A 56,904-nucleotide genomic window follows, 5' to 3' on the forward strand; every position below is an offset into this window, starting at 1 on the left:
TCAGCGCCAACCTCATCGTCCCCATGACGGAAACGTTCCTCCACACCAACTGGCGCTACCTGAACCAGCACTCCTACCCCCTGATCGGCGCCATTTCCGGGTACATCTTCACCGAGAACCGTGAGCGGTACAGCGAGGCAGTGGAGTGGTACACCGTCAATGCCACCACCTCCCGTCCCGAGCAGAACGGCTCGCTCGCAGCCCTCTTCCCGCTGATCGCCAAGGATGATCCCCGCAATCCCTACGGCTACTCCTTTGTCCAGCACCAGGAAATGGGCCGCGACCAGGCCCACGCCTGGGACGGCATCAACACCAACGGGGCGCTGGCGCGCTTCCTGACCGTCCAGGGCACCAAGGTTGATCCGACAGCAGGCACCGTCTCCACGGCCACCGACGCCGTCTCGCCGTACAAATTCCTGGGGGACCGCCTCCTCAAGGCCGCGAATGCGTTCACGGGTTACATGCTCGGGTACGAAACACCGTGGATTGACACCACCGGCGGGCCTGGGAGCCTCTCTGAGGCCTACCGCGGCCGCATGTTCAACCCGATCGACGAGCTGTACCACGTCTACAAATACGAGCTGGGAGTGGACGTCGAAAAAGAGGCCCCGTACGTGGCTGAACTGCACGCCAAGGCGGACGGACCCAAGTTCTACTGGGGCACAGGACTCCACAACTCCTGGGAAAGCAACCCGGACTACAGCCCGGAATTCTGGCTCTCCCTCCCCTCGGAAATCGCGGGACAGACCCGCCCCGTGGCCACCGATGCCAAGATCCAGTTCGAGACCCGCAGCTCCGCCATGGACGGCGGCTCAAAGACGGTGACCCAGGACGGACGCACGTTTGTCAGGGTCAGCGCGTCGGCGAAGGGCAGCACCGTTGCCGCGCGCACCCTCATGTACGTCAGCCGGACCGGCTACAGCCCCGTGGGTATCCAGTTCCGTACCAACGGTCCTGCAACGCTAGCCATCGGCAAGGATCCAGCCAAGCGGCTAGAGGTGCCGTTGCCCAACACCAGCAACCAGTGGCGGTATATCACCTACGATGTGGACGTCGAGAAGTTGACCGGCGTGAGCCTTGGCGGGGAAAACCTTGCCTACCTGACAGTCATCGGCGCCAACGGCGTCAGCGCGGACTTCGATTACGTCAACCTTGAGGCCAAGACACAGCTGACTATTCCGCAGTTCCCGGCAGATGTGAAAACCCCTGTCATCGCTGTGGCCGGGGGCGAATTGAAGCGCACGTTCGCCGCCACTGATGCTGCAGGCGAGGTGCTGGCGTACAAGGGCACCGGCCTTCCCGTCGGGGCGAGCCTGCACCCGGAGACGGCCCAGCTGAAGTGGAAGCCCTCAGCCAGCAACGTAGGATCCCACAAGTTCCAGGTGGAAGCGGATGACGCCACAACCCTGGCGACACGCCCCGTCACAGTGCTGGTTGCCGCAAACCGGCAGGCCGCGTTTGATGCTGCCCTGACAGGCTTTGACGCGAACGCCGCCTACGAGTCCGCATCGTTCGCACCCTTTGATACGGTCCGTACCGAGGTCCGTGCCGCCATGCAAACGGCCGACGACGCCGGCTACCTCGATCAGCTGGTGCGCCTTCAGAAGGCTGTAACGGAGCTGAAACTCCTGACCCCGCGGCTGGCCGACGACGGTTCGATCGACTACCGCGGACTGGTCACAACAAACCCGACGGGCGTCCAGCCGAGGAACCTCGTGGACGGGAGCTTCCATTCCACCACTGGAGACCTCCGGGCACCGTTCACCGTGGACTTCGGCCAGGGCTTCCAGGTTTCGGCTGAAGCAGTTGGCCTCCAGGCCAGGTACAACTTCGCGAACCGGTCCCAGGGTGCCAACGTTTACGGCTCCCGTGACGGACGGACGTGGACGCTGCTGACTGAGCGGGAGACCACCAACACCACGGCCAGCGGGTTTGCCATGGAGACCATTCCGGTCCGCGCCGACGGGGCGGGCCAGACGTTCCGTTACTTCAAGGTCCAGGTGGACCACCCCGGTGTGCCGACCGACCCCGCCTACCCGGGCATCTCCTCGTTCGGTGAGTTCCGGATCCATGGCGACCGGCACGAGATGGCAACGGCCATTTCCTCGCTGTCCATCGCAACGTCCAACGCGGACAAGGGCCTGGCTACCAACGGTGACACGGTAACGTTCGCCGCCGTCGCCACCGAGCCGCTGTCCGAGCTGAAGATTGTTGTCGAAGGAGCAACCGCAACGGCAACATCCGCTGACGGGCTCAACTGGACGGCCGCCGCCGTCCTGCCTGCCGACGTCGAATACGGCCGGGATGTCCAGTACTCGGTGGATTACCGCACGGTATCGGGCAAGGCCGGGACCACCCTCACCAGCACCACGGACGGCAGCCGGCTGGCCTTGTGGAACACCGCGATCGCACGTGTTCCCGTGGTTCAGGGTTGGGTCGATGCCTCCACCCGGGCATGGCCGGGGACCGGCACCACCCAGGAGAACGCGTGGAAGATGTTCGACAGGAACACGGCTACCTACACGGACACCACGACGGCGAACGGCTGGGTCACGGTGAAGCCCGCCGACGGCACCCGGATCACCACGGACATCGTCCGCGTCTACCCGCGCGCCACCCACATCAGCCGCGGCAACGGCACCGTCCTCCAAGGCTCCAACGACGGCGGGGCAACGTGGACAACGTTCATGACCATCACGGGCATGAGTGCCGCGAACTGGTACACGTTCACCCTTCCGCAACGGGCTGACTACAGCCAGGTCCGGGTGCTCGATGAGCACGGCGGCAACGTCAACCTGGCAGAGGTGGAGTTGCTCTACAGGGTCCCGTAGGTCCCTGCAGGGAACATCAGAAAGACCAGTAGCAAAAGTAAGAGGTCGACGGCGGGACTTCCGCCGTCGACCTCTGACGTTGTGCACCCTTGACGCCTCTCCTGGCCCTGAGGAAGATCGAAAGTGCCGGCGCAGTTGGCGGTCTCTTGGGAGTCCAGGTGCAGGCCGGCCTTGTGGAGGGCCAAGAAATGCAGGGAGCATCCAGCCACGTCCGCCTTTTTGCAGCGCTCGCCGCAGCCCTTTTGGTGCCCTCACTCGGAGGATGCACCGGTTCACCGGATCCTCCCGGCCAGCCCACGCCCGCCGCACCGTCCACGTGGCAGCCTCCTGCCGAGCCGGCTTTTGTCCCAGTGCTGCAGAAATACCGTGACGGCGCGCTTGCTGCCGGAGCTTCGTCGGTCATCATCCAGATCAAGTCCAGGATCGGCGACTGGTCCGATGCCGCCGGCATCCGAAGCCTTGACAACCAGGAGCCGGCACAGCTGACGGACCAGGTCCATGTTGGCGAGATCACCATGGCAATGGTGGCGGTGGCTGTCATGAAGCTGGTGGAGGAGGGGAAGCTGCAACTGGATGACCCCGTCACCCAGCATCTCCCGGAGTTCGGGAACATGGTCAAAACACCCGGGCCTGTCACCGTCCGCAGTCTCCTCAACCACCAGTCAGGCATGCCCGACTATTGGGAGGCCCTGATGCGGTCCGACCCCCTGAACGAGGTACTGGGAAGGCACCTGAGCCACGAGGAGCGCCTGGCTATCGCCGCCGCCAGGCCTTGGGACCGGCAGGGATATTTCCGCTATTCGGGCTCGAATTATGCGGCACTGGCGCTGCTCCTGGAACGCTTGCGGGGACGGGAATTAGGAGAGATCCTGCGCGCCGACATTGTGGAGCCCCTGGGGCTGCAGAATACGGTGATGGCGGGGCCCAAGCCCGGTCCGCAGAACCTGCTGCACGGCTACGTGTTCCTGGACGGCGAACGGGTGGACACAACGCTGCCTGCAGTAGTCCTCGGTTCCGGCGATCAGGGCATGATCTCCACCGTGCCGGACCTGAACACTCTTTTTGGGGCCCTGGCTCAAGGGAAACTGCTGAACTCCAGGACCGTGGTGGAGATGTACACCCTGAACCAGGTCAACAAAGAGGAGCAGTACGGCCTGGGCCTTCAGCAAAGGTACGACGCCTGCTCCAATAACTACTATTTCGGCCATGGTGGAGATGTGCCGGGGTACGCGAGCGTCGCCTTGACCAGCACGGACGGCTCGCGGCAGGTGGCAATAGCGGTGGCGTTCGCCCCGACATCACCGCCGGGGCGGTTCGACGAACCAGTCATCGATCTGATCACCGTGGCCATGGAGTCGCTCGACCTGGCGTGCTGACCCGGGAACTGCAGAGGACGACGGCGGGACTTCCCGCCGTCGTCCTCTGACGTTTGTTGTTGCTTCTCCTTCAGTCTCCGACAGGCGCCGTCAGTCTCCGTCAGGCGCGCGCGTGCTCTGCAAGGATGGCGTCGATCTGGCCCGCCGCCTCCTTCATGCCTTCCTCCATGCCCATCTGGACCATTTGCTCCATCTGCTCTTCGCTTTCAAACGTGGACTGAATGGTCATCCGGGTGCGGCCGCCAATGTCCTCGAGCGAGACGGTGGCGTGGGTGGTGCCCATGGCGTCAACGGGAGCGCCATCGTCGTCCGCGAAACCGTCGTCGAACTCCAGCTTCCTGGGGGCCTCGATGGCGGTGAAACGCCACCAGCCACCGGCTTTTTCGCCCTCCGGACCGGTCATGTAGTAGCCCGCCTTTCCGCCAGGCTGGAAGTCGAAGTCCTTGAATGTGGCAGGCCAGGTGGGCGGGCCCCACCAGCGTTCCAGTTGGCGGGGGTCTTCCCAGATCTGCCACACGCGTTCAACGTCGGCATCGAACTCGGCAACCAGGGTGAAGCTCAGGGCCTCGAGGTTCTTGGTGGAACTGATAACGGTCATGGTGGACAACCCTTTCCTATCCTTCGGCCAGAATCTCGGCGATCCGCCCGGCTCGGAGCCGCCAGATCGCCTCATACTCATCGAGCAGGCGGCGGGCTTTTTCCAGTCCTTCATGATTGCCCCGCACGATCTGCTCCCTTCCGCGCTTCTCCTTGGTGACCAGGGAAGCCCGCTCCAAGATCGCCACATGCTTTTGCACGGCGGCGAAACTCATGGCGTAGAGGGCAGCCAGGCCGGACACCGAGTACTCCCCCACTGTTACCCGCCGGACGATGTCCCGGCGTGTGGAGTCGGAGAACGCCTGGAACAGGCGGTCCACCTCGGAATCACTGAGCTGATCTACAACCATTTGGTTGTAGGATATTCCTGTTCGGGGGCAGTGTCAACGGGTCAATTTATCCGCGGCGCCCGCCATACTGAACACCTGCTGCTGGTCTAGTCGGTCCAGGCGGAGCGCAGTGGTGTCACCTTGACTGACTTGAGGACGGCATCACCATCAGTAGCGAAAGCCGCTAGGCCGGTACTGATGGGGTCGGGGAAGATCTGGTCGGTGATGACGGCCGATCCGTCCTGGGCGAAGACTTCCACCGAGGACCAGTCGACCAGCACTTTAAGGGTTACCTCGCCGTTGGCGCCGATGGATATCGGGGCCCTTTGCATGCCCGGAAAGTCGAGGCTGAAGCCCACGTCACCCGACTTGGCCCGGTCGACGAAGACCTCACCTGCTGAGCGGTCGTAGCCGATCCTGGTCTCCTGGCCATTGCCGATTCGCACCTTTACACCTACGGTGCTGGCAGTTCCGGGGGCAAAAGTGGCCGTTAGCTCGTATGCCGCGCCTGCGGCCCGGAGCGGTGTGGAGCCGTTGGCTACGAGCAGGTTTTTGGTGTTGAGCACTGCATCTTCACGCAGGCCCTGCAGCTCGGAGACCGGCTGCTGTACCAGGCGCACACCCTCGTTGCTGCTGCGCAAGCCCAACTCGCGCGGCACCGTCATCGCGCTACGCCACGGATCGGTCGGGATGGAGCCGGAGTAGTTCCAATTGTTCATCCAGCCGATCATTACCCGACGATCCGCGGGTGCGTCGTCGAACGTCACACCGGCGTAGTTGTCCTTGCCGTAGTCCACCCAATGCGCCCGCTGGACGCTGGAGCGTGCAGGCGTGTCCGACAGGCTGAACTGGTCGGCGAGGATGTGGCCCCAACCCCCGGTGTTGTTGTCTGCCACCACGATTCGGGCTGTCTTGCCCTCAAGGCTGCTAACATCCCAACCGTTCCAGTCAAGCGTCTCGCTGTCCGAGCCCGTGGCGTTCCTGACCACCTGGCCGTCAACGACCAGGCGCACGGAGGTATCGACTGCGCGTGCTGCCGCTGCCTCGTCGGAAAACACGATGTGGTCGACGTTAATGTGTCCCCAGCCTCCGGAGTTCTTGTCGGCGATCTGGATCGTGGCGTTCCTGCCGGCATACTCCGAGACGTCCCAGCTTGTCCAGTTGAGGGCTTCGCTGTTGGCCCCGGTCGCGGACCTAACGATCTGGCCGTCGACGAGCAGGTCTACGGACGTCGGCTCGCTGGTGGTCCAGGGGTGGCTGCCTCCGCCAACGAGCAGGTTGATGTGGCTCTTGGCGATGGCGAATTCCGGGGACGTGATAGTGCCCTGTGACATGTCATGGTCGATGAAGGTGTTGACCAGTTGCTCGCCGACATATCCGGTGACCTGCTGCTGGTCTCCGATGGTGCCCTTCACCGGACCCGTGCCGGCGAAGTCGCCTGTGGCAACCCATCCGGCACCGTACCCGCTGCCCTCGAAGTCGGCGAAGACATCCCCTGCTGGGGGTGAGGGGTTGAGCGTTGACCCAGCGACGTACGGGTGCTTGCCGCCGCCGACTTTGAAGTTGAGGTATGCGGCATCAAGGGTGAACTCGGGAGAGGTTAGCGTCCCGGTGCCAGCGTCAGCGCCATTGAAGCTGTTGGCGAGCCCAGCCCCCACCCAGCCGGAGACACCGCCCTGACCCGGCAGGTTGCCGGCGGCGGGTGCCGTTCCGAAGGCAGCACCTTCGGGTGTCCATCCGCCATACGTGCTGTCGTCGAAGCTGCCGAGGTCACGGCCGGTCGGTGCGACATACGGCTTGTCGTCAGAGACGAAGCTGGTGCCGTCGAAAGTTCCGGTGAAGTACTGGTTTGCCGATCCTCCGGCGATGCCGCCCGAGCCGATGTTAACCAGCAGCACCCACTTGGTGTTCTTCTTGTCGCCATCCACCGGCAGCGGGAACAGGTCCGGGCACTCCCAGACCCCGCCGATGGCGCCGGCCGGACCGAAGTCACTGAGGTGCTCCCACGTCTTCAGGTCGCCCGAGCGGTAGAAGGCCACCTTCCGCTCGGCGCTCAGGGCCACGCTCATGATCCACTCCTGGCCTTCTTCGTACCAGAAGACCTTCGGGTCGCGGAAGTCGCGTGAACCGATGTCGAGGACCGGGTTGTCGGCGTACTTCGTGAAGGTGCGGCCGCGGTCGGTGCTGTAGGCCAGTGCCTGGGACTGGACGCCGGTGGCCTTGTCCAGGCGGGTGTACACCGCAACCATCGCCGGGTTGTCCTTGGTGCCGAACCCGCTGGTGTTGTTGGTGTCGATGATCGCGCTGCCGGAGAAGATCATCTCCTCGTCATCGTGGGCGATCGCGACCGGCAGCTCCGTCCAGTGCACCAGGTCCGTACTCACAGCGTGTCCCCACGATATGTTTCCCCACTGGTTGCCCGACGGGTTGTGCTGGTAGAAGAGGTGGTACTCGCCCTGGTAGAACACCAGCCCGTTCGGGTCGTTCATCCAGTTCTTCTCGGGGGTGTAGTGGAACTGGGGCCGGTACTGCTCCGTGTACGGCGCCTGCTCCGCCGAGGAGGCCGGCGCGCCGCCGGCCAACGTGGCTACAAGCGCCAGAATGACGGCTGCCGCCGCGGTGGTCTTACGCGATCTGTGGAGGCGTCTGCCGAGGCCTCGGATTGGGTGGTTCAATCGATCACTTCCTTGTGCTGGCGGGATAACTCGGGTTGTTGGGTTGGTTATTGCTAGATCGGACTAGTTATACGTATTGATCAACCTGGAGGCTGTTGATAATGGCTGTTCCGCCGATGGCGTAGACAGCCAAGTCGGTGTTGGTGGGCGCGGGGAAGATCAATTCCGTCATGGTGACCTGGCCGTCTTGGGAGAAGATTTCAACGGAGCAACGGTCCACGTAAATGGTCAGCTCGTAGGATCCGCCGATCGGTTGAATGGGGGCAGTATCGATGGAGGGGAAGGATTCGTGGAAGCTGGTGTTTCCGGATGTCCGACGGTCGACATGGAGCGTGCCTTGTGCAGGCCGGATGCCTATGCGGGTTCCGTGGGCGCCGTTGGCACGGACGATCAGCCCGAATTCCTCGGCGCTTCCGGGCGTGAGGGTCAGATCGATTCGCTGGACGGAGCCTTCCGCGCCGTCGAGGACGCGCGTGCAGTCGGATATTTCCGTCCGTTCAAGGGTGAAGGGTTGGCCGATGCTGGAAGGGGCAGACAAATCTCCTGCGGCCTTTTGGATCAGACGGGGCCTTCCGTCGATGGTGCGGAGGGATATTTCGCGGGCCAGGCTCATGGGGCTGCGCCACGGCGAGGTGGGGATCTGGTTGGCGTATTCCCAGTTGTTCATCCAGGCGATCATGAGGCGGCGGTCGTGGGGGGCGTCGCTGAAGGAGACGGCGGCGTAGTAGTCCCGGCCCCAGTCCAGCCACTGGTACTCGCCCAGCCGGGCGGGGTCCTGGAGCCCTTCGGTCACCGTGGTGGCCGAGGTGAAGGTGGTTCCATCGAAGTCCCCGACGAAATACTGCCCGGCAGAGCCAGAATTGGGGCCGCCAGGATTGAGGTTGACGGTGAGGACCCATTTGAGCTGTTCGGAGTCGCCGTCGAGGGGCAGGGGGAAAAGGTCGGGGCATTCCCACACGCCGCCGGTGGCGTTGGCCGGTCCGAAGGTGCTCAGGAATTCCCATCTCTTCAGATCATCGGATTTGTAGAGGACCACCTGAAAGTCTGTGGCTTCTACGGCGACCATGACCCAGTAACTGCCAGCGCCGCCGTCGTACCTGATGACCTTGGGGTCACGGAACTCGGCTGACCCGCGGTTCAGCACCGGGTTGGCGTTGTGTTTGGTCCAGGTGTAGCCGCCGTCGCAGCTGGAGGCGAGCGACTGTGCCTGGAGTCCGGCGTTTGCGGAGCCGGACTTGAAGGCGCTGGTGTAGACGGCCACCAGCGGCGGGGCCGACTCGGTGCCGAAGCCGCTGGTGTTGTCCCGGTCAAAGACGATGCTTCCGGAGAAGATGTCTTCTTGCTCATCGCAGGCGATGGCGACGGGGTGCTCGGTCCACCTGACCAGGTCCGGGGAGGTGGCGTGGCCCCATGACATGTTTCCCCAGACGTTATCCAGCGGGTTGTTCTGGTAGTAGAGGTGGTAGACGCCGTCATGGAAAATCAGGCCGTTGGGGTCGTTCAGCCAGGTGTTCCGGGCGGCGTAGTGCAGGGCCGGCCGGAAGGTATCGGCTGTCGTGGCGGTCGCGGCAGTCATGAAGGTCGTTTCTCATTTCTTTGCAAGTCGGGGAGCCCGTGTTTCGGGGCAGCATGGATAGGGTGGGCCGGTTCGCGCCGGCCCACCCTGATGCGGTACTAGGAGTTGGACTTGTAGCGGTCGTAGCCCTGCTGGTAGACCTCGACCATTTTGTCGACGCCGATGTTCTTGAGCTGGGCGATGTAGCCGTCCCATTCCTGCTCGATGCCGCCGGAGACGATCCACTTGGCCATGTTCTGCTTGACCAGGGACGCGGCGTCCGTTTCGATGGTGCCGATCTGCTGGAGCTCCTCGGTGGACAGCGCCACAGGCGGGTACCCGTCGTTGGCCGCGAAGGGCTTGTAGTGCTCTTCTACGGTTTTCTGGCGCTGGGCTGCCCTCGGCTCAGGAGCCACGACGTTTTTGAAGTTCTCCGCGGTGTTGGCCTTGGGGCCGCCCGGGGCCACCTTTTGGCGCCGTTCGCCCTCGCTGGTCCCTTCCGGGGCGGGGATCTGGGTCAGGATGCCATTGGCATCCTTTTGCAGGGTCTCACCGATAGGTCCCCAGTTGGCCTGGGCTGACTGGATGGGGTCATACAGGTTGTCTGCCCAGCGCATGGTCGCGGCCGGGTACTTGTTGGCGTTGGTGATAGCGAAGGCGCCGCGGGCGATTTCCTGGTTGTTGGACTGGCTGACCAGGCGCTTACCGTTCACGCCTTCCAGGGCGGGGACCAGGGAGTAGTTGTTGGCGCGGTCCGCGCCTACCATTTCGGGGACTTCCCACCAGACGAAGGAGCCAAGGTTTTCCGTGGCTGCCTTGCCCTTGGCCAGGTATGCCTTGTCGTCCTGGGAGAAGGATTCGGGGTCGATCAGGCCTTCCTGGTACCACTCGTGCAGGGTCTGGATGGCTTTCTTGTAGCCGTCCTGTGTGGGAGTGAAGATGACTTTGTCGTCCTGGACGATCCGGTGGTCCATGTTGTCCGGCACTCCGCCGAGGGCGGCGATCAGGTCAACGATGTCCCCGCACCAGGAGCCGGGCATAAAGCTCAACGGTATGGTCTTGCCGGTGCCGGAGGCATCCTGGGTTTTGAATGCGAGCAGTGCGTCGTGAAACTCATCGATGGTTTTTGGCATCGGGATGTTGAGCTTCTTCAGCCACGCCGTGTTGATGGCCAGCTCGTTGGGGAACTGGACCAGCCCGAGTTCCTCGATAGAGGGCAGCGAGTAGATATGCCCGTCAGAGGAGGTGATGGCGGCTTTGATCTCTGGCCGGTCTGAGAGCAGCTTGGAAAGGTTCGGTGCATTTTTCTCGATGAGCCCCTCGAGCGGGATGAGGGTGCCGCTGGCAGAGTAGGTGGCGATCTCGGCGTCGGTCAGGCCCGAATTGAAGAACGCATCGGGCAGGTCACCGCTGGCCAGGATGAGGTTCTTCTTTTCCTTGAAAACCGTTTCGGGCAGGTTCTCCCAGTTGATATGGACGTTGGTGGCCTTTTCCCATTCCTTCACCACGGTCATGGTGTTGTAATCCGGGGCAAGCGCTGACTTCGTGCCGGAGAAGGTCAGCTCCAGTTGCTTAGTTACGATCGGGAAGCCTGTTTCCTGGAAGCCGAAGTCCGCGGAGGCGTCTTTGATCTCGGTGGTTCCTGAGCCACCGCCGGAGCAGGCGGTGAACATCAATGTTCCGGCCAGGACGGCGCCGAGGGCGGCGAATTTGCGGCTGAATGCCATGGTCATTTCCTCTTCTTGGTGGGGATGGTGAGGTGGGTTACTGCATCTGGGGAGTAGTGATGGGCAGTGCGTTATTTGACGGCGCCGATCATGGCGCCCTTGGTGAAGTGCTTCTGCATGAATGGCAGGGCAATCATGAGTGGCAGGCTCGAGACGACGATCATGGCGTACTTGGTGAGCTCTGCGATCCTTTGCGCTGCCGCATAGGATTCGATGTCTCCGCCGGTGGTTCCGGTGGATGAGACATCTGACTGGATGAGGATGTTCCGCAGGACGAGCTGGAGCGGGTACTTCGAGTCGTCGTTGAGGAAGATCAGTGCGTCGAAGAACGAGTTCCACTGGGCTACCACGTGGACCATGATCATGAGCATGATCAGTGGTTTGGACAGGGGAAGCACCATCTGGAAGAAGAACTTGAAGTCGGTGGCCCCGTCCATCTGTGCAGCTTCGCGCAGTTCATTGGGGATGGTGTGTTCGAAGAATGACCTGGCGATGATCAGGTTCCACACCCCCACCGCACCGGGCAGTACCACTGCCCAGACGGTGTCCAGCATGCCCAGGTCCCGGACCACCAGGTACTTGGTGATGAGGCCGCCGTCGAAGAACATGGTGATCACGAACAGGAGCATCAGGATCTTCCGGCCGGGCATGTCCTTGCGGGACAGGGCGTAGGCGCCGCACAGGATGGTGCTGACGCTGACGGCGGTACCGAGCACTGTGTAGATGACGGTGTTGCCCAGGCCATTCCAGATCCGGCTGTCGGCGAAAATCCGCTCATAGCCCTCCGTGGTTACGCCGGAAGGAAACAGCCAGACCTTGCCTTCATAAACGGCGTTCGGGTCGCTGATGGAGGCGATGACGATGAAGTACAGCGGATACACCACGGCGAGGATGGACAGCAGCAGGACGGTTGTGGCGGCGATGTTGAACGCACGGTCGCCATACCTGTCCCTCAGCGACTGCTTGGGACGGACCACGCTGGCGGTCCGTTTCGGGTTCTCGAGAGTCGGGGGGTTGGTTATCAGGGACATGTCGGCCTCACCACAGGGTTGCTTGGTTGGCCCGGCGCGCAATCGTGTTGAACACGAGCAGCAGCGTCAGGTTAAGGAGGGAGTTGAACAGGCCAATGGCGGCCGAGTAGCTGAACTGCGCCTGCTGCAGGCCCGCGTGGTAGACGTAAGTCTGGATGATCTCCGAGGTCGAGAGGTTCAGCGGCGTCTGCATCAGCAGCGCCTTTTCGAAACCGACATTGAGCAGGTTTCCGATCGCCAGGATGAACAGAATCGTCACCACCGGCATGATGCCCGGCAGGTCGATGTGCCGGATGCGCTGCAGCTTCGAGGCGCCGTCGACCTTGGCCGCATCATGCAGTGCCGGGTCGATGGCGGCCAATGCCGCAAGGTAGACGATCATCGAAAAGCCGGCGTTCTGCCAGACATCCGAGATGACATATATGGGGCGGAACCACTCTGCGGAGCCCATGAAGAAGATCGGTTCACCCCCGCCGAGTTGGATCGCATTGTTCACGAGGCCAGACCTCGGCGAGAGAACCACGAACATGATGCCCACCACCACCACGGTGGAGATGAACGCGGGCGAATACAGCACTGTCTGGGTGAACTTCTTGAACCTCTCGCTCTGGAGCTGATTGACCAGCAACGCGAGGATGATCGGGATCGGGAAGGCCACCAGCAGGCCAAGGACGGCGATCCACAACGTGTTACCGACCACCTGGCCGAACTGGTAAGAGTTCATGAACCTGATGAAGTGCGTCAGGCCCACCCAGGGGCTGTCGGTGAACCCGTCCACCGGATTGTAGTTCTTGAAAGCGATCTGGACGCCGTACATCGGCCAGTACTTGAAGACCAGGATGTAGACGATCGCTGGAGCTAGTAATACGTATAACTGCCAGGCGCGGGAAATCCTCTTCAGGCGGAGCGAAAGAGTATTTTTTCGCTGCGGCAACGATGCCGCAGCGGGACGCCCGCGTCGGGCCGGGATGGTGCGGCTCATGGCATCTCCTTAGGATGAGTCACTGAATTCCGTTCAATCAGAGGGCAGTCCATCAGCTCGACCCGGCCATCGGGTTCCGCATCCTGAAGTATCAGTTCAACCGCGCGACGGCCCATGGCGACGAACGGCAATTCAAAAGTAGTCAGCCCAGGCCGGAGGAAAGGCGCCAGGGTGGCCTGGTTGTCGAACCCCACAATGGAAACGTCCCCGGGGATGGAAAGGCGCAGGTCCGACACAGCCTGGTAGGCACCCCAGGCCCCACGGTCATTTGCGCAGAAAATCGCTGTGGGCGGGTTTCTGGAAGTGAGCAACTCCATCGCGTACTTGTAGCCATGCTCCTCGCCGCCCTGACCGAAGCGGACCAGGTCCGGATCAACGTCCAGCCCCGCGTCCTGAAGGGCTGCACAGTAGCCCTCGTAGCGTCCGACGGCGGCAGGAAGGCCGCTCTCGAGGGTTTCGATGTCGATCATTCCCACGTGGGTGTGGCCCGCCTTAAGCAGCCGGCTGGTCGCCGCATATCCGCCCTTGACTTCGTCCGGGGCGACACTCGGGACCCGTCCAGCACGGTCCTGGGAGTTCAGCACCACGGACCTGACATCCCCCAGCACCTCCGGCACATCCAGACGCCGGTGATACATGGCTGCGTAGACCACTCCTGCAACCTTGTAGGAGAGCATTGTGTCCAAAGATGCGGCCTCAAGCTCCTTGTCACCCCCGGTATTCACCGAAAGCAGGAGGAGCCCGTCCTCCCACGCCCGCTGCTGCGCCCCCTCGATGATGGCGCCGGCAAAAGGAGTAGTAGCCACGGAATCACCGATGAACCCAATCATTCCGGCAACGCCCTCGCGGAGAACCTTGGCATGGGCGTTGGTGCGGTAGCCGAGCCGGTCCACGGCATCCCGTACGCGCTTGCGGGTATCCTCGGAAAAGCGTGACCCGGCAGCCGAGTTCAGCACCAGGGAGACGGTTGCCTGGGAAACTCCCGCAGCGGCGGCGACGTCATGCATCGTCGGTCCTGATTTCGGCCGTGATCCAGCCATGGGGCACCTCCTTGGGCCTGTCAGCAGTTCGTTTGAGTGAGCACGGTTATTCGTATAACTAGGCCAAACTGTATCCTGCATCACAGGAGGCGTCAAGGGGTTATCGCGTCAGCCGCATTTCGGCATGACGGCACCCGCAGATGGTGGCGCCAGTTGGGGTCCATACTCACATTCCTACAGCTGTTTAAAGCCCTTACGCGCCGCCGGTGTCGGCCAACCGCAACTTGGGCTGACGGAAAACCAAGTGACAATCCCGAAGCAGTTCTCGACATATTTGACTCCCTGCCTTCCTTTATGTCACGCGCGAAAAGGATGTAGGTGTAAGCGCTTACGCTTCTCCTCCGGAAGCCATTAAAAGCAGATGTAAAGAGGTTTGGAGGGCCCTGAAAAGCATGCCTAGGGTGTTCAAAGGCGCAGCACAGGAAACCCCAAGCGGCCTATGTCAAGGGCTTATCATCCCTTCTCACCCGAAACGAAGGCGTCCCTGGCGATAGCTGTTAGTTCAAGGGGAGCCGGAGTTTTGGAACCGGGCATCCGCCCATCTTCCACGAATAGTTTCGAACTCCTCGAGAAGAGCAAATATGTTTATGCACCCCAAGCAACCCCGAATGCTGCGGAAGCGCTCTGCTGCCGCAACGCTCGCAGCGGCAGTCGCCGTGTCGACGTTCCTGGCGGTCCCCTCGGCCCAGGCCAACGAGCCGTCGGACCCGCCGGAAAGCCAGCAAATGCCGGCCCCGACCCCCGGGTTCCCGCTCCCCACGGAACACACGCAGCAGGCCCATGATCCGGCGTCGGACTTCACTTCCAAGTGGACCCGCGCGGACGCCAAGCAGATCATGGCGCAGAGCGACTCCACCGTGGCTCCAGGCGAAAACTCCATGAGTCCGGACGTCACCATGCCGGAGATCCCTGAAGATTTCCCCACCATGAACGAGGACGTGTGGGTCTGGGACACCTGGTCGCTCACCGATGAGAACGCGAACCAGATCAGCTACAAGGGCTATGACGTGATCTTCTCGCTGGTGGCGGACCGGCACGCCGGCTACGGCTTTGACCAGCGGCACTGGAACGCCCGGATCGGCTACTTCTTCCGCAAGACCAACGCCGATCCTGCGAAGGACAAGTGGAACTACGGCGGCCATCTGTTTGTTGACGGTTCCTCCATCGGCAACACCGAATGGTCAGGGTCCACCCGGCTGATGCAGGGCAACCACGTCAACGTCTTCTACACGGCCACCAGCTTCTCGGATGTGGCCGCACGCAACGCAGGCGGAGGGGGTGCCCCGCCGGACGCCGCCATTGCGAAGGCCCTGGGCAAGATCCACGCCGATGAGAACGGCGTCACGTTTGACGGCTTCGAGCACACCAAGCTGCTGGAACCGGACGGCAAGATGTACCAAAACAAGGAACAGAACCCCGGTTTCGCCTTCCGTGACCCCTACACCTTCGAGGACCCGGCACATCCCGGGAAGACCTATATGGTGTTCGAGGGCAACACGGGTGGTACCCGCGGAGACTATGAGTGCAAGGAAGAGGACCTCGGTTACAAGCCGGGCGATCCGAACGCTGAAAACGTCAACGAGGTCAACAGCTCGGGAGCCAACCTCCAGACGGCAAATGTGGGCCTTGCTGTGGCGGACAATAAGGACCTGACCAAGTGGTCGTTCCTGCCTCCGCTGCTCTCGGCCAACTGCGTCAATGACCAGACCGAGCGCCCGCAGATCTTCATCCAGAACGAAAATGGCAAGAACAAGTACTACCTGTTCACCATCAGCCACCAGTTCACCTACGCGGCAGGAATGCGCGGGCCCGACGGCGTGTACGGCTTTGTGGGCGACGGCATCCGCTCCGACTACCAGCCGTTGAACAACAGCGGCCTGGCCCTGGGCTCGCCGACGGACCTGAACCTGCCGTCCGAATCCCCCGAAGCTCCAACCCCGCAGCAGAACGGCCGCCAGTTCCAGGCCTACTCGCACTATGTGCAGCCGGGCGGCCTGGTGCAGTCGTTCATTGACAACGTCAACGGCGTCCGCGGCGGATCCCTGTCACCGACGGTGAAGATCAACTTCCGCAACGGAATTTCGGAAGTTGACCGCTCCTTCGGCCAGAATGGTTTGGGGCCGTATGGTTACCTGCCTACCAACGTCAGGGTTGGCGGAGAAGGCCACTACAAGTGATTTAACCCAGCCAGACGCTGCTGCTTGACGCAGCGGCCTGCTGAAAACGAGCGAACGGGGGCGTCGGAAACGGCGTCCCCGTTCCCTTTTGCCAGTGTCCGGTCCTACCTGAATCGCCATGATGTCCGAAAAGATGAATCTTTCTTCGCTCCTTAGCAAGCGGAGCACCTGGGTTGCCGTCGCAGCGGCCGGCACCGCCCTGCTGCTGGCCTTAACCGTGCTCATTTCCACCGTTCACACGCCGGACCAGGCCCAGAGCCGGGGAGAAAAGGCCCTCGACGCTGTTGCCGCGGCGCAGGCTGACTTCAAAACCTCCAGGGGCAGCTACGGCACGTACTGGCAGTCGGGCGGGGACCGCAGCCTGGAAGAGGGGCGCCCCATCCAGGCCTCCGGCGTCGATGATCTGCTCAGCATCAGCTGCGCCGAAGGATGGGTGGCTGCTGCCCGGACGGGAAGCGAGATCTTCCTTCGAACCAGCGTTGACAGTGCAACCGCCCGGGCAGGAGCCGGGGAAATCCGCCGGCCGGAATGCATCACCCCCGAGGCTGTTGATGCCATGCTCGGTGACCTCGGCAGAATCGACCGCTCGCCGGCGCCCGGAACGTCACAGGAGCGGCCCGCAGGAGACTCCCTGTACCGCCCGAGCTACCACATCACTCCGGAGCGGGACTGGATGAACGATCCCCAGCGCCCCTTTTTCCTCAATGGGCTCTGGCACTACTACTACCTCTACAACGCGGACTATCCGGACGGCAACGGAACCGAGTGGTACCATCTCACCAGCACGGACCTGGTGACGTGGAAGGACGAGGGCGTTGCCATCCAAAAGTACAAAAACGGGCTGGGTGACATCGAAACCGGCAGTGCCGTGGTGGACCACAACAACACTGCCGGCTTCGGCAAAGATGCAGTTATCTCCGTCCTGACCCAGCAGGACGAAGGCGTCCAAAGGCAGTCACTGTTCTATTCAACCGACGGCGGATTCACCTTTTCCTCCTACGACGGAAACCCGGTGATGGAGAACCCCGGAGCGGAGCACTGGCGCGACCCCAAGATTGTCCGGGATGAGGCGAACGGTCAATGGCTGATGATCCTGGCCGAGGGCCACAAGCTGGGCATGTACACATCGAAGGATCTCAAGAGCTGGCAGTACGCCTCCGGCTTCGAGCGCTCCGGCCTGGGCATCCTGGAATGCCCTGACCTGTTCCAGATGGACGTCGACGGCGACCCCGCCAAGCGGACATGGGTCCTGGCGGCGAGCGCCAACGGAAGCGAAGAAGGCAGGACCACCGGCGTTGCCTACTGGACCGGTGACTGGGACGGGACAACCTTCACTCCCGCCGAGGAGAAACATCAGTGGATGGACGCGGGCTCTGACTTTTATGCCGCCGTTTCATGGAATGACCCGAGGCTTACGGAAGGCCAGCGGATGCAGTCCCGGCAGGTCCTGGGCTGGATTAACAACTGGGACTACGCCCGAAAGCTCCCCACCGGCGACTGGCACGGCGGAATGGATTCCATCGTCCGGGACATCCGGCTTAAGACCGTCGAAGGCAGGCCAACCCTCACCTCAGCTCCCTCCAGGAGCCTGGCCCGGCTCGAGGGAGAACCGTCGGCGTCCGGCCCGCAGACCATCACGCGCGAGGGAACTGACGGGCTCCCTTCCCTGCGGGGCGGTGCCTACCGGCTGGACCTGACGGTTGAGCAGCCGGATTCGGGGCGTGGCGGCGGGGACGTCCCGGAGGCGCTCCTGCAGTTCGCCAGCGACGACTCGATCTTCGCCACGGTTGGCTACAACTTCAAGGACGGCGCCGCCTTCGTGTCGCGTGAGCAGCCGCCGGCCGCTGATGCACACCTTGGCCCCCTGTTCACCGACAGGCGCACGGCCCCGGTTCCGGCAAGGAACGGCACGGTGGACCTGACGGTTTTTGTTGACCACTCCTCCATCGAGGTTTTCGTCAACGGCGGGGAGCAGACGCTCACCTCGCTGGTGTTCCCCAAGTCGGAGGAGCGGGCCCTCAAGCTGGTGTCCGGCGGCGGAAACCTAGGCCTCCGGAACCTGACGTATACGCCGCTGTCGTCCACCCGGTGACCCTCGTGGCTGGGAATGAGCGGGGACGCAGCGCCGCTTTCCTTTGTTACCGCCCAATTTTGCAACGCGGAAGCCTCGCCCTAGTCTTTCTGTTAGCTAAGCCTTACCTAAGAAAGTTCGGGAGAGAACGTGCCTGCTTCACCTAACCGCCTGCGGGTTGCCCATGTCCTCTGAGACGTTCCGGGACCAGTGGGGCGTCCCGCACCTGCGGGCAGACAGCGTGGACGAGCTAGCGTTCCTGCAGGGATTGAACGCGGCCACGGACCGTTCCTGGCAGATAGAGGTGGAGCGGTGGCGCTCGGAAGGCAGGACGGCCGAGCACCTGGGGGCGGACGGGCTCCACTGGGACCGCTTTACCCGCCGTGTGCGGCTTGACGATACAGCCCGCCGTTGCTTCGAAAACCTGGACGCAGGCACCAAGCGCTGGTGCAGCGCGTACGTGGACGGCGTGAACCACGCCCTGAAATCCGGGCGCAGGGACGCCCCGGAATTCGGGACTACGGAAACAGCACCGGCCGCGTGGCAGCCCTGGACGCCGCTGGGTGTCTTCCTGGTCCACCACATCCTGTTCGGCACCTTTCCCAACAAACTGTGGCGCGCCCATGTGGCCGAAACCCTCGGTGCCGATGCCGTGGAGCTGTTCAGCATCGAGGCCCCAGTGTGGGCCGGAAGCAACGCCTGGGCAGCCGCCGGCCACCTGACGGCGTCCGGTTCCCCGCTCATCGCAGGAGATCCGCACCGCCTGATGGAACTGCCCGGCGTTTACCAGCAGGTGCGCCTTGCGTGCCCGGAGTTCGACGTCGTCGGGCTGGCCTTTCCGGGTGTCCCCGGAGTGCCCCACTTCGGCCACACCGGGACAGTTGCATGGGCCGTAACCAACGCGATGGCCGACTACCAGGACCTGTACAGCGAGCAGTTAAGGCACCACGGCGGCGCACTCCAGGCGCTCGGGCCCGCCGGCTGGCGGCCGGTCCCCGTCCATCACCAGGAAGTCATCAGGGTCCGTGGTGCCGAAGCCGAGACTATCGACGTCATTGAAACTGACCGCGGTCCGATCATCTCCGGCGGTATCGACGGCGGCGCGGTCAGTCTGCGGACGCCTGCCCGGGCCGGGGGGACGCTGGGTTTTGACGCCCTCCTGCCGCTGCTGCAGAGCCGTTCCGCCAAGGACGTGGAAGCAGCACTGGAAGCCTGGGTGGAGCCGGTCAACTGTCTGCTCGTGGCGGATTCCGGCGGCGGATTGCGCCAGCTTGTAGCGGGGAAGGTCCCGGTCCGCAGTGCTCAAAACCGTGTGCATCCGGTGCCGGCCTGGTCCCAGGAGCATCAGTGGGCGGGAGGCTGGGAGGAACTTCCGCGTTCTTCCGTGCCAGCTTTGGCGGTGAATGCCAATGACCGCGAGGCCGGCGGCGGAGACCGGCTGGGGCTGGAATTCGCCCCGGCACACCGTGCCCGGCGGATCCGGCACCTGCTGGAGGAAGGCGGGACCGCACTGGATGCCTCAGCCATGCAGAAAATCCATATGGATACCCGGCTGGGTTCCTGGCCTGCGCTCCGCGCCCTGCTCCAGGCGCTGACCGGGCTGTCCGCCGATGCCGCGGCGCTCCGCGAACGGCTGCTGGCCTGGAACGGGCATATGGATGCGGACAGCGAAGACGCCGGTACCTTCGCCGCCTGGCGGTCCGCCCTGGTTCTGGCCCTGGCAGGCACCTCCACGCTGAGTCCGCTGGCGGCTCCCCACGGCCGCTCTCCCCTGTTCGGACCCTGGCTGCATCTGGAGTCGCGGATCGGTTTCGCCTTGGAAACCCTGGTCGCGAATGGCAGCCACCACGGCATCGACGTCGTCGGAGCAGCCACGGACGCCCTGGAACAAGTGGCGGCATCTGCTCCGGCCGGAACAGGGGGCACCAGTACGTGGGGCACCACGCACACCGTGCTGCCGCTCCATGCCCTCGCCGAGCACAGGGCCACTGCCTCAGCAGCACCAACAGTCCCCCAGACGGCCCTGTCCGGTGACACCGGCTGCGTCCTTTCCACCGAAAGCCTGCCCGGCGTGACCGACGGGTCATTCCGGGGGCCGGTGGCCCGCTATGTCTGGGACCTCGCCGACCGCACCAACAGCCGGTGGATCGTACCGTTCGGCAGCTCCGGAGTTCCCGGCCACCCTCACTTCGCCAGCCAGCTCCCGCTGTGGGCCGCCGGGGACCTCATCCCGGTCGTGACTGACTGGGAACAGCTCATCAAGGAGACCAATGACCAGTCTTGAAACAGCCCTTCCACTTTCTGCCAGGCCTTCCGTTTACCAGGAGACATTGCCCGCCCTCGGCACCCTTCGGCTTCTCCCGCTTGTCCCTGAGGCTGACGCCGACCTGATCCACGGCTGGGTGAAAGAGGAACGTGCCAGGTTCTGGGGCATGCAGAACATGAGCCGGGATGGAGTCAGGGACATTTATTCATTCTTGGACAGCCTGGATACGCATCACGCCTACCTGATCTCGGTTGAAGACAATCCGGTGGGGCTGTTCCAGACTTATGAACCGCTTCAGGACCCGGTGGGCGAAGCCTACGAGGCACGTCGGGCGGATACGGGCCTGCACCTCCTGCTTGCTCCTGCCACGCAACCGGTCCATAACTTCACGCCCATCCTCATTTCGGGGCTGATTGGCTATTTGCTCTCCGACCCCGCCAAGGACCGTGTGGTGGCCGAACCTGATGCCCGGAACGCCAAAATGATCCAGCGGCTGCGGGCATGCGGTTTCGAGCTCGGAGCCAAGGTGCAGCTCCCGGAGAAGGAAGCACAGCTTGTCTTCCTGACCAGGGAACGATTCCAAAGGTTGTAGTCCTTGCAGGCAGTTCTTTTCCAACCGCCGGCAACCACCATCTTTACGGCCTGGCGAGCCATCTGTGGATTGGCGACGCGTTGCAAAGGTGTCCGGAAGACCTGCTTTGTCACACTCCCCCCACCGGACGTGTAATCGATCACATTTGGCCTAAAAAAGTTGCGAACCCCGCTGGCCGCCATGAACCATAAATGAGGGAAATCCGTTTTCGGCACACCCTTAACCAGCAATCCTCACCGACGAGGATGCGGTCCTTCGACGACGTGGGGCCGTCAACTGCATGAGTGAAAGTACTGACAATGACGTTTGAAACCACTGATTCCGTAACGCTGAAAATCTGGGACCGCACAGCTATCGACCACACCCTCGATTCCGTTGTACGGGACCTGTCCCCGCGCGCGGCAGCAGCTAAATGCGGCATCGCCATCACCCGCAGCGGCCCCAACACCTTCACGGTTGGCCTGAGCCACCACGTCCCGCAGGGCTCCACTTTTGAGGAAGTAACCCGCTAAAACGCCAGAACGGACGACGGCGGGATCTCCCGCCGTCGTCGTCACGGGTTAAGTCGTCATGGGTTAAACCCTCCTCACGCCCAGTAAACTTGATGGCAATCATCGAGAAGTGCCACCCCCGAGTTGAAACAGCCGAGGTCAGCATGAGGCAACTACCCGAGGCAGTACCCAGGTTCCAGGCAGGAGAACAAGCAGAGCCGGAAGGCCGGCAGCTCTCCCTGATCCCCGCAACGCTGGTGTCGGCGTCGGGCTTTATCCTGTTCGTGCTGGAGGACCGCCTGAACGGGTTCATCCTGCTGGCGGCGGCGCTGGTCTTGGCGGGACTTATCAGCCGCAAGCTCTTCACCGACCTGGCCCTGATAGCCGTGGGCCTGACCGCTATGAGCCTGGTTCCCATCACTACGGATATCAGCACTGAGCACATGCTGGTGATGGGTACGGCCATGATCGTGGCCGTCGGCGTCCCCTACGCGGTCTCGAGGTATGTCACCAAGGACCATGCCATCAGGTTCCCGGTACGGACAGGCCAGCCGTGGACCCGGGGCGAGAAGTGGTACCTGCCCGCCGTCCTGGTGCTCGGCTATGCGGTGATTCCGGTCTACATGATCCGGACCGGCGTCTACCAAAACTGGCCGGCCGTCAGCGATCCGGACGGCATCGGCCGCCTCTTCCTGGGCACCAATGTGCTGGGCATCTGGGACGAGCTGTTCTTTATCTGTACCGCGTTCACGCTCCTGCGGCGGCACCTTTCCTTCTGGCAGGCCAACCTGCTGCAGGCGGTGCTCTTTACGTCGTTCCTGTGGGAGTTGGGATTCCACGCTTACGCGCCGCTGTTTATCTTCCCGTTTGCGCTGCTCCAGGCGAAGCTTTTCACTCTGACCAAATCACTGTCGTACATTGTGTGCGTCCACCTGCTCTTCGATTTCGTCCTGTTCCTGGTCCTGGTCCATGCACACAACCGCGAGTGGATCGACATCTTCCTGTACTGAAATCAGACGCAGCATTAACGGCAGCGGACGACGGCGGGAGGTCCCGCCGTCGTCCGTTGCCTTGTGTGCACCTACAGGAGGTGGGGTTCCGGAACCGCCCACCTGGCGCGGCCCGATTCCGGCCCGGATCCATGAAAGCTAACGTGCGTCCAGAGGCAGGGCCTGCCGGCATCAGCGGGCAGGAGCTGGCCCTCGAACATCGGGATCCGCACTCCGGCGGGGCTCTGCCAGATGCCGGATAGTTCGCGATGTGTGCCGGTGGACTGATGGAGCGGCACCGACAGGTTCATAACCCTTCGGGCCAGCTTTTCGGTGACCGGGATGCGCTTCTTCATAAGGACACGCCCCCTGGCTCCTGGTAGCCGGACATGCCTGTCCGCCGTACAACGGGTTGCCGATGCCCGGAACCCGTTACTGATGGCGCGGCCACGTTGCCTCCTTGAAGAGTTCATCCACTATGGAATGGGATAGATTGTTGAACAATCTCAACTTGTTGAACAATCTACGCTTCCTGGATGACAGCGTCAAGGGTTTGGCCAAAGTAACGTCCGCTCTTACAGCGGCTACTCCTCGTGCCACATCTTCGCCAGCCGGGCCGCGCCCACCGCATGTTCTGACCCTGATGCCAGGACGGACATGGGCGAGGGCGGTTCCTTCCACAACTGCACCAGGTGGCGTTCCCTGGGCGACTTCACGGGAGCGTCAAAGGCCCGGTCCCTGCCCATGGCGTGCAGCCGTGCACGGTAGATGCCCTCCTCCTTGTCCGGAATCGTCCCGACTTCCTGCCTGTCCGCCCCGCCGGATTCACAGAAGTAGACGCGTCCTGCAGGAAGGGCCAGGGACAGCTCAAGAACATCCTCCCAATCGAACACCTCCGCTTCCACCCGGGATTGCAGGAACTCCACCCGCAGCTGGATAGGCCCCGACCGCACGCCGGTGTAAACCAGCGGGACCCTCAGGGTCTCCCCGTTTTCCGGCTGCACCACGAAGTCCACTACGTGATTCCATGCCTTGATAACGAACGAGGCCGAATTGATCAAAGCCCCCACCCTCCAACCTCTACAGCCCGCACGCCGAGTGCCGATACAGACTCTTTAGCACCGGGGGAACCCGGCCGCAAGGACTGGCGCTGGCCTTCTGCGTACCACTTGCGGATTGGCTGTGAAGTGGTGGGATTGGAAGGAGGCAACCGTGTTGAAGAAGCAACCGTGTTGAAGGGGTGTCAGGGATGGGACGCGACTTCGGTCCCCTGCTGGTGACCGTCGGCCTGCTGGTGGTCCTGGTGGGCGTGCTGGCATGGACGGGCGGGCTGTCCTGGTTCGGGCGCCTGCCCGGGGACATCCGGATCGAACGCGAAAACACCCGCGTCTACATACCCCTGGTCTCCATGCTCCTGGTCTCGGTCGTGGTCAGCATCGTGATGTCGCTGTTCCGCAGGTAACGCCTGAGGGCTGTTACTGGCCGCGCCTACTCGTCGCCGTTGTCCTGCGCTTCCAGGTGTTTTTCCATGGCTTCGCATGCCTGATGCCAGCGTGCTGTAAGCGCATGCCGGTTCAACGGCTCGAAGATGCTGTTGAGGACCTTTTCGACTGCATCGTATGCGGCGTCCCGAACCCGTTCCTGCGCCGCCGGGCTGTAATAGTTCATGACAGGGATTCGTGGCTGACACCGCGGAGGATGGTGTGCTGTCCCATCCTCCGGGGATAGCTTTAAGGCATGACGGCAACCTACCGGTACGACATGGAGGTTCTGCACCTCCTCGTGTCGCCTGCGCACGCCTACTTCGGCCGGGCACGCGAAGGGGCGGCGGATGTCCCCACCGCCGACGCCGAGCAAGCGGAACTGGTTGCCGGCAAGGGCATTGTGGGAGACAGGTTCTTTGGCAAGGCCGCGCACATGGATGCCGCAGTCACCCTGTTCGCGGTGGAGGCTCTGGAAGCGATCGCCGCCGAGCTGGGGACGGCGCCTCTTGATCCACTGCTGACGCGGCGCAATGTGGTCCTCCGCGGTGTGCAGTTGGCTCCGCTGCTGGGTCAGGAGTTCTCGCTGGAAACGCGCGGGGACCTGGTACGGCTGAAGGCCGGGCGTCCCGCCAACCCCTGCGCGTGGATGGACCAGATGCTGGCGCCGGGAGCGCACAAGGCGATGCGGGGACGGGGCGGTGTGCGTTGCCAAGTGATCTCAAGCGGGATTCTGCACCGCGGGCCTGCCGTGCTGACCAGCCCGGTGCCGCTTGAGCCTGAGCGTGCCGGCGAGCCCACGTTGTTGCGGCCATCGCGGTTGCCGTAGCGTCCCACCGCGTTGGTTCCCTGTTCATCAGGAGTTCATGGAGGTTGAGTAAGTTCTGCCGGTGAACATATTCGATCTCTCCAGTCACCGCATCGCCGTGCTCGACGACGATGCCGATGACCAGCTGACTGTGGGCCCGGCGTCGAGGATCTTCGAAGATGGTGAGCTTCCCAGTGCCGGTTAAGCCCGCGGCCGCCTCGGCCGTCACCGGCGGGAACGGGGCGGCGCCGATCCACAGCCCGCAGCTGCCAGGGGTCCTGAAGGCACCCCCTGTACGCACCCTGGTGGAGATTTTCGAAGCGACTGTGGCGGCTTATCCGGATTCCTCCGCCCTCGACGACGGCCGCGTGTGCCTCAGTTACGCCGAGCTGCAGGCGGAGGTGAAGGCGTACGCCGGCCGGTTGCGAGGTTCCGGCATTGGCGCCGGGGACAGGGTGGGGGTGCGGATCCCGTCCGGCACCAACGAACTGTATGTGGCGATACTTGCCGTCCTGTTTGTTGGAGCCGCGTATGTCCCCGTGGATGCGGATGATCCGGATGAACGGGCCAGGCTTGTGTTTGCCGAGGCCGGGGTTTCCGCCGTCCTGGGCGCCGGCGGCATCCAGGACGCTCTCGAATCCGGAGCCTCACGTCCCCCTGGCGGCCCCCATCAATCTGGCGACTCCGGGGCGAAGCCGCGTTCGGCCAGCCCCGATGATGATGCGTGGATTATCTTCACCTCCGGGTCCACCGGTACCCCGAAGGGCGTGGCGGTAACGCATCGCGCTGCCGCGGCATTCGTGGATGCCGAGGCCAGGCTGTTCCTGCAGGAGGAACCGCTGGGCCCTTCCGACCGTGTGTTGGCCGGCCTGTCAGTAGCTTTCGACGCTTCCTGCGAAGAGATGTGGCTCGCGTGGCGGCACGGGGCCTGCCTGGTGCCGGCCCCCCGCGCCTTGGTACGGACAGGAATGGACCTGGGTCCGTGGCTTGTCACCAAGGGCATCACTGCTGTCTCCACAGTGCCAACACTGGCGGCGCTCTGGCCGGTGGAGACGCTGGACGCAGTGCGGCTGCTGATCTTTGGCGGTGAAGCCTGCCCGCCGGAGCTGGCAGCCCGCCTCGCCGTGCCGGAACGCGAGGTGTGGAACACCTATGGACCCACCGAGGCGACTGTGGTGTCCTGTGCAGCACTCATGGACGGATCCGGGCCCGTGAGAATCGGCCTTCCGCTGGATGGCTGGGACCTGGCCGTCGTGGACGCCCATGGGATACCCGTCTCCGAGGGCAATGTCGGAGAGCTCATCATTGGCGGAGTAGGACTGGCCAGGTATCTGGACCCGGCCAAGGATGCGGAAAAGTTCGCCCCCATGGAAACTCTGGGATGGAAGCGCGCCTACCGCAGCGGCGACTTGGTGCGCTTTGAACGCGAAGGACTTCTGTTCATGGGCCGGGCCGACGAGCAGGTCAAGCTCGGCGGGCGGCGGATTGAGTTGGGGGAAGTCGATTCCGCCCTGCAGGCACTCCCCGGGATCCACGGCGCCGCCGCCGCGGTGAAGAACACCGGTGCCGGGCACCAGGTCCTGGTCGGCTACCTCGCCCCCGGGCCGGGCGTAGAACCCGACCTTTCCGCTTTCCGTGACCTGCTGGCCCAGACGTTGCCGGCCGCGCTGGTTCCCATGCTGACCGTCGTCGGATCCTTGCCGGTAAAGACCAGCGGCAAAGTGGACCGGGCCGCGCTGCCGTGGCCCCTCATATCTCCCGGCGAGGAAAGCACTGGAACGGCGTCCCTGGATCCGGTTGCCGCGTGGATCGCGGAGCAGTGGACAGCGGTCCTGGGCACGGCACCGGAAGGCCTGGAGGCCGACTTTTTCGCGCATGGCGGTGGCAGCCTGGCCGCCGCCCAGCTGGTGTCTGCCCTGCGGACGCGATACCCGACCATCGCCGTCGCCGATATCTATTCCCGGCCCCGGCTGGGAGCCCTGGTAGAACTGGTCCTGGCATCTGGCGATGAAGCGGCTGCTTTTCCTGCCCGTGAGCGAACCGTCAGGCCGACGGCGCTGAAATCCCAGATCTTCCAGGTCCTGATCAGTGCGCCGCTGCATGTCCTGGTTGGGATGCGGTGGCTGACTTACCTCATGGCCGCCAACAACCTGCTGTCCATGCTGGGGCTTCTCACTGCTGCACCCACCGTTTCCTGGTGGTGGGTACTTGCTTCCTGGGCAGTGTTCGTCAGTCCTTTGGGCCGCATGGCACTTGCCGCGGCCGCAGCCCGGATACTCCTGCGTGGTGTTGTGCCGGGCGCCTATCCCCGCTCGGGCAAGGTGCACCTGAGGCTGTGGCTGGCGGAACAGATCGCTGACCTCACCGGAGCTGTCAGCCTCGCCGGAGCACCGTGGATTCCGTACTATGCCAGGGCATTGGGCGCGAAGATCGGCCCGAATGTCGACCTCCATTCCGTGCCTCCTGTCACCGGGATGCTCTACCTCGGCCCTGAGTCCTCGGTTGAGCCTGAAGTGGATCTGTCGGGCTGGTGGATCGACGGCGACCTGGTCCACATCGGACGCATCCATGTTGGCCGGGGCGCGACTATAGGCTCCCGCAGCACACTGATGCCCGGTGCCCGGGTGGGAGCCGGCGCTGAAGTGGCCCCCGGCTCCGCGGTTCTGGGAAAGGTGCGGGCGAACCAGCATTATGCAGGGTCACCGGCCGTACGGCGAGGCAAGGCCCGCCCAAGCTTTCCTGCAGAGCCGGCCCGCAGCCGCGGCTCCCGTCTTTGGTTCCCGGCGTACGCTGCCGGTTCCACTTTGCTCGCAGGGATCCCGCTGTGCTCAGTGGTGGCTGCCGCCGCGGTGGTCGCCTGGGCAGTTCGCGGCCAAGGTTCCCTGGTGGAGGCCTGGCCGGTTGTGCTGGCGGCTGTGCCGTTGGCGGCCGCCGTCTGGTTCATCACCAACCTCCTGCTCACGGCAGGCCTGGTCCGCATCCTTGGGATGGGGCTGAAGGAAGGCCACTACCGGGTACGAAGCCTGACTGGATGGCGGATCTGGGCCACGGAGCGGGTGCTCGATGCGGCCCGGGACCTGCTGTTTCCCATCTACGCAAGCCTGTTCACCCCGGTGTGGCTCAGGATGCTCGGCGCCAAGGTTGGCCGGAACGTCGAAGCGTCCACCGTGCTGCTCCTTCCGTCAATGACCACGGTTGGCGACGGCGCCTTCCTCGCCGATGACACCATGATCGCCTCCTACGAACTTGCCGGCGGCTGGATGAAAGTGGCTCCCGCGAAGATCGGCAAACGCGCGTTTCTGGGGAATTCCGGAATGACCGGTCCCGGCCGCAGCGTGCCCAAGAATTCCCTCGTCGCGGTGCTCTCCGCAACACCGGCCAAGGCCAAATCCGGGACGTCCTGGCTGGGCAGCCCTCCCGTCCGGCTCAGGAGGTCAAAGCTCGACGCCGACCAGTCACTGACGTTCGATCCTCCCCTTCGGCTGAAGCTCTTCCGCGCGTGCTGGGAACTGTGCCGGGCGATTCCGGTGTTCCTGACAGTGGGTATTGCCGCAGGAGTCCTGCTGGCTCTGGATCTGCTGGCCGGCAGCACCGGCGGCTACGTCACGGCGGCTCTTTTGGGCGGCGTCATCATCGTGGCCGCAGGTGCCGTGGCAGCGGCGGCCTCCGTCGTCGCCAAATGGCTCCTTGTGGGGCGAATCAAGGCCGGAGAACATCCGCTGTGGAGTTCCTTTATCTGGCGCAACGAGGTGGTGGACACCTTTGTCGAGATGGTCACAGCGCCGTGGTTCGCCCGGTCCGCAACAGGCAGTCCTGCACTCGTCTGGTGGCTGCGCGGGCTGGGTGCGCGAATCGGCTCCGGCAGTTGGTGCGAAAGCTACTGGCTGCCTGAAGCAGACCTGGTCACTCTGGGTGAAAACTCCACGGTCAACCGCGGCTGCGTGATCCAGACCCATCTCTTCCACGACCGAGTCATGAGCATGGCCGAGGTCACCCTCGAGGACGGTGCCACCATCGGTCCGCACGGCGTGATTCTGCCGGCGGCACGCATCGCCGCCGGGGGCACCGTCGGCCCGGCGTCCCTGGTCATGCGCGGCGAAACCGTCCCCGCAGGCAGTTATTGGATCGGGAATCCTGTCAGCCCCTGGTCGGGAGGGCCATCGACCCCGACGGCGCCAGCCCCTCAGCCGGCGCCTGTCCCTGAGCCAGCGCCAGCCCCTGGGCCCGATGGTCAGACGCCCGGCCCCGCCGCCAGCCCCGTTCCTGGGCAAGGCCCAGTATGACCCTGCCCGCCGGCGCCCCGGGCACAGTCGGCTACGATGAGCGGGTGAGCCGACCTTTTGCTTCCCCCGAACAGGGCCGGACACTCACCGGGGAACCCCTGCCGGATTCCTACACTCCAGGTCACGGCTCCGCAGACTTCAGCGTTTCACGGTATGAGCTGTACCTCGACTACCGGGTGGCCACAAACCGCCTGGACGCCCACGTAACAGTCGCCGGGACCGCCATCTCCCGGCTGCAGTCCGTCATGCTGAACCTCTCCGGCCTGCAGGTCATCAAGGTGAGGGTGGATGGCAAGCGCCCGGCACGGTTCATCCAGCGCGAGGGCCGCCTTGTTATCACTCCGGCAGCGCCTCTCGCCCCGGGATCCGAATTCAGTCTGGACATCCGCTATGAGGGCCGGCCGGGGCCCCTGCGCGGAAACTGGGGCGACGTCGGCTGGGAAGAACTAACCGACGGCGTCCTCGTCGCCGGGCAGCCCACAGGAGCACCATCCTGGTTTCCCTGCAACGACCATCCCAGCCGCAAAGCCAGCTTCGGATTCACCGTCACCACGGACATGAACTACCAGGTGGTCTGCAACGGGACCCTGGTGTCCAGGCATTCGAAGGCCAGCCGCGAAACCTGGGTTTATGAACAGGCCGAACCCCTGGCGACTTACCTCGCCACCGTACAGATCGGCCGCTACGATATCGTTCCCCTAGCGGGGAGCGCCAGTGGAACGGGAGCCGCAATCGCGGGTGCGGGACCCGCCGTCGCGAATGGCGGAGCCACAATCAGAGCGGCGCGGGCCGCCGTCGGGGATATACCAGTCACTGCCATACCTGCCACCGGAGCCGCAATCACGAGTGCGGGAGCCGCCGTCGGGGGCAGTGGGGTGCCAGTCACGGGTGCGGGAGCCGCAATCACGAGCGCGGGAGCCGCCGTCGGGGGCATACCAGCCAGAGCCATCCCAGTCACAGCCATACCCGCCACCGGAAGCGGGGTCCGGCAACTCGTTGCGGCTCCGGCGGTGCTGATGGACCGGGCGCAGGAAGCGCTCGTCCGGCAGCACGAGATGATGGCGACGTTCGAAGCCTGCTTCGGGACGTACCCCTTTCAGTCTTATACCGTCGTCGTACCGGATGACGAACTGGAGATTCCCCTCGAAGCGCAGTCACTGTCGATTATCGGCCGTAACCACCTGGATCTGCGGTGGGAATCCCAGCGGCTGATCGCCCACGAACTGGCGCACCAATGGTTTGGAAATTCATTAACGGCCTCCTCCTGGAAGGACATCTGGCTCCACGAGGGGTTCGCCTGTTACGCCGAATGGCTGTGGTCAGAAGCATCCGGGCAAGGATCGGCGGCAGCCCGGGCAGAAGCTGCCTGGGAAGGCCTCGCATCCAAACCGCAGGATCTGCGGATCGGAGATCCCGGCCCGGAACTGATGTTCGACGACCGTGTTTACAAACGGGGTGCACTGGCCCTGCACGCCTTGAGGACAGCGGTGGGCGATGCCCTCTTTTTCGGCCTTCTCAGGGCTTGGACCGAACGAAACTGTTTCGGATCAGTGTCCACCGGAGATCTGACCGAGCTGGCTCAGGAACTTTGTGGGAGTGTCCCCGGCTTTGACGCCGAGGGGATTCTTCATCCCTGGCTATACGAATCAGTTCTGCCGCAACGCTAAGGCTGCGACAGTTCCCGAGGGGAGCCCTAGGCGCGCCGGGTCCACATCGGCCAGCAAGACTCCTTCAAGGCGTTCCGCGGTTACGTCGCATGTTGCGGGGTCCCGTCCCAGCCCCTCGCCGATCGACTTAAGGAAAGCTTCCTTCCGGGTCCAGAACCGCGCCCGCTGGCTACGCCCTTCTGATGTGGTGGAAGGCGCCAGGCTAGTGCGTTCCCGCTGAGTCAGGGCAACTGCGTCGAAGCCGGGGAATGCTGTTCTGCCGGCCTGCTCCACGTCTACGCCTATTCCGCTCAGGCTGCCGCCGTCGCTGCCGGCGCCGGCTAGGACAACCCACCCGCCCGCCCGGCTCAGGCTCAGTAGAGGACCCGCTCCCCCATCCTGGAGCACATAGCCTGGTTGGCCATGGTCCCCTTCTCCTCCGCCGCAACGGCTGCACCTGTAGGCCGCCACCAAAGCTGCGGGCGAAGTACCAGCCAGCTCTGCAGCGAATAATCGCAGCGCCAGTCTCCCGGCCAGGAATTCAGCAGCGTCTGTGGGCTTATGGAAAGAAGCGGCGCGGCGGTGTTCGGAGGCGTCAAGCAGCTTTAACTCCGCAAGGCCGGGGGCCGCCAAGGCTGCCGCCCTGACTAGAGCCCCTCCTATTTCCGTATCGCGCACGTTAGCCATTGTAGGGAGCCCGCGTTGACCGGTTCTTCCACCGGACCGCTAAGCCGTGCTGAGCCGTCTAAGGGAGTAGTTCTTGAACCAGTGCCGGATGCGTTGCGGCAGCCGCGGATAGACCACCGCAACGGCTCGCATCGTCCGGTCGAACTGCCGATGATGCCGCGCGGTCCACGGCAATCCGAAGCCTTCCCGGAGGTGATCCGGCAGGAGTCCTGCGGTGATGAACCGGACCAGGGGCATGCTCAGGCGAAGCCAGAGCGGACCCGTTGGAGGGTACAGGAGATCGCGGGCCACCCGGGCCGTGACGTCGTCGGGCTTCAGCGTCTGTACGCGCTCATTCCAGTACGTGCGGAAGGCTGCACGGTCCGCCGGCCAGAGCTCCGGCGGCAGCTGAAGGGCTGTCCCCAGTTTGGCGTACTCGCGGTAGACGCTCTCCGCCATCTCGTCTTCCAGCGGGCCGTAAATTCGTTCGTAAACAGTGACTGCTGTGTCGTAGAGGGTTGCCACCACCCACAGCTGGGATTGCGGATCGAACGCGTTGTAGCCTGCGGAGCTGCCGTCAGGTTTGCGGCGAACCCGGGCATGGGCATGATTGACCTTCCGGCGCACCGCCTTCACCTGCTCCTCGTCGCCGTACGTCACGGCATACACGTAGGTTACGGTGGCCAGGAACCTGTCCAGCGGACGGTCAACGAAGTTGCTGTGATCAGCGACGCCGTGGCCCACGGCAGGGTTGGCGAGCTGCAGCAAAATGGCGCGGCCCGCCCCTGCGAGCAGGATGCCTTCGGCACCCATGTCGGCATTTCCACCCACCATTTCAACAGGGTACCGGAGAGGCCAAAAGCGGGCGACGCCGACTGCTGAGTTCCCTGCCCATGGGCTGACTTTCCCGTGGACCGGCATACGTCATTCCTCGGCGTTCCTTTCGCGTCTTGGCGTTCCTTTCGCCTGTTGGGCGTTGCTTTGAGGAGAAGTCAGTTTGGCCCGCGACTTCGAGGGCAGCGTTATTGTCAGACCCTGCTGGGATGCTTTTCTTATGGACAGCACGGGGGCTTGGACAGCGGGGAGCGGGGCGGGCTTGGAGGCTGCCACCGGTCCTGGGATCGAGGATGCCCTGGCTGCTGTTGTAGCCTCCACGGCCGCCCTTGGCCGAATCATCCGGCCCCATTTGGATGACAGCACGGCTGGCCCTGGCGCCGCTGGTGAGGTGGACGCCGATCCTGTTTCGGTGCTGGACGCCGATCCGATGCAGGATTCTGATCCGTTGCGCCGACGGCTGGACGCTTACCTGAATGCGCTGGCCGAGGTTGGCCGCGCTGAGGCAAAACATGCGGCGCTGAAGGTACATCTGGCCGCCGGAATCGCCGAGCTGGAAGAGGCCATCGCCACCCCGGCGGTGACCGCGCAGGACGCCACGGCGCAGGAAATGTCGGTGATCGCGGAGGTCGCGTGCGCCCTCACAGTCAGCGAACGCACCGCGGGTGCGCTGATCTCTGAATCCCAGGCCCTGACCAGCATCCTGCCGCAGACCTTGTCCGCGCTGCAGGAAGGCAGCATTTCCTGGCAGCACGCCCGGATTATGGTTGACGAAACCAACAACCTGGACCCGGACGGGGCGGCGGCGTTGGAGGCACATTTCCTGGACCCCGGAGCACCCAATCCTGCCCGCGGAGTCGCGGCCGGTGAACTCGTCCCGTCCCGCTTCCGCGCCAAGGCCCGTACCTGGCGCGAACGCCACCACCCCGTCTCCATCGAGAAGCGCCACGCCAAGGGAGTCCAGGACCGGCGGCTGGAGTACCAGCCGGACCGCGACGGCATGGCCTGGCTCGCCGCGTACCTCCCGGCCGACCAAGCCTCCGGGATCTGGGACCGGACCACCACCGCCGCCCGCGCCCTGCAGGGCCCGCACGAGAACAGGACCCTCACCCAACTCCGCGCCGACGTGGCCGCCACCTGGCTGCTCACCAACAACACCAGCGGCAGCCTCACCGCGCCTATGGCTGGTGGAGGAACCGATCGCAGACGAATTGCCGGCGGCATTGACGACCGCACGATGGGCGCCACCAGCACTAATAGCAGCATCGGCGGCACCGGAACGGGCAACGGCACCAGGCTCGAGACCGGCATCGCCGGTGCTGTGCCGTCGCCAACGGCGCAGGTCCTCATCACCGTGCCGGTCATGGCCCTCCTGGGCGCCACCGACGAACCAGCCACCCTGGACGGTTACGGGCCTATTCCACCGTCCATGGCCCGCCGCCTCGTCAGCGACGGCGCCACCTCCTTCATGCGGGTCCTGACAGACCCCCGCGACGGCGCACCTCTGGAAATCGGCCGGACCAGCTACCGCATCACCAAAGCGATGCGTCAATGGCTCCGGCTCCGGGACGGCAAATGCCCCTTCCCCGGCTGCAACAACCACTCCCTGGACAACGAAGCAGACCACCTCCTCGCCTGGGCCCGAGGCGGCACCACCGGCATAGCCAACCTGGGACAGCCCTGCCCAAAACACCACAGACTCAGACACACCACGGCCTGGACCCCAACCAGCGCCACCAAAAACAAACCACCCGGCTGGACCTCCCCAACAGGACGCCATTACCGCAGCGAACAACCCGACTGGGAACCACCCCACTGGCCCAGTGAACCCGGCCGGACTTCCCTCCACTCCGACGTGGACTTAGACGTGGACTCAGCCATGCAGCGGGATCCTGAGATGAGGCTGCAGCGCGATCTTGGGGATGCGGCCGGAAAATGATCCCCATCCTGATCTGGACCCGGATCTGGACTTTGACCGGGACCAGGACCTGGACCGGGACCTGGACCTGGACCTGGACCTGGACCTGGACCTGGACCAGGCTCTACCGGTCGACCCTTTTCCTGAATGGCGTCTTTGGCCTGCACCAGAGCCGGATGATCACCTGTGCTGGCTGCCTGAATACGCTCCGCCAGACGAACTAAGCCGGCAACTGGAACTCGCCGACCATCGCCTCATGTCCTCGGGCGTGCGGGCCACCTGAACCACTGGTATGACTCGAAAGCCATGCGCCCAACACGGCCAGCGCAGTAATCCAGGTTGTTCTCCGCCGTTTCGGGCCCGCACCGCCCGGGATGACTTGATGACGTTCTAGATGGACACGTCCCTTTCGATTTCTTCGGCGAGGTCGTCTATCTCTTCGGGGCGCAGGTTGATGCCTGCCTTGCGGAAGCGTTCCTCAAGGACATGGCTTACGTCATCCTGGATGTGGCCCAGCCGGATATCGTCACGGACATCCTCGGCAATGCTTTCGACAGTCTCAGGGCCGGCAACGTCTACCAGGTCGTCGTCATCACTGTCGAACGGGACACCAGCGGTATCAGCTCCAGAGTCGCTCATATCTTATGGTGGCGGCTGGGGATTGAGTGGTCAAGAACCTTTGAAAACGCCTGGCGAACGGCCCCGACGGCGGGACTTCCCGCCGTCGTCGGCCTACGTTCTGTCATGGTCCGTGGGACGTCCTTTTCCGCTTCGGCCTGGCCGCTTCAGCCTTTCCGCTTCAGCCTGGCCGCGAACGGGCCTTCACCCTTACCCGTTACTCTCGATCGTCACGTGCTCTTCCCCGAGCCAATGCTGTCTGGAGTGCAGTGGGTGCTGATGCCTGGCCCAGCCCGGGCAGGGATTGGCTGGGAATCGAGTCGAGGCTGTTGAAGCTGTAGAGGTGGATGCCGGCGATCGCGCCGGCCGGGCTTTCCAGCCCAGACATCAGGTTTTGTGGTGAATAGCGGTCGCCGCTCAGGAGCTTGCGGGCTAGCGGGCCTTTGCGGCTCAGGAATTTGAGCGAACTTCCGACGCCGATCTGTGTCCCCAGGGAGATCAGCCTTGTCCGCGGCACGGACCCCGCCACCCCCGCCCAGATGGGGAGCTCCACGCCTTCGCGCCGCAGGACGGCCGCGAAATCGTGAATCTTCTCCGCGGAAAAGCACATCTGCGTAACCACGTGCGAGGCCAGGCTCTGCTTGGCCAGGAGGGAATCGAGCACATCCTTAGGACCTATCAACGGGTGCCCTTCCGGATATCCTGCGACGCCTGCCCGCAGCATCCCGCCGGAATATTGCGCGATGTCCTCCAGCACCGGAAGAGCCGTTCCATAGACCCCCGCCGGCTGCTTCCGGTCTCCACCCATCACGAACACCTCGCAGATGCCGGCGGCATCGCACTCACGAATGATGCGGGTGAGATCGGCACGGTCGCGCAGGCTCCGCGCCGCTAGGTGCGGAATCACCGTGTATCCGAGGACGCTCAGCTCCACGGCGGTCCGCATGGTCCGCTCGATGCCGTGGTGCGGAAGGCATGTCACCGTGAGCGTTGTGGTCAGCGGTACCAAGGCGTTGACCCGCTCAACAATTCCCGCGGACGGGACGATTTCAATTCTGGTGGGGAGCATCATGGGTCCTGTCACAACCAGGGGGCCCGAGTCGGCGGCCTGCCGACGAAGGACTGGCGGCGGACAGCGGTGTGCCGGACCGCGAAGGTGACTGGGAAGAAATGAACCGGCATACGAGGAACTCCATTATTCAGGCGGCGCCAAAACGCCACGTTGATTCGGGTTCCTCTCCACTCTGTATTGGACCTGAGAGTTTCCGTTTTGTCCTGCTGTTGGCAGGGCGCCACTTGCACCGTCGGTGAGCCCGGTTGCCCGGACTGCTTTCCAGAGTTGCCTTGCCGCGGCGGTACGTGTGCCTGAGAGATTCCCGGAGAGGATTTGCTCCTACGGCGCCTGCAGAACGTACCGGCAGGACTCTCCCGCCGCAGATCATCAGCGTGTGCCACTGGTGGGTGACACGGCTCACAGGCTATCCCGTTGTGGATCGGGATGCAAAAGCCTGAGTCAGTAATTTAGGTCAGAAATGTACGACGGCGGGTGGCCCCGCCTCCGTAACGTTGCCCTGCGTCATCCATCGGTTCTAAGCGCCGCACTCTTGTCCACAGTTCTACGCGGCCAGCGGCACGTCGAAGAGTTCTTCGGCGAGCCGGATGAGCTGGTGGGGAGCGTCAGTATCTTCGCCCCCGTTTCGGTGGCCAAGGAAGATCGCCGTCCCGTGGACGGTGTCCTCCAGATCGACGCCCGCTTCGCGAATAAGGACCTCTGCCCGCATATTCTGGGCGGTTCGGCTTCCGTTGTTGTCGAGGTACACATGCCACGTCTCGCCAACGATGAACCCAATTTCTCCCGCGGCCACGCGCTGCAGTGCCGGCAGATCCAGCTCAACGGGCTTGATGTGCACAGGATGGGACAGTCTGGCCGGGACAACTAAGGCCTTGCAGGAAGTAATCATGGTGGTGTCCTTGGAGCTGAATTCCGTGATGGCGCGGGCAGCCGCCGGGCTAGGAGTCCCGGGGTCGGCTGCCCGCGGGCCTGATTAGCGCTGGTTCTTGCGCGGCTTTATAGAATTAATCTCGCTGTTTTCGCTTTTTGCCTTTTTGTCGGCCCGCTTTTCGAGAATCGATTTGCCAACCTTCTTGGCTGCGCTGCTTTTGGGGGATTTTCCTGACATCGGAATCACGCCTTTCTATGCGTTGCCTTACCCGATACCATACCCACTTTTATTTTTTATGCCAGTTCCCAAAAAACCCGGTCAGCGTCGCCCTGGAGCGGCACGAGCAGTAACCAAAAGTTTGACAAATAGAGTTATGTCCACTTTCTTCATCGTGACCGCACGCGGGTTTTTTTATCTTTTTGGTCAAGCAGATCTACATAAAACTAAAATGCCGATTTCTTGATCAGGTTCACGCCAAACGCCCGGCTGAAATTCCCGAGCCAGGCGTTTTCCAGGAGGCCATCGACGATAAGGACTAGCTACCAGGTGCTGCTGGTCCCAAGTAGAGACTGACAGCCGTCCCGCCGCTCTGGCTCGCGGAGATGTCCAGGCGGCCGCCGTGGGCGGCCGCGATCCGGGCGCACGTAGCAAGACCCAGCCCGGACCCTGGCGGGTCCCCCTCCCGGTGCAGCCGGACCAGCGGCTCAAGCACCCGGCGTCGGTCCCCCACGCTGATTCCCTTGCCGTTATCCGCCACCTGGATGACGACGCCGGCCCCGAAGTTGTCACCATGGATCCGTATGACCGGGGGAACCCCCGTCCGCCGGTAGGCCACGGCATTCTGGATCAGGTTCTGCAGCGCCACCCGCATCTGGCTCCCGTCAGCGTCGAAGTAAAAGTCCTCGCACTCCACCACCGCCCCGGCTTCCCTCAACCCAAGGTTCAGGTCGTCGGCGACATCCTTCACGAGGTCTGCCAGTGATAGCCGGGACCTGACCAACGAGCCACCAATGGATGCGAAGGTGAGCAGTTCCTCCACCATGGAGAGCATCCTCCGCGCACTGTGGCCGACCACCTCGAGGTACTCGGCGGCTGAGTCGGTATCCGTTTCCATGGAACCGAGCTCCACGTAACCGAGGATTGACGTCAAGGGATTGCGGAGATCGTGGCTGACCCTGCCCGTGAACTCGGCCAGCCGCTCATTGCTGCCCCTGGTCTCAGTCAGAGCTTCGGCCAGGGCGCCATGAAGGGTGGTGACCCGCCTGGCAGCCAGCAGCCGGGTGTGCAGGATGAAGGGGTCCAGCGGTTTGGTCACATAATCATCGGCCCCGGCCTTCATCCCTTCCAGGACGTCCTCCCGTGCCCCGTGCGAAGTCAGCAGGACCAGGTAGGCATAGGACCCGGACTCTGAGGCGCGGATGGTCCGGCACAGGTCAAACCCGTTGAGCCCGGGCATCATGAGGTCCGTAACCACCACCTCGGGATGGTGGTCCTGATACAGCTGCCACGCCATATCCCCATCGGAGGCAACGATGCAGTGATGGCCGGACTTTTCCACGGCGGCTTTGGCAACCAACAGGGAGCCTGGGTCGTCATCCACCACCAGCACCGTCATAACCGGCAGGGGGCCATCCGAACCGGGAATCGCAGACGGTTCCGCCACTGGCTGCGGCCCCACCATTTGTCGTTGGACCGGCCCCGGAACCACCGGAAAAGATTCCCCCACTATGTGCCCCCTGGCCACTACAAATCAGAAACCCATCGCAGCGCCAGCAGAAGGCTGAACGCGCCTACGAACAGGCTAACCCGGATCCAGTTGCAGGTGAACGGCTCCTGGACCTTCCACTCTGGGACAGCTCAGCTTACGAGCCGGATCTCCTGCCGATTCTGAGGCCAGCCCAAAAGGCCAGGACGAGCAGGCCAGCGACCGCGATTCCCAAGCCGATCTGCGTCCCTTGACTGACAAAGGCCGTGCCGTTGCCGGTGAACTCCTGGTTGCTCAGCGGCGCGTAGGCGAACCAGCCAATGCTGGTATTCCTGTTGCTCCATGCCACCAAAAAACCCACCACCACCGCGACGACGCCCGCCAAAGGCACGACGGCGGAAGAGAGTCGGCTGGGCCTGGCCAGGTTGTGTTCCCCGGATGTTTTGTTTTCCCCCATGCACGGGAGTCTACTGGGGCTCCCAATGTCTCCTGCCCGTCCATGGCGGCGCGGGGGAAACCGTTGGGAACGCTGGAAGGCATCACACCGCGTTTGTCCGCGGAGCGGCTCGCACCCTACCCGGTGGTGGTGGCGCCGCGACCGGCCGCGCTGTCGGATGCGGAAATCGCCAGCCTGAAGAGCTACGTCGAGGCTGGCGGCACGCTGTTGGTCACCGGTGGTACCGGAGTGTAATCGAGCAAACAGCACCAAAGGAGGATTCCGGCGATACTCATGCCGGATGGACCACCTGCTGCGGCGTGAGTTCCGTTGCCGGGATCCCGTCCGCGCGGACGATAACCGGCGTTTGCTGGGCGTATCGATCCGCTGTGGGCATCCAGCCACGACCCGCGGACACGAGAATCAGCATGCCGTTGATGTCACCGACCGCCGCGAACCCCTCGCTTGGCGGGCTACCGTAGGGCTCGATCCCACTCGCGTGTAATAGCTCGACCGCCGCGAGGACCTGGGGCACCGCCACACCCACTTCGCTCACCGAGAGAAATCCGTTCGGACCGAAATGATCCGTAGTCGGCTGCCGCAGCCCGCGTCGCTCGATCAGCTCGAGTACCTGGCCATCAGGCCCATCGAAATACACCGAACAGGAGTTCCAGCTGGAGGGCCCCTCGAACTCGTCTACCCCGTCACGTCCAAGCAAAGTCGTCCGTGCGGCGATCCATTCCTTGGCTTGCGCGAACATGCCCGTCGGGATCGTGAAGGCCAAGTGGTGGGCGCCTTCGTACTCCCTCTGCTCGAACACCAATCGCGTGCTTCCAAGCGTTACTGCCACTCGGGCCGATTCACTCACTACATTTAGCCCCAGCTTATGTCCGTAGAAGAGCTGGATGGCATCCGTGTCTCGTGCTGGCAGCACTACTTCTCTGATTTCCATAGCGCCATCAAACAACCTCAAGTCCAGCTGAGGTCAAATGCCCGGGTATTCCCCTCACGGAGCGGTGACATTTGTTTGCATTCGTCTCGGCAGGCAGACAGGCTTGCTCAATGGGGATGCATACCGGGCAGCACCACGTGGACGTTTCGCTAGCCAGGCGGCTGCTCCAGGAACAGTTTTCGGAGTGGTCCCAACTCCCCGTAAAGCCAGTCGACGGGCCGGGAACCGTCAACGCCATTTTCCGGGTGGGCTCGGCACTGGTAGCACGTTTCCCCCTTGTGGGGTCGGATCCGGTTGAGATACGACTGATACTGGAAGCAGAAGCGGCGGCAACCATTGAAATGGCAGCCGCCAATGTCTATCCCACACCCACACCGCTGGCCATCGGCTCTCCGGGAGGTGGATATCCGTTGCCTTGGTCCGTGCAGACTTGGCTGCCGGGGGAGATTGCCACGCCGCACAGCTCGGGTGATGGCCCTGCATTCGCCGGCGACCTTGTGACTCTGATCAACGGTTTCCGCTCTGCAGATACGAAGGGGCGTCTTTTCTCTGGTTCAGGCCGTGGCGGCCAACTGACCGATCACGATGACTGGGTGGAGAAATGCTTCCGCGAAAGCGAAAGTCTCTTCGACGTGCACAGGCTCCGGAGCCTGTGGTTGGAGTTAAGAGAGCTGCCGGGCAGCGGCCCGGATGTGATGTCACATATGGATCTCATCCCCGCCAATTTATTGGTTGGAGACGGTCGGCTCTCCGGCGTGCTGGATGGAGGCGGCTTCGGCCCGGCTGACCCTGCATTAGATCTGGTGGCGGGTTGGCATCTCCTGGATGAAGGACCTAGGAACATATTTCGCCAGTCGCTGGGCTGCGATGACATCGAGTGGAGTCGCGGTATGGCATGGGCACTCGTGCAGGCCGTAGGTCTGCTCTGGTACTACCGCCAGACCAACCCAACCATGAGCCAACTGGGACGTAGCACGCTAAGCCGCATCATGGCAGCTTGGGAAGTACCCCGATGACCGCCAGGGCAATGTCCTCCGAGGACATTGCCTCCGTATCGAACTCAAGGTCATGGGAAATATCTGCCCGCGTCCGCTCGAACCGTTGATACATCCGCCGGAGAAATTCCGGTTCCTTTGACAGCCCCCGGGACGGGTCGGAAACGGCCCGTGCCAGTGCTGTTTCATACTTCGCTGTGATCAGGACCTTCCGCACGCTGACATCCGGACCAACATGAGCCATGATCTGCTCGATCTCCTCAGGAGTTTCAGGTCCCTCGGCGATCAAAGTAGGAATCGGCATTTCCAGCCAGGCCCCAATCAGTCGACCGTGGACCTCATGCGCCCAGGTCCAGTCAGCCAATGTAGGCAGGGCCATCTCCGCCACAGTATCGAGCCCAACCACGACCACCGCCTCGCCGCTCCTACGCAATATGCCTGCAAGGGTGTCTGCCAATGTGCTTTTCCCTGAGGCAATCGGCCCGATGATGAGCACGAGCCGGCGACCAGGAACCCCGTTGTCTTGGGTGGGATGCGCGTTCATTCGGCAAGTCAACCCGTAGCCCGCCCCCTCCGGCAAGTTCGCCCAAACGGATCAGCAACCGGCGAATGCCAGGCGATGTAGAAAGACGCCAGAGTAATGAAAGATCATGACTCGATCCAGCAGCGGACGTACTGGGGCCCCATTGACTGGGTGGGTTCGGCACGGCAGGCTGTGAGGACATCCACGGCAGGGGGCCTATGCGGACAGTAAGGTCGGCAACGTGTTGAGCGTGCCCATGGGTAGGCACGTAGTCGTCGTCGGAGCTGGCATCGTCGGCGCCTCGGTGGCTTATCACACCGCCCGGAGGGGCGCCACCGTAACGTTGGTCGACGCCGGGCGGCCAGGCGCGGGCGTGACGGCGGACTCGTTCGCTTGGGTGGGAGTGCCTGGCGTGCCTACCGGTCCGGCTGCCGGCTTACGGGCCACGGCGATGGAGGAGTACCGCCGAGTTGAGGCCGAGTTGCCGGGACTCCCTGTGATCTGGTCCGGCTCACTGAGCTGGCGGGCGGAGGGCGGCGCGCCGGAGGCCGGGCCCGGGCAGGAGATTGTGGACGCGGCCACCGTGATGGCGCTCGAGCCCAACCTACGGCAGCCTCCGGAGTGGGCCATATGGGCGCCGGGCGACGGCGCCGTCGACTCGGTGGGGGTGACCCGGCGGCTGGTCGCGGGCGCCCGCGCCCATGGCGCCCGGATACATGTGGACACCGCCGTCACCGCGGTCCGCCGGGATGCAGCGGGCCAGGTTGCCGGGGTCGAGACGGCAGCAGGACCCCTCTGCGGTACGACTGTGGTGTTGGCGGCCGGTGTTGCCACAGCCGCGCTGGGCTCGCCGCTCGGCGTCCGTGTCCCGGTCGAGCCATCGCCGTGCCCGCTCTTCCGGCTTCGGGCGCCGGCAGGTCTGGTCCGCACAGTGGTCAACACTCAGGACTTCGATCTCCGGCAGGTCGCCGCGGACCGGCTGATCGCCGCCGCGGACTCGCCTGAACGCACCCTTGCCGCCGTCCGATCCACTTTTCGCGGTGCCGGGAGCGTCGAGCTGCTCCGCACACGGCTCGGAGTACGCCCAATGCCGGCTGACGGCGAGCCGATCGTCGGTCCGGTCGCCGATGTACCCGGTCTCTACCTTGCGGTGATGCACGCGGCCGTCACGCTTGCCCCGGCCGTGGGCCGTCTTATCGCGCGAGAGTTGGTAGACGGCATCGCAGAATCGGCATTGTCCGGCTGCCGACCCGATCGCTTCTAGTCCCCCGCATCTGAATCTCATTTATGGGTGGCGTGCTGCAGGATGCGTGCTGCAGGATCTCGTCGGCGGTCTTAGTCCAATTGAAGGGTGGCATCGGTCGTTCCAGCCGTCAATCCATCAAAGATCCCGGCAGCGAGCGCTGCGGCCGGACGAGGAGTCACAAAGCTGGGGCTTCTTCCTCCGCCAGCCTGATCATACGAAGTTCGTCCTCCACCGCGCGTGCCGGCCAATAGTCCTTCGCCAACTCATATGCCCAGAGTCTGTCTACGCCCGGGAAGAGCTTGGTGAGCAGTCCGGCGGCCTGAAGCAGGGCGATCAGGGCCAAGGTCCTGTCATCGGGTGCCTCGGCACCAGGCTTTGCGGGTTCGGGCATCGTGGCATCCAAGGTCCCCGCATCCGTGGCCCCCGCATCCGTGGTCCCCGCAGCAGTCGTCTCCTCATCAGTAGCCTCGGCGGCGGACGCCCCGGCATCGGCGGCCGGGGCATCAGCCCGCGGACCGCTGATGGCGGCCTCGATCTTTTTCAGGAGCGCCGCCTCCGGGCCATGGTCCTTCTCCGGATACCGCACGGTCCGGAACAGACCCAGGTGCTTTTCGCCGGATTGTTCCACGATGCCCAATGAGGCCATACCCTCATAGACACGCTGCACTTCAGCACGGTTCTCCAGATTTGAGACCCACCGCTTGGGTGTGTGCGGCCGTGATTTGTGGCGGATGAGCTCCAGTTCGCGCTGGAAGTCCGTTTTGGGGGCCGTGCCGGTAGCTTTGACGTGCTTCCCCCGCAACTCGATCGCACCAATCTGTTCCAGCTCGGCCAGAATTGCCCCTGCCAAAGTGGTCCTGAGCGCGTAGACAGGCACCTCAGGTTTGCCGTCTTTGTCGTTTGTTGCCAGAAGGAGAAAGGCTTGGGGGAGGTTCAATTCCACCGCGTTTGTTTCCGCGTTCATACGACCATGGTGCGCCCGTCTGACGGCCATCACAATGATGGATTTAAAGGAAACGGACGACGGCGGGACCTCCCGCCGTCGACCGCTTCCTTTCGGTGCCTACTGGCTGAAGGGGACCTTTTCCCAAGTCAGGACGTCCGCGTCGGCACTGTTGCCGGCGACCGTGAACCTAACATAGTTGGTGGCGTTGGCGGATCCATCCACGGTGATGCGCTGCAGGTCATCCGCAGCGGGCTGGCCGTAAATGTCCAGCCAGGGTGAACCATTCGCCAGCGGCTGGTTCTCGGCGAAGACGTGGCTGTCGCCGTTGATGAGGTAGACCGGGCGGTCGAAGCTGTTGGTTTCCTCGATGATGGCGTGCACGATCTCCCGGAAGCCGGAGACCGCTTCAGGGTTGGCGGTGGCCCCGGCAAGCTGGGACGGATCGAACATGTCCGCCTGGGTCATCAGCACCACGGCACGGTCGTTGCGGCGCTCGGCGTCGGCAAACGTGTCGCGGATTTGCTCCAGCACGGCGTGCGTCCGGTGCTCAACCTCAGCGAGCTGCTCGGGTGTGGCCGTGGTTTCGCCCAGGCCGCTCCACGGAAGCAGCGAGTTGTTGCTGCCCTGGATGTTCAAAACGGAGAAGGCCACCCGGTTCTCTCTGAAGCGGACGTTTTCCGGCAGCCCCAGGCTCTCCTGGGTCTTGACCGGCATCCTGGTGCCCAACGTTTTCCCCGGTTCATTGAAGAAAACTTCCCGCAGCTTGTCCAGCCGTTCCAGCGGATTGTAGGCGCCGTTGTTGGTGCGGTGGCAGTCCACCCATTCGTTGTCGCCCGGGGTGAAAACCAGCGGGTGCTCGAACGTATCGAACTGGGCCCGGATGCTGGCGAAATACTCGTCAGAGCAGACCGAGGAGCCGTTCTTGATGTCGCCCACGTGTGCTACAAACTTCAGATCGTCGTCGGCGTTGATGTCCTGGATCCGGGCTGGGAACTTGGCGATTTCAGCATCGCCGTAGGGGATGTCGCCGATGACACCGAACGTGAAGGCCTGGCTGTCGGGAGTGGTCTCGGCTGCGTTGGCGGGCTGGGATGCAAGCAGTCCGAGCGCAAGGACGGCTGCCGCCGTCGTGGTTTTCAGGGTCTTCGAAGGCATGGGGTACCTGTTTCTACTCAAGGCGGGGCAGGGGTGCACGAAAAGACTGCTGGCCGCGAAAGAACGGTGGAAAGCATTGGGGTATCTGCGAAGTGAACCGGAAGTGTCACGGCGGAGATCTCTGATGTCATCTTTGATCCGCCGAGAGTTCGGCAATCGTCTTGACAAACACCAGCCGCAGGGCCTTACAGAAGCTCAAGCCACTGTGGGACTGGCCACCCCTGAGGGCACCCTGGCGCTGTTGATATTCGCCGGGTTGCCAACCGCCTTCGTCGGGGCGCTGGTTTACTTGATCATCTACCGCTGGCTCCCCCCGGGAAGATTGTCCGGGCCGCTGGCAGGACTCCTGGGCCTCATCGTATTCGGCGCCGGTGTTGATCCCTTCAGAACCGATAACATCGACTTCACTTTTGTTCGCCCTGGCTGGCTGTCGGTGCTGCTGTTCACCGTCCTTGCGTTGCTGCTGGGGGCAATCGTGGGCAGCAGTCGCGGGCCGCTACAGCCAGCGGCTTCCGCTGCCTTCGCGCCACGCCCTCCCGGCATACTTGCCGCTTCTGGCGGCCATTATTACTCCGCCCGTGGCAGTCATGATTCTGCTTGGCGCGCTTATTGTGCTGGTATGGCCGGGTGTGGCGACTGGCCGGGGGACCGGGCCAGTTTCTTCCAGATACCTCTGGGCCGGCAGGGCGGTCGTTGCACTGGCTGCGATCCTGGCCCGTCCTGCTTTTGTCAGCTCGGTGGTCTTCATCGTGTCGGTTTAGGCCGAGGACACCGGCTTCGGGCCCGGTGGCGGAGACCCCCACTCCCGACTTCGTCTTACTTTGCTGCGCGACCACGATGCTGCGGAACAAACGCCCGCACAACAGCATCAATGGGCGCGAACACTTCCGCATCCGGGTCGACCGCCACCCGCTGGATGATCATGCCTTCGCCCACTGCTGTGATGGCAGTCGCCGCTGCCACCGGATCAGGCGCTCCGAGGCTGGCCATGGCGTTCTCGACAAAGGTACGGAAGTAGACTCGGCCGGCTAGCAGTGGGCGCCGGACGTCTTCGTTGTGAGTGCCTTCGAGGAAGAGGACATACCGGGCAATCGTCCGGGTCCGTGAAGCGGTGGTGATGTTCTCTACTGTTTCCGCCAGCAGAGACACGAAGGCGGCCACATCAGTCGGGGCGCTTGGCGGCCCTCCAAGCGCGGCCAGATCCTGCTCCGCGACCCACTCGACCACACCGGTCAGGAGGGCGGCGCGAGTCCGGAAATAGTTCGACGTCGAGCCCTTCGGCACCCCCGCCGCTTCATCAACCCTGATATGCGTGAGGGCCTTCAGGCCCTGCGTGCCAAGCAGTTCGACGGCGGCATCCAGAACCTGTGCACGAGTGGACATACGCCTACTATAAACGTAGTGACAATCCACTACGTTTATAGTAATCTGTCTCCATGGCAGGCTTACTGTCACCCCTCCCCGCCCACGGCGCTCGTTCCTCCTACAGCACGGGGGCACTCCCGCGGGTTCATCACCTGCTCGTCGGACCAGGAACCCGCGGCGCATATCGGCGTCCTCAACACGCCCGACAAAACCACAACGTGTGACCGAGACCGGCCCAAAACACCCCTCCCGAGCAAGCCGGCACAAGCCAGGCCAGCGGCTGATCCGCCAACTGGCATCGCTTGCTGAAACGCTCCCGCAGGGAACGGGGGTCTCGCTTGAGATCTGGAAATGGATACCACCAAAATGACAGACTTCTTCACCATGCAGCCTGGCGAAACTGCAGTTCCACTCCCTCCGGGACCTGTCCTGTCCACGGGGTCGACCGGCATTCGGCGGGTTCACCGCTTCCTCCTCTGGGCATACGAGGAGGCGCCCAACTTGGTGCGTTCCACCGCGCCCGGAGACACTTTCCGCGCCGCCTACGTGGGACAAGTGCTCGGGAACTTCGACAAGGTGCTCCTTATCCATCAGGAAGGCCAGGACCTGTTCATGTACCCGCAACTGGCGGAGCGGGCACCGGCAAGTGCGCCCCACGTGGAGCAGATGCTTGAGCACCACAAGCAAATTCGAGAACGCGTCCAGGGCATCGAGCCCGTGCGTAAGCGTTGGATGCAGACAGCAGACGAAGACGACAGGGAAGAACTCGCAAGGGGCTACGAGGACGTGCAGTCAGTTCTTAATGAGCATTTGCGCCGCGAGGTCACTGAGGTGATGCCCGCCGTCGACCGGGTCATGACAGAGGACGAACTGAAAGCGATGATTCAGCACGGGGTTAAGCAGCACGACAAGAAGTTCCTGGTCACCTACCTCGGAATGATTCTGGCCACGAATCCGCCGGACGACCGAAGGCAAATATTCTTTGAGGAGATTCCTGCCCCCGCCCGTCTCGGCTACCGTCTCATCGGCCGCAGGATGTACCGCAAGCAGTACGCGACACTCTTTCCGGGACGCCCAATCCCGGAAACACTCTAACCAGCGCGGCCAGCGTCAGTGTCCCGGGAAGAATTCTCTGCCCGGCGGGGTTTTAGACGCTGGAGCCTCACACGAGCGGCCTTGCCCCGCACGAGCGGTGTTGCCCAAAACCGGTCATGCGGGGCAGAACCGTTCTTGCCGCGATCCCTGCTGCTGCGAACCGCATGTGAGGCACAAGCGAATGGGCCGGCCGCTGCCGCGCCTCCTCCGTCAGGGTTTCGCGAGCACGATCGGCTGGTAGTAGCCGCTGAGGTCAGGCATGAGCCATTCGACGGCGGTAAACCCGGCCGATGTCAGCAGGCTTTCGAGCTTCCCGCGTTGCAGGGCCCGATAGCGGGTGGTGCCCGAGCGCGCCCGCCATGATCCGGCAGCCTCTTCGGCAAAGGTGAACAACTCGATGTCCACAAACTCGGCGTCCGCGGACCACCGCCACGCCTGGCCCGATCCATGCCGCGACCCGATTTCCCCGTGGACCGAGATCGGGACCCCGTCGGGACGGGTGAGTCTCAATGCGTCATAGTCGCGAAGAGAGGCGAGCAACAGTCCCACCGGTCGCAGGCAGGCACGAACACTGCGCAGGGCACTTTGCAGGTGCTCGTCGGTCAGCACGTGCGGCAGTGCGTTATCGCAGGAGATAGCCACATCGAAGGTCCCTTCGACGTGGTCGCGGATCTCGCGGACGTCGCAGACCTTGAAATCGACGTCGATTCCTCTGTCGGCTGCCTCCACGCGGGCCCGGTCAACTGCCTCTTTGCTGACGTCGGTGGCTGTCACGCCGTATCCAAGCGTCGCCAGCGGCAGGGCCTGGGTTCCGATGCCGCAGGTGCAGTCCAGCAGGCGTCCCTCGGGGATCCCGCGCTGGGCGAGGACGTCGGCGATGACCTGTCCGTGCCACTGAGCCGCTGACCACCAGTCAGCGAAGAGCTGGTGATACTCGGGCGCGAGGGCGTCATAGAACTCTTCCGGGGTAGCCATACCTGCGAGACCTCGCCTTCTCAGCCTTCTAGCCGGGAGATTCCGTGTGGGAAGAGCCCAGGAATCCATGCAGCAGTGAAGCCGTTCCCTGAAGATGGTTCTGGGCCGCCCGGAATGCTTCATCGCCGTCGCCCCGGAGGATGGCGTCCATGATTTCCTGGTGTTGCCGGTTGGAGTGTTCAAGGTTGGGCTCAAGGAGGGGTATCCGGTCCAAAAGGTCATTAACCCTGGAGCGGACATCGGCCACAGCACTCGCCAAGCTTGGCGACCCCGTCACTTCCGCAATGGCCACGTGGAACCTTGAATCCTTTGGCCGATACTGGTCAGCGGGCGCGGCGGCCACCTCAGCCAGCGTCTTCATCAGGTGGCTCCGCTGTGCCGGGGACAGCGTGGCTTTCGCTGCCAGGGATGCGGCCGCCGGTTCCAGCACGCTGCGGAGGGTCAGGACGTCCTCCACCTCCCCCGGGTCCAGTTCCGGGTAGGACCCCGGGCTGGCGGACGGCCGGCTACACACGTACGTTCCCCCATAACGGCCGCGCTGGACCTCGACGTATCCCGCCTTTTGCAGTTCGGCCAAGGCATCCCGCAGCGTGGCGCGGGACACCCCCAGCAGCTCCGCAAGTTCCCGTTCGGCAGGCAGCTTCTCACCTACCGCGAAGAGGCCTAGCTTAATGTTCTGGAGCAGGCGTTCGATGGTTTCCTCGAAGGCGTTTCCGTGCCGGGCAGGACGAAGGATCCGCGTGCGGGTTCCGAACAATTCTTCTTCCATGCCCTCATCATAATCGGCCCGAAATAATGCCTTTGGGTGGAAGCCAAAAAGCCGTCCCGGCACCAAGCGTGGGCCAAATCAGCTAAGAAAACAAAGAAAAGTCCAAGTTACGCCCTTGACGCCACCGGTGATCTGCCACACACTGTAACGAGCTTATGGTCTGAATCCAGACCAATGCCCTTGGATGAAGGGATTTACAGTGTCATTCTCTGATTCAATCAAACCTGCGGAAGACAAGCGGTATCTGGAGCATCGGCAGCTGAAGCGCGGTGCCGCGGGCTGGATCCTGCTTGCCGGGCTCGGCGTCGCTTACGTTATTTCCGGCGACTTCGCGGGCTGGAACCTCGGCCTGGCCCAGGGCGGCTGGGGCGGGCTGCTTATTGCCTTTGTCCTCATGGGCATCATGTACACATGCATGGCTTACGGCCTGGCCGAACTGTCCTCCACGCTGCCTGCCGCAGGCGCCGGGTACGGCTTCGCCCGCCGGGCGCTGGGTCCATTGGGCGGTTTTGCCACCGGTATGGCCGTCCTCATTGAGTACGCGGTTGCACCGGCGGCGATAGCCATCTTTATTGGCGGCTACATTGAAGCCCTGGGGCTCTTCGGCCTGACGAACTCCTGGCCGGTTTATCTGGTGACCTACGCCGTCTTCGTCGGTATCCACCTTCGCGGCGTTGGCGAGGCGCTGAAAATGATCTTTGGAATCACGGCGGTGGCCGTCATCGCCCTGATCGCCGTGGTCATCGGCCTGCTTCCGAAGTTCAATGTCCAGAACCTCTTTGACATCGTCCCCGACGGCTCACCGGCGTCGAGTGCTTTCCTGCCGATGGGAATTGGCGGCGTGGTGGGTGCCCTGGTCTACGGCATCTGGTTTTTCCTTGCCGTAGAAGGTGTTCCCCTGGCCGCTGAAGAAACCGCAAATCCGAAGAAGGATATGCCCCGGGGCATTATGGTTGCCGTCCTGATCCTGGTGGTTTTCGGGGCGCTGATGCTGGTGCTGGTTCCGGGTGCTGCCGGGTCGGCAGCCATGAGCGGATCCAATAACCCGCTCCCGGAGGCCCTGCGCCTGGCCTACGGCGGGAACACATTCCTTGCCGACTTCGTCAACTATGCGGGCCTGGCCGGGCTGGTAGCAAGCTTCTTTTCCATCATCTACGCCTATTCCCGCCAGCTCTTCGCGCTGTCCCGGGCTGGATATCTCCCCAAGTGGCTCTCGCTGACCGGCAAGCGCCGAACCCCTTACTGGGCGCTGATCGTGCCGGGAACCCTTGGTTTCATCCTTGCGGCAGCCACCGGCAACGGCGCACTCCTGATCAACATCGCCGTCTTTGGTGCCACCGTGTCCTATGTCCTCCTCAACCTCTCCCACATTGTGCTGAGGAAAAAAGAACCCAATCTGCCGCGCGGGTACCTCACCCCCGGCGGCGTCGTCACGACGTCGATCGCCCTGGTTCTGGCTGCGGTGGCCGTCGTCGCAACTTTTGTGGTGGATGTGTTCGCGGCGTCCATAACAGCCGCAATATTCGGCGCCGCGCTCCTCTACTACTGGTTCTTCAGCCGCCACCGGATCGTCGCCGGCGCTCCGGAGGAGGAATTCGCGCAGCTGGCCGCCGCCGAGGCTGAACTGAAAACCGGCAAACGGGCGGCCCCCGACACCCTTTCCCTCTAAAATTGATCAAGGCGACGGATACAAACATGACGAACCAAACAAGTGGAACCTCCAAGCAAGGCCAACTGGGCGTTGATGAACTGCGGGACCTGGTAGCTTCCGGTGAAATCGACACCGTTGTTGTTGCCATCACAGATTCCATGGGACGCCTCCAGGGCAAAAGATGCGGCGCACGGTCCTTCCTCGACGACGTACTCGGGCACGGTGCCGAAGGCTGCAACTATCTCCTCGCCGTCGACGTGGAAATGAACACCATTGACGGCTACTCCATGTCGTCCTGGGCCAACGGCTACGGGGACATGGTGATGCAGCCGGACGTCTCCACCCTGCGCCGGGTGCCGTGGCTTGAAGGTACCGCAATGATCCAGTGCGACATCCACTGGCTGGACGGCAGTCCGGTGGTGCAGTCGCCCCGCCAGATCCTGCGCGCACAAATCGACCGCCTGGAGGCACTGGGATACCGGGCCCACATCGGCACCGAACTCGAATTCATCATGTTCGACGACACCTACGAAGAAGCGTGGGACAAGAACTACGAAGGCCTCTCCCCCTCGACGCGTTACAACGTGGACTATTCCCTCCTGGCCACGGCGAGGCTGGAACCGGTGATCCGAAGCATCCGGAACGGAATGGAAAAGGCCGGGCTCGTCGTCGAATCTTCCAAAGGCGAGTGCAACCTGGGACAGCAGGAGATCACCTTTCGCTACGCAGAAGCGCTGGCTGCCTGCGACAACCACGTGTTCTACAAAAACGGGGCCAAGGAAATCGCCGCGCAGCAGGGCAAGAGCATCACGTTCATGGCGAAGTACAACGAACGTGAAGGCAGTTCCTGCCACATCCATTTCAGCCTGACGGATTTGGACGGCAACCCCGTCTTAGCCGGTGAGGGCCAGCACGGCTTCAGCCGTGTGATGGAGCACTTCATCGCGGGACAGCTGGCCGCGTTGAAGGAGCTGGCGTATTTCGTTGCCCCTAACATCAATTCCTACAAGCGGTTCGTGGAAGGCAGCTTCGCCCCCACAGCCATCGCTTGGGGGCTGGACAACCGCAGCTGTGCACTGCGCATCGTGGGACGCGGGCCCGCCATGCGGGTGGAAAACCGCGTGGGAGGCGGCGACGTCAACCCCTATCTGCAGCAGCGGCCCTCATTGCAGCCGCCATCCACGGCATCGAGAACGAGCTCCCCCTTGAGCCGATCATGACGGGCAACGCGTACCAGTCCCAGGCTGACCGCATCCCCAGCAATCTGCGGGACTCCCGGGCGCTGCTGGCGGACAGCGAGATCGCACGCAAGGCATTTGGCGATGAGGTGGTTGACCACTATGTCTTCGCGGCCGGCGTCGAACTGAAGGCCTTCGACAGTGCAGTGACGGATTGGGAGCGCAAGCGTGTCTTTGAACGGCTCTGATTCGTACCGCCCGCGCATCGGGCTGACAACCTACTTCCAGGAAGCGTCCTGGGGCGTCTGGACAGCGGACGCGGCGATCCTGCCGGGGACGTACGTGCAGGCGGTCGTCTCCGCCGGTGGCACCCCCGTCCTGTTGCCGCCCGTGGGCACTGATCCCTCCATTGTGAAGGTCCTGGACGGGCTGATCATCTCCGGCGGCAGCGATGTTGGCCCCGAACAGTATGGTGCCGAGCCGCACACTCTCACCCGGGCCCAACCAGCCAGGGACGAGCATGACATCGCCCTCACCAAGGCAGCGTTGGAGGCCGGCGTGCCCCTCTTCGCCATCTGCCGGGGAGCCCAGATCCTCAACGTTGCCCTGGGCGGAACCCTGCTCCAGCACATCCCGGATGTGAACCCGGAAGCCAAGTACCAGCCGGCACCGGGTGTCTACGGCAGCGTGGAGTTCACCAGCTTGCCGGGAACCATCACCAGAGACCTGCTTGGACCCGTGGCCAGCGCACCGTGCTATCACCACCAGGCCATTAACGGTCTGGCGGACGGGCTGCGCGTCACGGCATCAGCGGCCGACGGCACCATCGAAGCGGTGGAAACGACGTCGGGCGGGTGGGTGCTCGGAGTCCAGTTCCACCCCGAACATAACTCCTCCGACCTCCGGCTTTTCAGGGGGTTCGTTGAGGCGGCAGCCGACTATCGCGCGGCGGCCAACCAACGCCCGGCCAACCAACGCACAGAAGCCAACCAACGCCCGGCCAAGCAACGCACGGAAGCCAACGACAGCCCCGCAGACAACCTCCGCACAGAACGAATGGAGAACCCAATTCATGTCCAGCACCTATGACGTTCTGAATCCGGCCACCGAAGAAGTCATCGAGACCGTCGCCCTCGCCTCGCTGGAGGAAACGGACGCCGCGATCGCCAGGGCCCACCATGCTTTCGAGACGTGGCGCCAAGTAGCTCCCGCTGACAGGGCGATGCTCCTGCGCCGCTTCGCCGCCGCCGTCGACGCCGACCGTGAAAACCTCGCCCTGCTGGAGGTCTACAACGCGGGGCATACCATCGGCAATGCCCGGTGGGAGGCCGGAAATGTCCGGGACGTCCTGGAGTACTACGCCGCCGCACCCGAGCGTCACCTCGGGCAGCAGATTCCGGTATCGGGCGGAATCAACGTCACCTTCCACGAGCCCCTCGGTGTTGTGGGGATTATCGTCCCCTGGAACTTCCCCATGCCCATCGCAGCCTGGGGATTTGCCCCCGCCCTTGCCGCCGGCAACACGGTGGTCCTGAAACCGGCGGAACTGACTCCCCTGACTGCCATCCGGCTGGGGCAGCTGGCGAAGGAAGCAGGGCTGCCCGAGGGAGTCCTGAATATTCTCCCGGGCAAGGGTTCGGTCGTCGGCGAACGGTTCGTGACCCATCCGTCGGTGCGAAAGGTTGTCTTCACCGGCTCCACCGGCGTCGGCAAACGCATCATGGCCGGCTGCGCCGAGCAGCTCAAGCCAGTAACGCTGGAACTGGGCGGCAAGAGCGCCAACATCATCTTCGCCGATTCCGATCTTGAAGCCGCCGCAGCGGCGGCACCTGGAGGGGCTTTCGATAACGCGGGGCAGGACTGCTGCTCCCGTTCCAGGATCCTGGTCCAGGACAGCGTGTACGAAAAGTTCCTTGAGCTCCTGGAACCGGCAGTCAAGGCCCTTCAGGTGGGAGACCCGGGCGACGAGGCTTCCTTCATGGGACCGCTGATTTCGGCCGGGCAGCACAAGACGGTGTCCGGGTTCGTCCCCGACGGGTCCCCCATCGCGTTTCAGGGATCCGCCCCGGACGGCAAGGGGTTCTGGTTCCCGCCCACCGTGCTGACCCCGTCGCGGGAAGACCGGGTGATGCACGAGGAAATCTTCGGCCCCGTGGTGGCTGTGGTGCCTTTTAGTGATGAAGCCGATGCACTCCGGCTGGCCAACGATTCGATCTACGGGCTCTCGGGATCCATCTGGACCCGCGACGTCGGACGGGCGCTGAGGATGGCCCGCGGACTGGAGTCGGGGAACCTCTCGGTCAACTCCCACTCATCGGTGCGCTACTCCACACCCTTCGGAGGCTTCAAGCAGTCGGGACTGGGACGCGAACTTGGCCCGGACGCCCTTGACGCCTTCACCGAGACCAAAAACGTCTTCATCTCCACTAACCCCTAACGTGACCACCAGTAAGGAAAGCCAGAAATGATTGAAGTAATCTCCAACCGCCTCAAGGGACGCAGCGCCGTAATCACCGGCGGCGCCAGTGGCATTGGACTCGCAACAGCCCGCCGCTTCGCCGCTGAAGGGGCCAACGTGGTCATCGCCGACCTGGACCCAACCTCAGGGCAGCGCGCGGCCGATGAGGTGGGCGGCCTCTACGTGAAGGTGGACGTCACCAGCGAAGAAGAGGTCAAGAACCTCTACGCCGTCACCAACGAAACCTACGGCAGCGTTGACATCTCGTTCAACAACGCCGGAATTTCGCCCCCGGACGACGCCTCGATCCTCGATACAGGCATCGACGCCTGGCGCAGGGTCCAGGAAGTGAACCTGACTTCGGTCTTCTACTGCTGCAAGTACGCGCTCCCCTACATGCAGGCACAGGGCAAGGGCTCCATCATCAACACCGCGTCCTTTGTGGCCGTGCTGGGTGCTGCCACCTCACAGATTTCCTACAGTGCCTCCAAAGGCGGGGTGCTGGCCATGAGCCGGGAACTCGGCGTCGAGTTCGCCAGGCAGGGAATCCGCATCAACGCCCTTTGCCCCGGACCGGTCAACACCCCGCTGCTGAAGGAACTCTTCGCCAAGGACCCGGAGAAGGCGGCCCGCCGCCTGGTGCATGTTCCCCTGGGCCGGTTCGCCGAACCCGAGGAACTGGCAGCAGCAGTGGCCTTCCTCGCCAGCGACGACGCATCCTTCATCACTGCCTCAACGTTCCTGGTTGACGGCGGGATCTCCGGCGCTTACGTAACACCCGAGTAAACAGGAGCGGACGACGGCGGGAAGTCCCGCCGTCGTCCGCTCCCGTTTCACTTTTGCTACTCCGAGCGCAGCACCGCCGCCACCGGCAAACGGCGCGCCCTGCGGGCCGGGACGAGCGCACCGAGGAGAGTCACTGCCAAGGCGCCGGCCACGATCAGGACGATGCTCCTGACGTCGATGATCCCGACCTCTACAACGAACCCTGAGGTTTCCCCGATCCCTTCGTTGATGATTCTCTCCTGCATCCACAGGCCAAGTGGTATGCCAATGGCCGTCGCCGCTACCGTGAGGACTCCTGCAAAGGTGAAAACCATTCCGGTGATCTGCGCTCCCGTCATCCCCAGGGTCTTGAGGATGGCAGTATCGCGAAGCCGTTCCCGCATGGCCAGCAGGGTTGTGTTGAACGTACCCACCACAGCCAGGAGGACAAGCACCACCGACAGACCTCCGATGGTGCGGTCAATTGGAGTCATGTCGGCTTCATAGCCGAGGAAGCTCGCGAGCATCAGATCGCCGGCCTGCGCGTTGAGCGAATCCACGAACTCGGCATCACTCACACCGTCGTTCAGCCGGAGAAGGTAGGTGTCAGGCTGGGCGGCGGGAGCCACCGTGGTCAGGGTGTTCCAGTCCACGCGGAATCCGCGGTGGGCGACGTCGTTCATCAGGCCCACCACCGTAAGCCTCAGCTCAGTGCCGTTGACCATTCCGGTCACTGTGTCGCCCAGCTTCATGCCAAGCTCTTTGGCGGTAAATGCGTTCATGACTGCCTCGCCGGGAGCGGCGAACCACCGTCCCTTGGCGGCGCGGAAGCCCATGGTTTCGGCGTCGCCCCGCATGCCCATGACACCGAGCGCCTTGGCTTGGCCGGAGACAACGTACGAGGCTACCGAAGTCTCCACCGAGAAGGCGACCTCCCGCCGTTGGGACAGGAGCGCCTGCACGTCGTCGGCTGACCGTCCGGGAGTTTTAAATACCGTGACGTCCTGCGCCGCGCCCCAGGTGGCCCTGTCCTTGATAAATCCGTCCATGGTGGGGCCAAAAGTGGAGGCGAATGTCAGGGCAGCCATGCATGCCGCGACGGCACCAACGGTAAGCATGGCACGAACGGGACGGTCAACGACGGCGGCGGCGCCGAGCCCGACGTGCCTGGGCAGCCGAGTCCGGACGATCGCCGAACCACGCCGGGACAGATTCCCAAGACTAGGCGAACGGCCGCGGCTGATGGCAGATGCTGCGCTCATTCGGGCTGCCCGCAGGCCGGGAACGGCAGCGGCAATCACCACCAGCAGGATGAAGCCCGCAGCCACCAGCAAAATCAGGGGCGGGTTTACTGCCGAGGCCGCGGGCAGTCCCAGCTGAATAGCCGATTCGCTGAGGAAGTAGGAAGCGAGCAGGACTCCTAACGGCAGCCCGAGTATGGCCCCGATTCCGGCGGGTACCGCAACCTGGGCGACGAGGAGCCCCATGATCTGCCAAGGGGTAAAGCCCAGGGCCTTCGCGACGCCGAAATCCCGATAGCCAGCCAGCACCGTACCCGCGATAACGCTGGCAATGGTGAGGGCGACGGCGGTAAGAATAACGAGCGCGAAGCCGTAGACGATGCTGCCGAACGCAGCGACCGTCCAGTTGGAGCCGCTGCGCATTTCCAGCCAGCTCAGCGGGTCTTTTGTCTGGGCGCCGGGAACCAGCGCGGCCCCGATCTTTTCCTGGGCAGCCGCGATGCCCGCTTCGGAGACGTCGCCC

51 protein-coding genes, 1 pseudogene and 2 riboswitches (2 of these 54 running past the window's edge) are annotated in these 56,904 nt (G+C 63.4%); of the genes and pseudogenes, 26 read left to right on the forward strand and 26 right to left on the reverse strand.

Features of this window, described 5'->3' with window-relative positions:
• On the forward strand, positions 1 to 2,831 hold the 3' portion of the coding sequence (locus M1E17_RS20050) for a discoidin domain-containing protein (protein ID WP_457963672.1). It extends 625 nt beyond the left edge of the window; 2,831 of the gene's 3,456 nt are visible here — the last part of the coding sequence; its start codon lies beyond the left edge, outside the window; it ends in the stop codon at positions 2,829 to 2,831.
• An 89-nt stretch (positions 2,832 to 2,920) separates the two neighbouring features.
• Positions 2,921 to 4,207, forward strand: coding sequence for a serine hydrolase domain-containing protein (locus M1E17_RS20055; RefSeq protein WP_457963673.1), 1,287 nt, complete (start codon positions 2,921 to 2,923; stop codon positions 4,205 to 4,207).
• Between the two features lie 100 nt (positions 4,208 to 4,307).
• Here M1E17_RS20055 and M1E17_RS20060 read toward each other — a convergent pair whose 3' ends face one another.
• From M1E17_RS20060 to M1E17_RS20095, 8 genes are all read right to left on the reverse strand, one after another.
• Entirely contained in the window at positions 4,308 to 4,805 is a 498-nt protein-coding gene (locus M1E17_RS20060; RefSeq protein WP_457963674.1) for an SRPBCC family protein, read from the reverse strand.
• 16 nt (positions 4,806 to 4,821) lie between these two features.
• The gene (locus tag M1E17_RS20065; protein WP_457963675.1) at positions 4,822 to 5,154 is read right to left on the reverse strand and encodes an ArsR/SmtB family transcription factor; all 333 of its coding nucleotides are present in this window, start codon (positions 5,152 to 5,154) and stop codon (positions 4,822 to 4,824) included.
• An 86-nt stretch (positions 5,155 to 5,240) separates the two neighbouring features.
• A complete protein-coding gene (locus M1E17_RS20070; RefSeq protein ID WP_457963676.1) occupies positions 5,241 to 7,808 on the reverse strand; it encodes a GH32 C-terminal domain-containing protein in 2,568 nt (855 codons plus the stop codon).
• A 67-nt stretch (positions 7,809 to 7,875) separates the two neighbouring features.
• Positions 7,876 to 9,384 (reverse strand): glycoside hydrolase family 32 protein, encoded by a 1,509-nt coding sequence (locus tag M1E17_RS20075; RefSeq protein WP_457963677.1) that lies wholly within the window; start codon positions 9,382 to 9,384, stop codon positions 7,876 to 7,878.
• A gap of 98 nt (positions 9,385 to 9,482) precedes the next feature.
• Positions 9,483 to 11,096 (reverse strand): ABC transporter substrate-binding protein, encoded by a 1,614-nt coding sequence (locus M1E17_RS20080; RefSeq protein ID WP_457963678.1) that lies wholly within the window; start codon positions 11,094 to 11,096, stop codon positions 9,483 to 9,485.
• Positions 11,097 to 11,161: 65 nt separating this feature from the next.
• Positions 11,162 to 12,121 carry a carbohydrate ABC transporter permease gene (locus tag M1E17_RS20085; RefSeq protein ID WP_457963679.1) on the reverse strand — a complete coding sequence of 320 codons (960 nt, stop codon included), beginning with the start codon at positions 12,119 to 12,121 and terminating at the stop codon, positions 11,162 to 11,164.
• A gap of 7 nt (positions 12,122 to 12,128) precedes the next feature.
• Positions 12,129 to 13,103: an ABC transporter permease gene (locus M1E17_RS20090; protein WP_457963680.1), complete on the reverse strand. Its 975-nt coding sequence runs from the start codon at positions 13,101 to 13,103 to the stop codon at positions 12,129 to 12,131.
• Positions 13,100 to 14,143, reverse strand: coding sequence for a LacI family DNA-binding transcriptional regulator (locus M1E17_RS20095; RefSeq protein WP_267276402.1), 1,044 nt, complete (start codon positions 14,141 to 14,143; stop codon positions 13,100 to 13,102). Before M1E17_RS20095 ends, M1E17_RS20090 begins: the two co-directional genes overlap by 4 nt.
• Positions 14,144 to 14,724: 581 nt before the next feature.
• Here M1E17_RS20095 and M1E17_RS20100 point away from each other — a divergent pair.
• From M1E17_RS20100 to M1E17_RS20125, 6 genes are all read left to right on the forward strand, one after another.
• Positions 14,725 to 16,320: a glycoside hydrolase family 68 protein gene (locus M1E17_RS20100; protein WP_457963681.1), complete on the forward strand. Its 1,596-nt coding sequence runs from the start codon at positions 14,725 to 14,727 to the stop codon at positions 16,318 to 16,320.
• A 133-nt stretch (positions 16,321 to 16,453) separates the two neighbouring features.
• A complete protein-coding gene (locus M1E17_RS20105; RefSeq protein WP_457963682.1) occupies positions 16,454 to 18,412 on the forward strand; it encodes a glycoside hydrolase family 32 protein in 1,959 nt (652 codons plus the stop codon).
• Between the two features lie 163 nt (positions 18,413 to 18,575).
• Entirely contained in the window at positions 18,576 to 20,675 is a 2,100-nt protein-coding gene (locus tag M1E17_RS20110; protein ID WP_457963683.1) for a penicillin acylase family protein, read from the forward strand.
• Positions 20,662 to 21,249 carry a GNAT family N-acetyltransferase gene (locus M1E17_RS20115; RefSeq protein WP_457963684.1) on the forward strand — a complete coding sequence of 196 codons (588 nt, stop codon included), beginning with the start codon at positions 20,662 to 20,664 and terminating at the stop codon, positions 21,247 to 21,249. The genes M1E17_RS20110 and M1E17_RS20115 overlap by 14 nt, the downstream gene beginning before the upstream one ends.
• 299 nt (positions 21,250 to 21,548) lie before the next feature.
• Positions 21,549 to 21,761 (forward strand): hypothetical protein, encoded by a 213-nt coding sequence (locus tag M1E17_RS20120; protein WP_457963685.1) that lies wholly within the window; start codon positions 21,549 to 21,551, stop codon positions 21,759 to 21,761.
• Between the two features lie 143 nt (positions 21,762 to 21,904).
• The gene (locus M1E17_RS20125) at positions 21,905 to 22,750 is read left to right on the forward strand and encodes a CPBP family intramembrane glutamic endopeptidase (RefSeq protein WP_457963686.1); all 846 of its coding nucleotides are present in this window, start codon (positions 21,905 to 21,907) and stop codon (positions 22,748 to 22,750) included.
• Positions 22,751 to 22,821: 71 nt separating this feature from the next.
• On the opposite strand, the gene M1E17_RS20130 is transcribed toward M1E17_RS20125, so the two are convergent.
• Both M1E17_RS20130 and M1E17_RS20135 read right to left on the reverse strand, forming a co-directional pair.
• Positions 22,822 to 23,085, reverse strand: coding sequence for a hypothetical protein (locus M1E17_RS20130; RefSeq protein ID WP_457963687.1), 264 nt, complete (start codon positions 23,083 to 23,085; stop codon positions 22,822 to 22,824).
• Between the two features lie 228 nt (positions 23,086 to 23,313).
• Positions 23,314 to 23,790, reverse strand: coding sequence for a hypothetical protein (locus M1E17_RS20135; protein WP_457963688.1), 477 nt, complete (start codon positions 23,788 to 23,790; stop codon positions 23,314 to 23,316).
• A gap of 188 nt (positions 23,791 to 23,978) precedes the next feature.
• On the opposite strand from M1E17_RS20135, the gene M1E17_RS20140 reads away from it, so the two are divergent.
• Entirely contained in the window at positions 23,979 to 24,191 is a 213-nt protein-coding gene (locus M1E17_RS20140) for a DUF2905 domain-containing protein (RefSeq protein ID WP_457963689.1), read from the forward strand.
• A gap of 26 nt (positions 24,192 to 24,217) precedes the next feature.
• Here the strand turns inward: M1E17_RS20140 and M1E17_RS20145 are convergent, their stop codons facing one another.
• Positions 24,218 to 24,397 carry a hypothetical protein gene (locus M1E17_RS20145; RefSeq protein ID WP_457963690.1) on the reverse strand — a complete coding sequence of 60 codons (180 nt, stop codon included), beginning with the start codon at positions 24,395 to 24,397 and terminating at the stop codon, positions 24,218 to 24,220.
• Positions 24,398 to 24,466: 69 nt separating this feature from the next.
• Between M1E17_RS20145 and M1E17_RS20150 the strand changes: the two genes are divergently transcribed.
• The 4 genes from M1E17_RS20150 to M1E17_RS20165 all read left to right on the forward strand — a co-directional run bounded on the left by M1E17_RS20150 (position 24,467) and on the right by M1E17_RS20165 (position 30,968).
• On the forward strand, positions 24,467 to 25,039 hold the full coding sequence (locus tag M1E17_RS20150) for an MOSC domain-containing protein (protein ID WP_457963691.1): 573 nt from the start codon (positions 24,467 to 24,469) through the stop codon (positions 25,037 to 25,039).
• A gap of 61 nt (positions 25,040 to 25,100) precedes the next feature.
• Entirely contained in the window at positions 25,101 to 25,223 is a 123-nt protein-coding gene (locus tag M1E17_RS20155; RefSeq protein ID WP_457963692.1) for a hypothetical protein, read from the forward strand.
• Complete coding sequence (locus M1E17_RS20160; RefSeq protein WP_457963693.1) at positions 25,198 to 29,301, forward strand: Pls/PosA family non-ribosomal peptide synthetase; 4,104 nt, start codon at positions 25,198 to 25,200, stop codon at positions 29,299 to 29,301. Before M1E17_RS20155 ends, M1E17_RS20160 begins: the two co-directional genes overlap by 26 nt.
• Positions 29,298 to 30,968 carry a M1 family metallopeptidase gene (locus M1E17_RS20165; protein ID WP_457963694.1) on the forward strand — a complete coding sequence of 557 codons (1,671 nt, stop codon included), beginning with the start codon at positions 29,298 to 29,300 and terminating at the stop codon, positions 30,966 to 30,968. The genes M1E17_RS20160 and M1E17_RS20165 overlap by 4 nt, the downstream gene beginning before the upstream one ends.
• Here the strand turns inward: M1E17_RS20165 and M1E17_RS20170 are convergent.
• Entirely contained in the window at positions 30,948 to 31,625 is a 678-nt protein-coding gene (locus tag M1E17_RS20170; protein WP_457963695.1) for a 4'-phosphopantetheinyl transferase family protein, read from the reverse strand. The two genes, M1E17_RS20165 and M1E17_RS20170, sit on opposite strands and share 21 nt — an antisense overlap.
• 48 nt (positions 31,626 to 31,673) lie before the next feature.
• Positions 31,674 to 32,447, reverse strand: a complete 774-nt coding sequence (locus M1E17_RS20175) for an oxygenase MpaB family protein (RefSeq protein ID WP_457963696.1) — start codon at positions 32,445 to 32,447, stop codon at positions 31,674 to 31,676.
• Between the two features lie 220 nt (positions 32,448 to 32,667).
• On the opposite strand from M1E17_RS20175, the gene M1E17_RS20180 reads away from it, so the two are divergent.
• Both M1E17_RS20180 and M1E17_RS20185 read left to right on the forward strand, forming a co-directional pair.
• Positions 32,668 to 34,386: a DUF222 domain-containing protein gene (locus M1E17_RS20180; RefSeq protein WP_457963697.1), complete on the forward strand. Its 1,719-nt coding sequence runs from the start codon at positions 32,668 to 32,670 to the stop codon at positions 34,384 to 34,386.
• Complete coding sequence (locus M1E17_RS20185; RefSeq protein ID WP_457963698.1) at positions 34,370 to 34,648, forward strand: hypothetical protein; 279 nt, start codon at positions 34,370 to 34,372, stop codon at positions 34,646 to 34,648. The genes M1E17_RS20180 and M1E17_RS20185 overlap by 17 nt, the downstream gene beginning before the upstream one ends.
• Before the next feature lie 107 nt (positions 34,649 to 34,755).
• Here the strand turns inward: M1E17_RS20185 and M1E17_RS20190 are convergent, their stop codons facing one another.
• The 3 genes from M1E17_RS20190 to M1E17_RS20200 all read right to left on the reverse strand — a co-directional run bounded on the left by M1E17_RS20190 (position 34,756) and on the right by M1E17_RS20200 (position 36,944).
• Positions 34,756 to 35,004 carry a hypothetical protein gene (locus M1E17_RS20190; protein ID WP_457963699.1) on the reverse strand — a complete coding sequence of 83 codons (249 nt, stop codon included), beginning with the start codon at positions 35,002 to 35,004 and terminating at the stop codon, positions 34,756 to 34,758.
• Between the two features lie 196 nt (positions 35,005 to 35,200).
• A complete protein-coding gene (locus M1E17_RS20195; protein WP_457963700.1) occupies positions 35,201 to 36,055 on the reverse strand; it encodes a methylenetetrahydrofolate reductase in 855 nt (284 codons plus the stop codon).
• Between the two features lie 162 nt (positions 36,056 to 36,217).
• A riboswitch (glycine riboswitch) is annotated at positions 36,218 to 36,325 on the reverse strand.
• A gap of 1 nt (position 36,326) precedes the next feature.
• Positions 36,327 to 36,424: riboswitch (glycine riboswitch) on the reverse strand.
• A 175-nt stretch (positions 36,425 to 36,599) separates the two neighbouring features.
• A complete protein-coding gene (locus tag M1E17_RS20200; RefSeq protein ID WP_457963701.1) occupies positions 36,600 to 36,944 on the reverse strand; it encodes a DUF3846 domain-containing protein in 345 nt (114 codons plus the stop codon).
• Between the two features lie 97 nt (positions 36,945 to 37,041).
• Between M1E17_RS20200 and M1E17_RS20205 the strand changes: the two genes are divergently transcribed.
• Entirely contained in the window at positions 37,042 to 37,389 is a 348-nt protein-coding gene (locus M1E17_RS20205) for a hypothetical protein (RefSeq protein WP_457963702.1), read from the forward strand.
• A 72-nt stretch (positions 37,390 to 37,461) separates the two neighbouring features.
• Here M1E17_RS20205 and M1E17_RS20210 read toward each other — a convergent pair whose 3' ends face one another.
• Positions 37,462 to 38,589, reverse strand: coding sequence for a response regulator (locus M1E17_RS20210; RefSeq protein ID WP_457963703.1), 1,128 nt, complete (start codon positions 38,587 to 38,589; stop codon positions 37,462 to 37,464).
• A gap of 199 nt (positions 38,590 to 38,788) precedes the next feature.
• A complete protein-coding gene (locus M1E17_RS20215; protein WP_457963704.1) occupies positions 38,789 to 39,088 on the reverse strand; it encodes a hypothetical protein in 300 nt (99 codons plus the stop codon).
• Between the two features lie 63 nt (positions 39,089 to 39,151).
• Between M1E17_RS20215 and M1E17_RS20220 the strand changes: the two genes are divergently transcribed.
• The gene (locus tag M1E17_RS20220) at positions 39,152 to 39,322 is read left to right on the forward strand and encodes a beta-galactosidase trimerization domain-containing protein (RefSeq protein ID WP_457963705.1); all 171 of its coding nucleotides are present in this window, start codon (positions 39,152 to 39,154) and stop codon (positions 39,320 to 39,322) included.
• Positions 39,323 to 39,359: 37 nt separating this feature from the next.
• On the opposite strand, the gene M1E17_RS20225 is transcribed toward M1E17_RS20220, so the two are convergent.
• Complete coding sequence (locus M1E17_RS20225; protein WP_457963706.1) at positions 39,360 to 39,890, reverse strand: hypothetical protein; 531 nt, start codon at positions 39,888 to 39,890, stop codon at positions 39,360 to 39,362.
• A 239-nt stretch (positions 39,891 to 40,129) separates the two neighbouring features.
• Here M1E17_RS20225 and M1E17_RS20230 point away from each other — a divergent pair, with 239 nt between their 5' ends.
• Positions 40,130 to 41,035, forward strand: coding sequence for an aminoglycoside phosphotransferase family protein (locus M1E17_RS20230; RefSeq protein WP_457963707.1), 906 nt, complete (start codon positions 40,130 to 40,132; stop codon positions 41,033 to 41,035).
• Here the strand turns inward: M1E17_RS20230 and M1E17_RS20235 are convergent.
• Entirely contained in the window at positions 41,007 to 41,558 is a 552-nt protein-coding gene (locus M1E17_RS20235; protein WP_457963708.1) for an AAA family ATPase, read from the reverse strand. The genes M1E17_RS20230 and M1E17_RS20235 overlap by 29 nt on opposite strands.
• A gap of 235 nt (positions 41,559 to 41,793) precedes the next feature.
• Here M1E17_RS20235 and M1E17_RS20240 point away from each other — a divergent pair, with 235 nt between their 5' ends.
• Complete coding sequence (locus tag M1E17_RS20240; protein ID WP_457963709.1) at positions 41,794 to 42,801, forward strand: NAD(P)/FAD-dependent oxidoreductase; 1,008 nt, start codon at positions 41,794 to 41,796, stop codon at positions 42,799 to 42,801.
• 157 nt (positions 42,802 to 42,958) lie between these two features.
• Here M1E17_RS20240 and M1E17_RS20245 read toward each other — a convergent pair whose 3' ends face one another.
• Positions 42,959 to 43,747, reverse strand: a complete 789-nt coding sequence (locus M1E17_RS20245) for a GOLPH3/VPS74 family protein (RefSeq protein WP_457963710.1) — start codon at positions 43,745 to 43,747, stop codon at positions 42,959 to 42,961.
• 99 nt (positions 43,748 to 43,846) lie between these two features.
• Entirely contained in the window at positions 43,847 to 44,884 is a 1,038-nt protein-coding gene (locus tag M1E17_RS20250; RefSeq protein ID WP_457963711.1) for a metallophosphoesterase, read from the reverse strand.
• Between the two features lie 578 nt (positions 44,885 to 45,462).
• On the opposite strand from M1E17_RS20250, the gene M1E17_RS20255 reads away from it, so the two are divergent.
• Complete coding sequence (locus tag M1E17_RS20255; protein WP_457963712.1) at positions 45,463 to 45,645, forward strand: hypothetical protein; 183 nt, start codon at positions 45,463 to 45,465, stop codon at positions 45,643 to 45,645.
• Between the two features lie 55 nt (positions 45,646 to 45,700).
• Here the strand turns inward: M1E17_RS20255 and M1E17_RS20260 are convergent, their stop codons facing one another.
• Complete coding sequence (locus tag M1E17_RS20260) at positions 45,701 to 46,267, reverse strand: TetR/AcrR family transcriptional regulator (protein WP_457963713.1); 567 nt, start codon at positions 46,265 to 46,267, stop codon at positions 45,701 to 45,703.
• Positions 46,268 to 46,600: 333 nt separating this feature from the next.
• Here M1E17_RS20260 and M1E17_RS20265 point away from each other — a divergent pair, with 333 nt between their 5' ends.
• Complete coding sequence (locus M1E17_RS20265) at positions 46,601 to 47,344, forward strand: hemerythrin domain-containing protein (RefSeq protein WP_457963714.1); 744 nt, start codon at positions 46,601 to 46,603, stop codon at positions 47,342 to 47,344.
• 210 nt (positions 47,345 to 47,554) lie between these two features.
• Here M1E17_RS20265 and M1E17_RS20270 read toward each other — a convergent pair whose 3' ends face one another.
• Together M1E17_RS20270 and M1E17_RS20275 are read right to left on the reverse strand one after the other, a co-directional pair.
• Entirely contained in the window at positions 47,555 to 48,319 is a 765-nt protein-coding gene (locus M1E17_RS20270; protein WP_457963715.1) for a class I SAM-dependent methyltransferase, read from the reverse strand.
• Positions 48,320 to 48,347: 28 nt separating this feature from the next.
• Positions 48,348 to 49,088, reverse strand: a complete 741-nt coding sequence (locus tag M1E17_RS20275) for a FadR/GntR family transcriptional regulator (protein WP_457963716.1) — start codon at positions 49,086 to 49,088, stop codon at positions 48,348 to 48,350.
• A gap of 199 nt (positions 49,089 to 49,287) precedes the next feature.
• Between M1E17_RS20275 and eat the strand changes: the two genes are divergently transcribed.
• The 5 genes and pseudogenes from eat to M1E17_RS20300 all read left to right on the forward strand — a co-directional run bounded on the left by eat (position 49,288) and on the right by M1E17_RS20300 (position 55,161).
• Positions 49,288 to 50,757 carry an ethanolamine permease gene (gene eat, locus M1E17_RS20280; protein WP_457963717.1) on the forward strand — a complete coding sequence of 490 codons (1,470 nt, stop codon included), beginning with the start codon at positions 49,288 to 49,290 and terminating at the stop codon, positions 50,755 to 50,757.
• A gap of 26 nt (positions 50,758 to 50,783) precedes the next feature.
• Positions 50,784 to 52,165, forward strand: a pseudogene (locus M1E17_RS20285) (glutamine synthetase family protein).
• The gene (locus tag M1E17_RS20290; RefSeq protein ID WP_457963718.1) at positions 52,146 to 53,006 is read left to right on the forward strand and encodes a gamma-glutamyl-gamma-aminobutyrate hydrolase family protein; all 861 of its coding nucleotides are present in this window, start codon (positions 52,146 to 52,148) and stop codon (positions 53,004 to 53,006) included. Before M1E17_RS20285 ends, M1E17_RS20290 begins: the two are co-directional and overlap by 20 nt.
• Positions 52,990 to 54,354, forward strand: a complete 1,365-nt coding sequence (locus M1E17_RS20295; RefSeq protein WP_457963719.1) for an aldehyde dehydrogenase family protein — start codon at positions 52,990 to 52,992, stop codon at positions 54,352 to 54,354. Before M1E17_RS20290 ends, M1E17_RS20295 begins: the two co-directional genes overlap by 17 nt.
• Positions 54,355 to 54,381: 27 nt before the next feature.
• On the forward strand, positions 54,382 to 55,161 hold the full coding sequence (locus M1E17_RS20300; protein ID WP_457963720.1) for a 3-oxoacyl-ACP reductase: 780 nt from the start codon (positions 54,382 to 54,384) through the stop codon (positions 55,159 to 55,161).
• A gap of 56 nt (positions 55,162 to 55,217) precedes the next feature.
• On the opposite strand, the gene M1E17_RS20305 is transcribed toward M1E17_RS20300, so the two are convergent.
• Positions 55,218 to 56,904: the 3' portion of an ABC transporter permease gene (locus M1E17_RS20305; RefSeq protein WP_457963721.1), read on the reverse strand. The gene runs 632 nt beyond the window's last position; only the last 1,687 of its 2,319 coding nucleotides appear in the window; its start codon lies off the right edge, out of view — the gene reads right to left on this strand; its stop codon occupies positions 55,218 to 55,220.

It is taken from the genome of Arthrobacter sp. D1-29, assembly GCF_054130585.1.

Excerpts from the sequence above, each read along its gene's own strand:
- M1E17_RS20060 (WP_457963674.1), bottom strand. The coding sequence starts at position 4,805 with ATGACCGTTATCAGTTCCACCAAGAACCTCGAGGCCCTGAGCTTCACC.
- M1E17_RS20065 (WP_457963675.1), bottom strand. The coding sequence starts at position 5,154 with ATGGTTGTAGATCAGCTCAGTGATTCCGAGGTGGACCGCCTGTTCCAG.
- M1E17_RS20075 (WP_457963677.1), bottom strand. The coding sequence starts at position 9,384 with ATGACTGCCGCGACCGCCACGACAGCCGATACCTTCCGGCCGGCCCTG.
- M1E17_RS20080 (WP_457963678.1), bottom strand. The coding sequence starts at position 11,096 with ATGACCATGGCATTCAGCCGCAAATTCGCCGCCCTCGGCGCCGTCCTG.
- M1E17_RS20085 (WP_457963679.1), bottom strand. The coding sequence starts at position 12,121 with ATGTCCCTGATAACCAACCCCCCGACTCTCGAGAACCCGAAACGGACC.
- M1E17_RS20090 (WP_457963680.1), bottom strand. The coding sequence starts at position 13,103 with ATGAGCCGCACCATCCCGGCCCGACGCGGGCGTCCCGCTGCGGCATCG.
- M1E17_RS20095 (WP_267276402.1), bottom strand. The coding sequence starts at position 14,143 with ATGGCTGGATCACGGCCGAAATCAGGACCGACGATGCATGACGTCGCC.
- M1E17_RS20100 (WP_457963681.1), top strand. The coding sequence starts at position 14,725 with ATGTTTATGCACCCCAAGCAACCCCGAATGCTGCGGAAGCGCTCTGCT.
- M1E17_RS20105 (WP_457963682.1), top strand. The coding sequence starts at position 16,454 with ATGAATCTTTCTTCGCTCCTTAGCAAGCGGAGCACCTGGGTTGCCGTC.
- M1E17_RS20110 (WP_457963683.1), top strand. The coding sequence starts at position 18,576 with ATGTCCTCTGAGACGTTCCGGGACCAGTGGGGCGTCCCGCACCTGCGG.
- M1E17_RS20115 (WP_457963684.1), top strand. The coding sequence starts at position 20,662 with ATGACCAGTCTTGAAACAGCCCTTCCACTTTCTGCCAGGCCTTCCGTT.
- M1E17_RS20120 (WP_457963685.1), top strand. The coding sequence starts at position 21,549 with ATGACGTTTGAAACCACTGATTCCGTAACGCTGAAAATCTGGGACCGC.
- M1E17_RS20125 (WP_457963686.1), top strand. The coding sequence starts at position 21,905 with ATGAGGCAACTACCCGAGGCAGTACCCAGGTTCCAGGCAGGAGAACAA.
- M1E17_RS20130 (WP_457963687.1), bottom strand. The coding sequence starts at position 23,085 with ATGAAGAAGCGCATCCCGGTCACCGAAAAGCTGGCCCGAAGGGTTATG.
- M1E17_RS20140 (WP_457963689.1), top strand. The coding sequence starts at position 23,979 with ATGGGACGCGACTTCGGTCCCCTGCTGGTGACCGTCGGCCTGCTGGTG.
- M1E17_RS20145 (WP_457963690.1), bottom strand. The coding sequence starts at position 24,397 with ATGAACTATTACAGCCCGGCGGCGCAGGAACGGGTTCGGGACGCCGCA.
- M1E17_RS20150 (WP_457963691.1), top strand. The coding sequence starts at position 24,467 with ATGACGGCAACCTACCGGTACGACATGGAGGTTCTGCACCTCCTCGTG.
- M1E17_RS20160 (WP_457963693.1), top strand. The coding sequence starts at position 25,198 with ATGGTGAGCTTCCCAGTGCCGGTTAAGCCCGCGGCCGCCTCGGCCGTC.
- M1E17_RS20165 (WP_457963694.1), top strand. The coding sequence starts at position 29,298 with ATGACCCTGCCCGCCGGCGCCCCGGGCACAGTCGGCTACGATGAGCGG.
- M1E17_RS20175 (WP_457963696.1), bottom strand. The coding sequence starts at position 32,447 with ATGGTGGGTGGAAATGCCGACATGGGTGCCGAAGGCATCCTGCTCGCA.
- M1E17_RS20180 (WP_457963697.1), top strand. The coding sequence starts at position 32,668 with ATGGACAGCACGGGGGCTTGGACAGCGGGGAGCGGGGCGGGCTTGGAG.
- M1E17_RS20185 (WP_457963698.1), top strand. The coding sequence starts at position 34,370 with ATGCGGCCGGAAAATGATCCCCATCCTGATCTGGACCCGGATCTGGAC.
- M1E17_RS20190 (WP_457963699.1), bottom strand. The coding sequence starts at position 35,004 with ATGAGCGACTCTGGAGCTGATACCGCTGGTGTCCCGTTCGACAGTGAT.
- M1E17_RS20195 (WP_457963700.1), bottom strand. The coding sequence starts at position 36,055 with ATGATGCTCCCCACCAGAATTGAAATCGTCCCGTCCGCGGGAATTGTT.
- M1E17_RS20200 (WP_457963701.1), bottom strand. The coding sequence starts at position 36,944 with ATGATTACTTCCTGCAAGGCCTTAGTTGTCCCGGCCAGACTGTCCCAT.
- M1E17_RS20215 (WP_457963704.1), bottom strand. The coding sequence starts at position 39,088 with ATGGGGGAAAACAAAACATCCGGGGAACACAACCTGGCCAGGCCCAGC.
- M1E17_RS20230 (WP_457963707.1), top strand. The coding sequence starts at position 40,130 with ATGGGGATGCATACCGGGCAGCACCACGTGGACGTTTCGCTAGCCAGG.
- M1E17_RS20235 (WP_457963708.1), bottom strand. The coding sequence starts at position 41,558 with ATGAACGCGCATCCCACCCAAGACAACGGGGTTCCTGGTCGCCGGCTC.
- M1E17_RS20240 (WP_457963709.1), top strand. The coding sequence starts at position 41,794 with ATGGGTAGGCACGTAGTCGTCGTCGGAGCTGGCATCGTCGGCGCCTCG.
- M1E17_RS20245 (WP_457963710.1), bottom strand. The coding sequence starts at position 43,747 with ATGAACGCGGAAACAAACGCGGTGGAATTGAACCTCCCCCAAGCCTTT.
- M1E17_RS20250 (WP_457963711.1), bottom strand. The coding sequence starts at position 44,884 with ATGCCTTCGAAGACCCTGAAAACCACGACGGCGGCAGCCGTCCTTGCG.
- M1E17_RS20260 (WP_457963713.1), bottom strand. The coding sequence starts at position 46,267 with ATGTCCACTCGTGCACAGGTTCTGGATGCCGCCGTCGAACTGCTTGGC.
- M1E17_RS20265 (WP_457963714.1), top strand. The coding sequence starts at position 46,601 with ATGGATACCACCAAAATGACAGACTTCTTCACCATGCAGCCTGGCGAA.
- M1E17_RS20270 (WP_457963715.1), bottom strand. The coding sequence starts at position 48,319 with ATGGCTACCCCGGAAGAGTTCTATGACGCCCTCGCGCCCGAGTATCAC.
- M1E17_RS20275 (WP_457963716.1), bottom strand. The coding sequence starts at position 49,088 with ATGGAAGAAGAATTGTTCGGAACCCGCACGCGGATCCTTCGTCCTGCC.
- M1E17_RS20295 (WP_457963719.1), top strand. The coding sequence starts at position 52,990 with ATGTCCAGCACCTATGACGTTCTGAATCCGGCCACCGAAGAAGTCATC.
- M1E17_RS20300 (WP_457963720.1), top strand. The coding sequence starts at position 54,382 with ATGATTGAAGTAATCTCCAACCGCCTCAAGGGACGCAGCGCCGTAATC.